Consider the following 57,671-nt stretch of genomic DNA (forward strand, 5'->3'; position numbering starts at 1 on the left):
GGCAGTCCACTTTGTTTTACCCCAAAAAAGTCACCCGGTCCCCGAAGTTCTAAATCACGTTGAGATAATTCAAAACCATCATTCGTTTCAGCCATAATACTCATTCGCTCTTTGCCGACTTCTGTTTTCGGATTTGCTAATAAAATACAATAAGCTTGCTCTTGCCCGCGTCCGACTCTTCCTCTTAGCTGGTGGAGCTGTGACAAACCAAAACGATCAGCATCGTATATCACCATCAATGTTGCATTAGGAACATTTACCCCAACTTCGACAACGGTTGTAGAAACTAAAACTTGAACCCTATTTTGCGCAAATTCATTCATTACGGCATCTTTCTCTTCGTGATGAAGTCTTCCATGCATTAGCCCCACCCTTAATGATGATAATGCTTGAGAGAGTTGTGCATGAACATCTATTGCATTTTGGACATCTAGTTTATCGGATTCTTCTATTAATGGGCAAATAACATACACTTGATGTCCCTTTTTGATTTCCTTTTTCATCAGTTCAATGACTCTCGGCAATACATCTGGTGGTGCCCAATGGGTTTCAATCGGTTTACGTCCTTTTGGCATCTCATCTATCGTGGAGACGTCCATGTCTCCATACGCAGATATCGCAAGCGTTCGTGGGATTGGAGTCGCCGTCATAAATAAAACATCTGGTCGAATACCTTTGTTTCTCAAAACTCGTCGTTGCTCCACACCAAAACGATGTTGTTCATCTGTTATAACAAAACCGAGATTTTGAAAATCGACGCCTTCTTGAATAAGAGCATGAGTTCCAACAATAATATCTACGGTCCCATCTCGTAAAGCTGCTAGTGTTTCCCTTCGCTCTTTCACTCGTGCAGATCCAGAAAGAAAAGCTATCGTAACATCCATTCCTTCAAACAGTTCGCGAAGAGATGTTGCATGCTGCTCAGCAAGAATTTCCGTCGGAACCATGAGTGCTCCTTGATTACCGGCCAAAACATTTGCGTACAATGCAATAGCTGCAATAATTGTTTTCCCCGAACCAACATCCCCTTGCAATAATCTGTTCATTCGATAGGCAGACTGAAGATCGTGACAAATCTCCTGTAAAACTCGCTGCTGTGCACCCGTTAAATCGAAAGGAAGTCGATCAATAAACGTATTGACTTCTGTTTGATCAAATACCTTTTCTTGCCCTTCAGCACCTTCTCGTTCCCGCTTCCGGAATATTTGCATTTTTAATTGAAATAATAAAAGTTCCTCATAGATCATCCGCCGTTTCGCTTGGCGAAAAGCTTCCATGTCTAACGGAAAGTGCAAATGATAAACTGCTGTTTTTCGATCAACTAAACGATAGGCATTCTTCAACTGTAACGGCAGTACTTCTGTAATTTGTTCCCCATATTGAGTAAAGGCTTTTTCAATATATTTTCGAAGCATATGTACTTTTAAATCACCTTTTACTGAATATACTGGTTCTAACCCTGCTTCTCGATCACCTGATTGAGATTTAATTGTTCCGCCTGTCATTGCTAATCTGTTTCGATCAAGTTTTCCTGAGAAAATCAGATGCTCTCCTAATTGAATTTGTTTTTTTAGAAATGGTTGATTGAAGAAAATCGCTTGAACGAGGAGGCCATCTACGAGAATGCGAACAGACAATCGAGACTTTTTCTTCCCAAAAAATCGTAAATCTGGTTCACTATGAACTTTCCCTTGCAAGGTTGCTTTCTCGTTATGCTGTACCTCTTGTATCGGACGAATTGCATTATCTTCATATCTAAAAGGAAAGTGTTCCAGTAGATCCTGGATCGTCACAATCTTCATTTCATTTAGCTGCTCCATAGCCTTAGGTCCAACGCCATGTAGTTCTGAAATCGAATCATTCATCTAAATCACACCTTATTTTGAGCGCAAACCAAAATTTGCTCTTTTTATTATAGAATTGGACGCTGTTAACTATGAAAATCTGTCAGGTAATCACTTTTTAGTAATAACTCTACCCGAACAAACTTTCTCCTTATTGTATTCTAACAAACTCAACAACAAACGGCTATAATCAAAAGTTATTCTCTTTTCCTTAGGATTTTCGTAAAACAACAATTTTTAAGAAAATCACATAGAGGTTTTTGTATTTAATTTGTAGCTTGATTATCATGGAAGGTTGTTTGGAAAAATTACCGCTCCCTTTCCGTGGATGATCCGCGAGCCTCCTCGAGCAAACTGGCGCTCTGCGGGGTCTCGCTTGGATCATTCTTCCACAGGAGTCTCGCGGATTTTTCCAAACAACAATTTTTATAAAGGCAGTTTACATAACGGTTATTGTTTCTAGATTTTAAAAAACAAATAAACACAACGTTTTAAAAAGGCTGTCTACGTTGACTTTCTTTTTTATAAGTAAAACGTGTAGCGTCTTTTGTTAAATACAGCGTGAGCTTTCGCCACCCCGATTAGCACCTACGTACTGAGTGTACGTGCTAACCGAAAGGAGGCGGGTTTCCCTTGATACGCGTGGCGTAAAGGTAGCTGTCAACTTATTTCCGAACAAAATAACTCGAAGTAGCGAAGGGGGCGACTCCTGCGGGATTAGCAATAGCTGAAGACCCCGCAGGACGGTCTTTGTCCGAAGAGGCTGAAGCATTGCCCCGCGGAAAGCGTCCGCCTAGAGCGAATTTGAGACTTTATGTTCGATGAAAACATCTTTCTGTAAACAGCACCCAAAAAAATTTCCTATTCTCGAAAAACAAAAAAAGGCACTAAAAAAGTCTTAATCAACTTTTTCAGTACCACGACACTATTGAACAGCCTTGAAATTCGTTAGCTTTTCATTTTAGTAACAGCAATGGAGAGAGTTCCAGGTCCTACGTGAGTACCTATTACTGGACCTATATCTGTAATAACTTCCTTCTTAATAGAAAAGTGTTCGTGTAATTGTTTCATAACTTCTATCGCTTCATCCTTTGCCTCCGCATGGGAAATGCCAATATGAAGATCTGCATCCCCGTACTTATCTGTGAGTTCTTGGATAATACGTTGAACCGCTTTCTTTTTTCCTCGTACTTTCTCAAACGGATACACCTCTCCTTCAGGATTTAATGAAAGGATTGGTTTTATTTTCAAAAGAGAACCTAAAATGGCGGACGCTTTACCGATTCTACCGTTTTTCTCTAAATATTCCAATGTATCCACCATAAAGTAAACATTTGTATCTTCCAGAAGCTCACTTAATCGATCCATACAAACCTTTTTACTAGCACCAGCCTGAGCAAGAGTTGCTAGCTCTACAATAATTACGCCAATAGCATAAGAAGCCCTTTTAGAGTCTACAACAGTTACCGGAACTTCATCGCCCAATGTCTGAGAAGCAATATAAGAGGACTGAAACGTACCACTCAACTTTGAGGATAAATGAATAGAAATAATATCAGATTGATTATACTCCTCATGTAGGCGACGATACACTGTCTCGAACTGATGCGGGGTCGGCTGAGAGGTAGTTGGTATGTCTTGCGTGCTTGTTAGCTTTTCGTAAAATTCACCGGATGTTAAATCGACCCCATCTTCATAAGAATCTTCCCCAAAATGAACAGTTAATGGTACAACAGAAATGTCTAATTCCTTTTGTAGATACAGTGGAATATCAGCAGTAGAATCTGTAACAATTTTTACTGTTTTCATCATTTTATCCCCCTAATATAATCACTATTCCACCGCTAAGATGTAGGAATATAATGGTTGATCTCCGATGTGAATTTCTACTTCGATGTCTTCATATTTTCCTTCAATATATTCTCCTAGCTCTTTTGCTTCCACGGAATTACGGTCTTCACCATGAATAATCGTGACAATTTCACAATTTTCGTCAACCATTTGATCAATCAGTTCTTTTGCCACATTTTGAACAGAAGACCCCGTAGAAATGATATTTTTTTCATGAATTCCCATGAAATCACCTTTTTTAATCTTCACTCCGTTAAGGCTTGTATCACGGACAGCATACGTGACCTCACCAGTTTTTACGTCTGTCATTGCTTCTGCCATTTCTTTCGCATTCTCCTCAAGAGAAAGTATATTATTGAAAGCCAGCATAGCTGCAAGACCTTGTGGTACAGATTTAGAAGCAACAACGACTACTTCTAGTTCAGATACTTCTGCTGCTTGATTTGCAGCCATCACGATATTACTGTTGTTAGGTAACAAAATCACTTTTTCAGCATTGCAACCTTCAATGGCTTTAACAAAGTCTTCTGTAGATGGATTCATTGTTTGACCACCTTCGATCACTCTTTTTACACCTAAACCTTTAAATAAGTCGGCTATTCCAGAGCCCATACCCACTGTAATAACAGCAAACTCCGTTTTCTTTTCTTTTGCATTTGTTGTGGAATTTTGTTCAGAAGCCTGCGAATCATCGTTTAAAATACTCGAATGTTGTTCTCTCATATTTTCAATTTTTACATTAACTAATGAGCCGAATTTTTGGGCTTCGGTAATCACATTTCCAGGGTATTCCACATGAATGTGAATTTTTAATAAGTCTTCGTCGGAAACAACTAATAAAGAATCTCCATATTCATCCAACTTGTTTCGGAATTGATCTTCATTGAAGGCATTTTCCTTTATTTTATCGTTATCAAACTTAACCATGACCTCTGTGCAATAGCCAAATTCAATATCCTCTGTGGCCATATGGCTTTGGGCTGATAATTGATGGTGCTCAAGTTTTATTAACTCGTCCAAGTCAGGAGCGTCTTGTTCTACCATATCAACAATTTTCTCACCTTTTAACACAGCCAAAAAGCCCTCATAAATTGTTACAAGGCCTTGTCCTCCAGAATCAACTACGCCGACTTCCTTTAAAACAGGAAGTAAATCTGGAGTCCTTTCTAGGGAATCCTTTGATTCTTGGAGAATATCCTGCATTACTTTAATAATATCATTGTTCTTTTTACTTGATTCAGTCCCTTTCTTAGCAGCATCTTTCGCTACGGTTAGAATGGTCCCTTCCACTGGTTTCATCACTGCCTTGTATGCCATCTCCACGCCATACTCAAGTGCTTTACTCAGCTCTTTGGAAGTAATTGTTTCTTTACCTTCTACTGATTTAGAGAATCCCCTGAATAGTTGAGATAAAATAACCCCTGAATTTCCTCGTGCCCCCATCAGCAATCCTTTTGCAAAACTAGAACTAATAAGTCCTACATGATTGGCTGACTGGTCCTTGACCTCTTTCACACCTGACGTGATTGTTAAGTTCATGTTTGTACCTGTATCTCCATCAGGAACTGGAAATACGTTTAATGCATCAATTTTCTTTGAGTTTTTGGAAAGATTATTTGCACCTTCGATAAGCATTTTTGCAAACTTTTTTCCTTCAATACTTTTCACCGTCACGAATGTTCCTCCTAACTAAACGTGCTTACGGATTAGTAACACGAACTCCTTGAACAAATATATTAACAGAGTCTACCACTAAACCGAGCATTTGTTCCAATTGGTATTTTACTTTCGACTGCACATTATGAGCTACTTCAGAAATTTTCGTGCCATAGCTGACAATGATATACATATCTATATGGATATTTGCGTCCTCATCTTCACGGATGACCACACCCCGAGCTAAATTCTCTTTTCCTAATAAATCAGTAATACCATCTTTCAACTGTTTTTGTGAAGCCATTCCTACAATACCGTAGCAATCAACTGCGGCACCACCTGCAATGACAGCAACTACTTCTTTTGATACGTCAATATTACCAAACTTTGTTTTCATCTCTATGGTCATTCCAAATGCCTCCTTTAAGCTGTTTACCTCTTGGCTATCGTCATTTTACTATAAAACTTGGTAATTTGAAAGAAGAGTTACAGGTGTAACAAAAAAATCAAAGCTCTTTACAAACAGTGTCAAGTTAATTTACTTGATGAATGTTAAGATTTCACTTGAAATATTTCAGTCGTTATGCTAATATAACCAAGTGTCTAATTATGAAATATAAACGAATACGAATGATTGTACTCATCGTGAATCAGAAGGAGGGATAATCATGGCACGTAAATGTGTTATTACAGGAAAAGGTCCTAGAACTGGAAATGCACGCTCTCACGCGTTGAATTCTACAAAGCGTCGTTGGGGCGCAAACGTTCAAAAAGTAAGAATTCTAGTTGACGGCAAGCCGAAACGTGTATATGTTTCCGCAAGAGCTCTTAAATCCGGAAAAGTGGAACGTGTATAATTGAAATGAAGTTAAAGGATTTTGCTAAAATGAGAAAAGGTTTTTATTATATCCGCTTCTGTTCTAGCATGTCCAAATTAAAAAACGGCGCACCCAGCGCCGTTTTTTCTTTTTATCTATTATAGTAGTTGTTTTTCTTTCTCTGCCGATCCGGCAGTGGCGGGAGCATCCATTACATTAAGCACCTATACGCATTCATAGGTGCTTGTAATTTCCGCAAAGGTAGATGCAATAAGAATAAAACGATAAGATACCCTTTTTGAGACCCAACCTTAACTTTTTTTGAATGTGCCGAGAACCGCTCTAACAAAGCCTCCAATAAATCTAGGTAATTTAATAGTATAAAATTTCAATACTTTCCCCTCCTCGAAAGGACACTCCCTGATAAGTAAGCCCTTGTGTTTGAGAAAACATCCATTAATGTATCGTTGTTAACAGTATATTCAAGGTCGTAGAAATAGTACCTGTTTTTTCAAAGTAATCTAATTTTAAATCTTTCTATCAGTCCCTTGATTGAATCAAAAACAACTTTCCACCGGTAAACTTGATTACTCCTTCAACGTCAGTAATTTCGTTACTGATACATAGACTGGAGCCTTGCATCAATGTCTGTTTTTCCAACGGGTATTTAAAACCTGTAAGTGACAACCCTTCCACAAAAGGAGTAAAAGGAATTAAAGAAACATAAGTATAAGCCCCTTTCGTCACTTTATACGTTCCCTTTTCTCTTAAACTCATTTTATTCCAACGATCCAAAATGGAGACCGGTATATTCGTTTTTAATCCTTTTAATAACAATTGGGCATTTATAAACAAGTGATCTAACCTGCCTCCGGTTGCCCCTACCAAAATTATCTCTTCCGGATTTCGTTTTAATACCCACGTTAAAGCCAGTTCCATATCTGTTTGATCTTTTTGTTTTGGGAAAACATCTAATTCAACAGACTTTTTATGGATCCATTCCAATTCCTCGTTGGTAATAGAATCAAAGTCTCCAATCGCATGAGTTGGTACTATTCCATTCTCCATCAGTACTAAGACGCCTCGATCAACTCCTACAAACTTTGCCAGTGGGTACTCTTCCTTAATGTCTTCGAGCAATGGCACATGATTTAACGGACCTCCGGCATATAATATATACGTCAACAGAAACTCTCCTTCTAAGAGAAATTGAAGTGCCCGGAAGCTCTTCTTACCCCTCATTGTCTTATTAATCGACGAACTCTTAGTTTTTAAGAAACATCCCCTGCTAAAAGCGCTGTCTAAAGCAAATTCAAGCCCCTTCTTGTTCAAAAGAAAACAACAACCCTCTAAAAACTAGAAGTTATAAATTATTTTTAAAAAACGACTGTCGCTTTGAATATGCAACAGTCGTTATCATTAGTAATCCCCACATAATCTATGTAAGAGTTAACTTAGAGGTGCTAGTGGTGAAAGAAATGTCCAGCTTCCTCTCACACTACCAACGACCACAATGCGGGTCTTAACTATTCTATCTTGTGTACCCTATATTGAACCTCGAATACTATCAATAGCTTCTTTTCGGTTAGTTTTTCCGTAGATTGCGGAACCAGAAACCAATACATTCGCACCTGCAGTTTCACACAAACGGGCAGTAACCGGATTTACTCCTCCATCTATTTCAATATCGATGTCTTTTCCTAAACGGTCAACCAATTCTTTCACCTGTGACACTTTTGGCAACACTTGATGAATAAAAGACTGCCCGCCAAATCCAGGATTGACCGTCATAAGTAAAACTAAATCAACATCTTCTATCACATGTTGAATAAGAGAAACCGGAGTAGCAGGATTTAAAACTACCCCTGCCTTCGCACCTGAATCTTTGATCAACTGAATAGTTCTATGAAGATGGGGGCATGCTTCTGCATGCACACTAATAATGTCAGCCCCGGCTTTTGCAAAAGCCGGAATGTAATTGTCTGGGTTTTCAATCATTAAATGAACATCCAGTGGCAGTTTCGTTAACGGACGAATTGCATCGACAATAAGTGGACCTATCGTAATGTTTGGAACAAAATGCCCATCCATCACATCAACATGAATATAGTCAGCACCACCTTTTTCCACGTCAATAATTTCTTCTCCGAGTTTTGCAAAATTTGCTGCTAAAATCGATGGAGCAATTTTCATCATAACTAGTACCTCCGTTTTTGACTTTTAATTTCATCTAAAAACTCTAAATAGTGTTCATAACGATGTGTTGCTATCTCTCCATTTGCTACAGAATCCTTGACTGCACACGATGGCTCATTGACATGAGTACACATTCGAAATTTACAATCATTTAATCGCTCTAACATTTCCGGAAAATAATGTGCGAGATCATATTGATCAATCCCTTGAAAATCTAATGAACTAAATCCAGGCGTGTCTGCAACATAGCCACCAGCTTCAAGCGGAATTAACTCCACATGTCTCGTAGTATGCTTACCTCTACCTAAGCTTTTAGAGATTTCATCTGTCTCGATATCGAGTTTAGGGTTTAAGGCATTCAAAAGAGAGGATTTCCCTACACCAGACTGCCCCGCCAACACAGAAATAGTACCATTTAAGAATGGTTCTAATTTTTTTAACGTCTCCTCCATATAAATCGATGTCTCTAACACTTCATAATTAAGGTTTTGATAAATCTTTTTGTATTGATTTAAAGACTTCTCGGACTTCTCAGAAGTAAGGTCTATTTTCGATAAACAAATAATTGGCTCGATTTTATTTGCTTCAATATGCACGAGAAATCGATCTAATAACACGGGGTTAAAAGAAGGTTTCTCTACAGAAAAGACCAAAATTGCTTGGTCAACATTTGCAATTGGAGGCCTGACTAATTCATTTTTTCGATCTTCCATTTCCATAATATAACCATCTGTTCTATTTTCAGCTTCAAAATCCACCCAGTCACCAACTAAGGGGGAAATTTTTCGCAGTCGGAAATTACCTCTCCCGCGACACTGGAAAATTCCATTTTCATTTTCTACATAATAAAATCCACTTAGCGCTTTTATAATTCTTCCTCGAGCCATTCGGACCTCCTCTTAGTTTCTTATTCAAACTGCTGAAGCTCTTCATACGTATATTCATAAGGTGAATCTTCAAACTCTTCGTCGTCTACTTGTAAGATCAGAAAACCAGAGTCTTCCGGCGCTACAGTCATCGGTAAATCAAATGTTGTCGTTTCCGTTATTTCTTCATCAATTAATTGATTGGGTGTTCTATTTTCCATATCTGTCACAGAGATGCGAATACGATAAACTCTAGGGTCACCATTCGCTTCTTCCGTTTCACTAACTTCGACAACAAAAGGAACGGTTGCAGTAATAGGTTCTAGTTCCTCTTCCGGCTCTTCTAACTCTTCCTGAGGCTCCGGTTCAGGAACTTCCACAGGTTCAGGACCTCTGGAAATTACGACATTCACTGTCGTACGCTCACGAATTTCTGTTCCTCGTGCAGGGTCTTGAGAAACTACACTTCCCTCTTCCATTGTTGGATGGTATTCTTCCTCAAAACTCATACTTAATAGAGGATTATCGGCTGTAGTCTCGATGACTTCTTCCTGAGTCATCCCAAACAGGTTACTCATAATGTAAGTAGGCCTTTCACTAACCGTTAATGTTACAACCGTTTCACTAGGGATTACCATTTCTCTCGCTCCTGGAGATTGGTTGATCACTGTATCATCATCATACTGTGACGTTTCTTCATACTGTACCTCTACTGATTCAAATTCATATTCTTCAAGTAGTGTTTCGGCACTCTCCCTTGTCTCACCAGTAATATCTCTCATTTCAATTGGTTCCATTCCTTCACTAACATACACCGTGATAAGAGTACCTTCTTTAACCGATTCTCCTTCTCCAGGGTTAAGCGAAATGACATGATCCGCTTCCATCTCATCGTCATGGCGCATCTCCTGTTCAACTTCCAAATTTAATTCGGCAAGGGTTTCAGCAGCCTCTTCATATTCCATTCCTACTATTCCTTCAGGAATCTCAACATCATTCACATGAAGCAAGCTTGGAATTAAATAAAAAGAAACAATAAATATACCAATTAGAAATAATATCGCTAGTAGGGATAGTTTAAACCAAAATCTTGCACCTTTTGGTTTTTTACTTTTAGAAACTGCATCATTCTCTTTCCCTACTTTTGTCTGTTCCGAATTCACTTTACTCGAATTCGGAACAACCATTGTGTTCTGGAAATCGCTTCCGCTTTCGTTTTTACCCACAACAGGGACAGCTTTTGTCATTTCGTCATCTTGACTAGAAATGTATTTAGGTGTTTCATTTCTGCGGTCGGGATTAAGCAATGTAGACAGATCTGTTTCCATCTCATGGGCAGAATAATACCTTTCGTCCGGATCCTTTGCAGTAGCTTTTGTGATAAAATTCGCCATACTTTGTGGAAGACCGGGAACTTTTTCTTTTATATCCGGAAGTGGTTCTTGAAGTTGTTTAATAGCAACGGATACTGCCGTATCCCCTTGAAAAGGAACTTCCCCAGTAAGCATTTCAAACGTGATAATTCCCACCGAGTATAAGTCTGATTTTAACGTAACTTGACCACCCTTGGCCTGCTCGGGCGATAAATAGTGAACAGAACCTAAGACCGAGTTCGTATGTGTTATCGTTGCTTCACTGATGGCTCTAGCAATTCCAAAATCAGTTACTTTAGCAATTCCATCAGGTCCCATTAAGATATTGTGCGGTTTAAGGTCCCGGTGAATAATGTGATTATCATGTGCATGTCCAACTGCAGAAGTAATTTGTCCTAAAATCCTAACAGTCTCTGCAACTGATAACCCCCCACTTTGTTGTATGTAACTTTTCAAGGTCATTCCATCCACGTACTCCATAACGATATAATATAAATTTTCCTCTTCCCCTACATCGTAAATAGTCACAACATTCGGGTGTGATAAACTCGTAGCGGATTGAGCCTCTCTACGAAACCGGCGTATGAATTCCTCATCATTGGAGAATTGAGACTTCAGCATTTTTACAGCTACTTCACGATCAAGTATAAGATCTTTAGCTAAATAAACATCCGCCATTCCTCCTCCACCGACAGATCGAATTATCTGATAGCGATCATTTATTCTTTTGTCTTTCATTCATGATCCACACCCTTCGACCTGTTGCTCACGAGCGCGAGTGTAATATTATCTTCTCCGCCAAGTTCATTTGCTTTTTTTATCATATCATTTGAAATTAAAGGCAATGATTTTTCGTTCTGAATCATACTTGCCAACACTTCATCTGAAAGTTTATCCGTTAAACCATCGGAACAAAGAAGGATGATTGCATCATCTCCCCATTCCAATGATTCTACATCTACTTTTACTGTTGCCTCAGTGCCTAATGCTTGTAAAACGACATTTTTCCTAGGATGTGTCGCTGCCTCTTCACGTGTAATTTGACCAGAACGAACCAGCTCCTGAACAAGAGAATGATCCTCTGTAATTTGTTTCAAAGTGTTTTCTTGAAAAAGATATACTCTTGAATCTCCAACATTTGAAAAAGTTACAAAATCTTTCGTTAATATAGCTGCGACTAAGGTAGTTCCCATTCCTTCGCATTCTTTGTTCGTCAGAGAGTGTTGATAAATCTGCTCATTTATTTTCTCCACGATATTTAGAAGCCAGACCTCTGCTTCTTTTGGAGAAAATAATTCAGAGCGATTTTCACTCCACTTATCCACCATCAATTCTTTCGCAATCAAGCTGGCTAAATCTCCTGCTTGATGTCCACCCATACCATCCGCGACTAAAGCCAGTGTCTGACCTATTTGATCCTCCACAACTGCCCCATTATCCTCATTGTGAGCTCTCACTTGACCAATGTCTGTCTGATATATACTTTCCATCTCAACCCCTCTTTCCTTAGCCTGTTTCGTTTTATTAAGGCTGTTTACTAAAAGATTGTTGCGTTTAAAAGATTAGGACAACTTCTAGGTGGATTTTTCCGCAGGTAATACATTGAATATATTACTCTCTTTTTAGAATAGCAGAAATAAAAAATCCATCTGTACGGAACTCACCAGGAAACAGTTGAAAATATCCCGGATTTTCTTTCTTTTCACTTGCTATTATACCAGGTATTCTAGTTAGGAGTTGATCGTCAAAAATAGCTTCTTCATTTTCCTCAACAAAAGCAGTGACGACATCATCATTTTCTTCACGATCTACTGTACATGTAGAATATACCAAGCGTCCACCTTTTTTTAATAGCGGCCATACTGCTTCAACAATCGATTGTTGAATTTCTGACAAACGGTGGATATCTTCTTCCTTTTTAGACCACTTTAAGTCTGGTTTTCTTTGGATAACGCCTAATCCGGAACAAGGGGCATCTACTAAAATACGATCAAAACTTTCTTTGTCATATTTCTCATGGAGTTGCCTGGCATCAGCAACTTCTCCGTGAACAATCGATAATTCAAGTCTTTTCGCCTGGTCATGGATAAGTTTCACTTTATGGGAGTGAATGTCAATACTAACTACTTCTCCGATATTTTGCATTCGTTCCGCAATGTGCATGGATTTGCCTCCTGGTGCTGCACAGGCATCCAAGATCGACTCTCCTTGTTGAGGATCAAGTGCAAGGGTCACTAACATGGAACCTTCGTCCTGAATAGATATCCAACCATTCTCGAATGCCTTTGTATTGGCTAATGATCCTTTTTTCACGTATAGACATTCTTCTACATAAGGACTTTCCTTCACTTCCAAACCTTGATCCTGAAGGGATTCCATGACCTCTTCTTTTGTGACCCGGTTTGTATTTACTCGAACGGAATGAGTAGGATGAGTTAAATTAGCAAACGCAATAGAAGATGCTCGTTCAGCCCCGTATTGCTTGCTCCAACGCTTTAATAACCACTCTGGATGACTCGTTTCCACTGCCAGACGTTCAGTCTCATTCTTTATGGAAGAAAATTCCGGTAACGGATGACGTAGAAATGACCGCAGAATCCCATTCGTCATACCTGATATCCCTTTATGACCTCTTTTTTTAGAAATCTCTACTGCTTCGTTTATTGCAGCATGATCAGGCACGCGGTCAAGAAAAATAAGTTGATAAACGGTCAACCTCCATAATATATGTACCCAGTCATCAATTTTGACGAGCGGTTTCTTGGAATATGCCTCCAAATAAAAATCAATTCGCTTCTGATACTGGATCGTACCATATACAATTTCTGTTAGTAACGGAACATCAATGGATGCGATATTTTCTTTCTTTATCGTATCATTTAAAAGTAAATTACTGTAAGCTTGATTTTTCTTTATTTTCAATAAAATCTCCAAGGCTGCTTCCCGAACATTTCCAGTCGACTTCTTTTTACTCATTATCTTTAGCTCCCAACATCGTTTCCGTTGTCCATTTTCCGCCTGCTCCTCTTAAAAAAGTCGCTACATCTAAAGGTTTTTTCCCAGAGGGCTGTATTTTTAGTAATGCAAGAATACTTTTTTCTCCACACGCCACAAGGATTTCGTTCTCAGTAAGCCCAATAACTGATCCTGGTTGCTTGTCAGTTTTTCCGGCTTTCACCCTAGCCTCCCATATTTTCAAACGCCGATCTTCTACGGTAGTAAATGCGACAGGCCAAGGATTTAAGCCGCGGATTTGATTAAAGATCTGCTTTGCAGATTGTTGCCAGTCAATAACTTCCTGCTCTTTTTTAATTGTTGGGGCGAATGTCACCTTGGCTTCTTCCTGCTCTTGAGGATTTAGCTTTTCTTCTTGTATTAGAGGCAGAGTTTCCATCAGCAGATCAGCGCCTATTTGGCTTAATTTATCGTGCATAGTTCCCGTCGTGTCCTCCTCTAAGATTGGTATACTTCGTTGTGTTAGGATAGCACCGGCATCCAATTGTTTGACCATGTACATAATCGTTACTCCTGTTTGCTCTTCCCCGTCAATAATTGACTGGTGAATAGGTGCCCCTCCCCGGTATTTAGGAAGCAAGGAAGCATGAACATTTACACATCCGTAACGAGGTACATCCAGAAGTTCTTGAGGAAGGATTTGCCCGAACGCAGCTGTCACAATTAAATCTGGTTTCACAACTGCTACTTGTTTCCATTCCTCTTCATGTTTAATTTTTTCCGGCTGGAAGATTGGAATATGTAATCTTTCTCCTTCTACCTTGATCGGTGGGGGAGTAAGTGTTTGTTTTCGTCCTTTTGGTCGGTCTGGTTGGGTGACAACAAGTACTACGTTATACCCTTTTTCACTTAACGAACGTAGAACTGGCACCGCAAAATCTGGTGTACCCATAAATACGATCTTCACAATATATCTCCCCTTTATAATCTATTTTCCTCTTAATCAACTCGTATGCTTCCGCTGCGACCCAAATTCTGAATTTAAAGCATCATATACGGATTCATATCCATATGAATAGCTAAAGACGATCGTGTCGTTTCTGATTGATATGTTTTAATGACTTCCTGCAAAGTATTTGTCAGTTTAGGCTCAACTTTATATTTTATCATGCATTGATAGCGATATCTATCTTTGATCCTCGGAATAGTAGAAGCGACCGGACCATATACAAATGTTTGGTCTGAAAGCTCTCGTTGCAAAAAGTGAGTAATTTTTTCGGTAACAGAAACGACTTGATCTAACTGTTCTGAACTAACATGAATAATAACTAAGAAATAATATGGAGGATATCCTCCTTGTTTACGGATACCCATTTCTTTTTCAAAAAATGATAGATAGTTATGCGACTTTACGTCTTCGATACTGTAATGGTCCGGAGTATATGTTTGAACCACGACTTCTCCGGGCTTTAAATGCCTTCCAGCTCGACCACTTACTTGCGTTAACAGCTGAAAGGTTCGTTCACCCGAGCGGAAATCCGGTAAATGGAGCATCGAATCTGCTGCTAATACTCCAACGAGCGTTATGTTTGGAAAATCCAAACCTTTTGCGATCATTTGAGTTCCGAGCAGTACGTCTCCCTTCCCTTCTCCAAATTGACGCAGGAGTTTTTCATGGGAACCTTTGCGTCTTGTAGTATCTACATCCATTCTAATAATACGAATCTCTGGAAATACCTTCAATAATTCTTCTTCCACTTTTTGTGTACCGGTACCGAAGAACCGAATAGAGTCACTTTGACATTCTGGACAAATGCTTGGAATGGTTTCTGAATGGCCACAATAGTGACATTGCAACGATTGATTCGTTCGATGATAGGTGAGTGAAATATCACAATGATCACACTGAGGAACGTAACCACAGTCTCGACACATAATAAACGATGAATACCCTCTTCGATTTAAAAAAAGCACTGTCTGTTCTCTTTTTTCAAGCCGATCAGATATGCCTTTTACTAATGATTCTGAGAACATCGAACGATTTCCGGAACGCAGCTCTTCTCTCATGTCAATAATCGATACTTCAGGCATTTTCACATGATTCACTCGATTTTCCATTGTCAATAATGTATAGACACCTTTTTTTGCACGCGCATAACTCTCCAAGGAAGGTGTAGCACTTCCTAAAATAATGGGGGCTTTATAATATTCGCCACGTTTAATTGCAACTTGTCTCGCATGGTATCTTGGCGACTCTTCCTGCTTATAGCTCGTCTCATGCTCTTCGTCTATAATGATGATTCCCAATTTTTCAAACGGCGCAAATATTGCCGACCTTGCCCCAACAGCTACATCGACCTTACCTTCGCGAATCTTCTGCCATTCATCATACTTTTCCCCTTTAGACAGTGCACTGTGAAGAACAGCTACGCGAGAGCCAAACCTTTCTTTGAATCTCGTAACCATTTGTGGAGTTAAAGAGATTTCCGGAACGAGAACGATTGCTTCTTTACCTTTTTTAAGAACTTGATCGATAGCTTGTAAATAAACTTCGGTTTTTCCGCTCCCGGTTACCCCTCGGAGAAGAAACGTTTGATGATTCTCCTGATGGATAGAATCCAAAATCGGGTCTAAAGCTGTTTGCTGTTCTTCCATTAAGGGAAGTGGTTCCGATTTCACAAATGTTCTTCCCTCATATGGATCTCTTGCAATCGCCTTTTCCTCGATAGACACTAAGTTCTTTTTTCTTAGTGACTGAACAGTATCCCGAGAAACATCTGCTTTTTCAAGAAGAGCTGTTAACGTATATTCACTTTCGTCTTCGAAATGACTAATAAAAAACTCCAATAGTTTTACTTGTTTAATTGCTCGGGAAGGTGTCGATTCAATCGCTTTTTCTAAATCCTTCTTTGAAACCATCAAATTAACAATTTGCTGTTTCTTAACGGAATCACTGGTCTTTACTAGAGGGGTTACTAGCACAACTTCCTCTTTAATTGCAGTCATCATCACCTTTTTATCAAGCTCTGACGCATCCTTACTCCACTTTTCCCAGCTTTCTATTTCATTCGTTTCTGGAAAAAAAGGCTGGATTGATTCTGGCACCTCGCCTTCATCTAAAGATTCATGAATGGACAATCTTTTATCATACTTCGCTCGCATAGCAGCTGGAAGCATAGTTTTTAGCACTGTAACGTGAAATGATAATGTATTATCCTTCACCCATGTTGATAAGGCTAAAAGCTCTTCAGTAAGAGGTGGCTTTAAATCAACTAGTTCTGCTAAAGGTTTAATTTTTGAGGAATCGTACTCACTGTCTTCTGCAATAGCTATCACAAATCCCTGAACTTTTCTAGGTCCAAATGGGACGTTCACCCTAATTCCTGGAACAATGGTCTGTTCGAATTCAGGTGGTACCAAATAATCAAACATACGATCCGTTTGATTGACGGCAACATCTACGATTACTTTTGCGATCATTTAACGCTCCTCCAACAAAGTTTTTATTTCGTTTAACAACAAATTTGCGGCTTCTCTTTTTGTTGTTAGAGGGATTGCAACTTCTTTTCCACTAGAGAAATACAGATTTAGTTCATTTGTGTCCACTTGAAAACCCACGTTTTTTTCGGCTATCGAATTGGCTGCAATGATGTCTAAGTTCTTTTTCTGAATTTTCTTTTTAGCGTTCTCTTCTATGTTCTCTGATTCTGCTGCAAATCCAATAAGAAGTTGAGACGTCTTTTTTCCCCCTAAAGATTGTAAAATATCATTTGTTCGTTCCATTTCAATGTGAAGGTCACCATTTGTTTTTTTCATTTTCTGCTCATATATTTCCTTCGGACGGTAATCAGCTACAGCTGCCGCTTTGATAACAACGTCCATCTTTGCAAATTCCCGGTGCACAACATCAAACATATCTTTAGCTGACCTTACCGGAATCACACTCACTCCATGGGGCTCCTTTAAAGAAACTGGTCCACTCACTAAAGTTACTTCAGCACCTCTTGCAGCAGCCATTTCAGCTATGGCATAGCCCATTTTTCCAGAAGACCTATTTGAAAAAAATCGAACTGGATCAATCGTTTCTTGGGTTGGACCTGCAGTGACCAACACTTTTTTCCCATGCCAAATCTGATTATTTTGTGAGATAAAGTGGTGATCGATCATATCAGCCAAATCTTCTGGTTCCGCCATTCTTCCTTTTCCAACATACCCACAAGCTAAATACCCTTCATTTGGTTCAATATACTTGTAGCCATACTCTTTTAATAATGTCATATTCTTTTGTACAGCTGGATGATCATACATATGAACATTCATGGCTGGAGCAATCATGACGGGAGCTGTTGTAGCTAATAAAGTAGTCGTCATCATGTCATCTGCCATACCATGAGCCAATTTACTAATAATATTTGCAGTTGCAGGCGCAATTAACACAAGATCTGCCCAGTCCGCAATGTCAATATGCGCAATTTTTTCGGGATTTGGTTCCGTAAAAGTATTGACATAAACATGGTCACGCGATAATGCTTGGAATGTTAAAGGCGTGACAAATTCTTGTGCAGAGTCTGTCATGATAACTTTTACTTGATATCCTTTTTGAACTAACTTGCTTGTTAGAGCAGCTGCTTTGAAAACAGCAATTCCTCCCGAAACACAAAGTAAGATTTTTTTTTCAATTCGTTCATCATTCATGGTATTTGCCTCCCGTAATCAGTAGAGCCCGTCAGAACACCGACATAGAAGCTGGACTTCTAAAAGGTATTATATATATATCTACTTACACGATACCTAAATTTCTTGAAAAAGACAAAAGAAAAAACAACCTGGGGTCAGGTTGTTTCGTCGTCTTCACGAATCTCATAGGTCAAATGCTCGGATTCTATTTCTTCTAATGCCATCCCTACATAATTAACTGACTTAGAAGCAACCGTACGTTGAAAAAGTTCTGGTTTTTCCCGAAGTTGTCTTGCTCTGTGTGCTGAAACTGTCACAAGAGTATACTTGGAGTTAATTTTAGTCATTAACGAATCAATTGATGGTTGTAACATTGTCTCACTCCTCCACTAATTCTTTATAAAGATGAATTAATCATTCTTTTTTCTAATTCTCGGCAATTACAATAGATTTTATTCGTTCTACTGCTAACTCTACTATATCATTTTCTACTACATAATCATATTTGTCCATTAAATCTATTTCATCTTCAGCAATAGTCATACGACTATCGATTAAATCTACGTTCCTCTGCCTTCGATACTGCTGAGAAGTTCATTTAAACTTTAGAGGCATTAAAAATCCTTGGGATATTGTGAGTAACCAGTGAATGCCATCAGGTTTACCGATGGCATTCGTATTTATTCTTCCGACGCGTCTTCTTTACTTGAAATGACACGCTGAGCAACTGTTTCAGGCTGAACAGCAGACAATATTACATGATCACTGTCAGCAATAATTACTGCTCTCGTTCGCCTGCCATATGTTGCATCAACAAGCATATTTCTTTCTCGCGCATCAGAAATAATTCTTTTAATAGGTGCTGATTCTGGACTAACGATCGAAATAATTCGATTTGCTGAAACGATGTTTCCAAATCCTATATTAATTAATTTTATATCCATTATTCATTCTCCCATCCTTAATCTTCTAATTGGAGGAAGCAGTCCTTCCCATTCCACTTCAGATTCATTCTATATTTTGTACTTGTTCTCGAATTTTTTCTAATTCAGCTTTGAGTTCAATCACCAGTTGACTCGTTTCGAGATGATTTGATTTTGAACCGATTGTATTTACTTCTCGATTCAATTCTTGCACTAGAAAATCTAACTTTCTTCCAATTACTTTCGCATCAGAAAGAATCGATATAAATTGTTTTAGATGGCTATCGATTCGAGTCAATTCCTCTTGAATATCAGCTTTCTCAGCAAACACAGAAACCTCTGTCAATATTCTTGCTTCATCTATTTCTGTTTTTCCACCTAGACCTAGAAACTCTTCCACTCGCCGTTGTAGTCTCTCGCGATATTGCTTTTGAATCACTGGCGTATACTCACGCAATTTAACTATGAATTGCCGTAATGTATCTATTCGATGAATAATATCATCACGCAGCTCTTGCCCCTCTTTTAATCTCATATCTCTTAATTCCATTGCAGCTTCTTCTACAGAGGACAAGATAACATCTGTGAGCTCACTCGAAATGTCACTAGATTCTCTCACAGCAACTACCTCTTCATTGAACAAGAGTTCTTTAAGAGGAAATGAATTTGAGGAATGAAACTTTTCAGCCATTTCATCAAAAGTATTTTGATATTCTGCGATAAGGTTCCAGTCTATCGATAATTCTTTTTTTGAAACCCCGTCTCCTTGTATATGTATAAACACATCTACTTTACCCCGGCTGATAACTCGGGAAATAGACTTCTTCATCCGCTCTTCTAAGAAGAACAATTGCTTCGGCATGCGAATATTTATTTCGCAAAATCGGTTGTTTACCGCCTTAATCTCTACTGAAACATGACAACTATCAATTTCCTTATTAGATCGCCCATATCCTGTCATACTCATTATCATTCTATCACATCCACTTCTTACATTCTAAACAATTTTCAGGAATACAACAAGGGGACTTATGAAATTCCCTTTACCCTTTAGTTATATAAACCTTTTTTTCTTTCATCGCAAAAGCCTAATACATGTTTTAAACTGTGTATTTTTGCTATAATAGTTAAGCACGCTTTCCCACTCTTTATTTTCAGAGTGGAAGAGCACGTTAAAAGGGAGGTGTATTTATGTCATTTGATGGCATTGTTACACGCGCAGTAACCGATGATTTAAAGGAAAAACTTGTTAGTGGAAGAATTGTTAAAATTCAACAGCCGCATCCTACCGACTTAATTATAACGGTTAGGGCTAATCGAAGAAACCATTCGTTATTTATTTCAGTAAATCCATCTTTCGCACGCTTCCATCTAACTTCTATAAAGCTTGAAAATCCCCAAGAGCCTCCTATGTTTGCAATGTTGCTTAGGAAACACCTTGAGGGAAGTATGTTAGAAAGTATTCAACAAGATGGCTTAGAACGTATCATTACATTTTCATTTAAAGGTCGTAACGAACTCGGAGATGTATCCTATAAGAAATTAATTTTAGAATTAATGGGAAGACATAGTAATCTCATATTTCTGGATACAGAAAACAACAATATTTTAGATAGTATAAAACATGTACCACCATCCGTTTCCCAGTTTCGTACAGTACAACCTGGGCAAATTTATATAGAACCTCCCCATCAGGATAAATTAAACCCATTAGAGATGGATGAGGATCTACTAAGAAAAAATTTGGATTTTAACCTTGGAAAAATGGATCAGCAGATTCAAAGTCAATTTAGTGGATTGTCGCCGCAAATCATTAAGGAAATTCTGTTCCAGGCAAAACTCACAAATAGAGATACACTCCCACCTAAATTCTTGGAAGTGCTGAAACCTGTAAAAGAACGCACTTATACGCCTTTTATGGTAACTAACGCCGATAAAGATGCTTTTTCTGTCATTCCATTAGAGCATCTGAAAGGAACGAAAGTTCATTTTGACAGCATTCACGAAATGCTTGACCGCTTTTTCGTCGATAAATCAGAACGGGATCGTGTGAAACAACGTGCGCACGATATGGAACGATTTATAAGAAATGAATATCAAAAAAATAAAAAGAAAATTACCAAACTCGAAAAAACCTTGAACGACGCAGACAAAGCACAAAAACAACAGAAATATGGAGAATTGCTTACTGCAAATATGCATTTAGTAAAACCAGGACAAACTGAAATAACTGTGGTTGATTATTATGACCCAGAACAAAATGAAATAACGATTCCTTTGCATCCTCAAAGAACAGCATCTGTGAATGCACAACAGTTTTTCAAGAAATATCACAAGTTAAAAAACTCGATAGCCTTTGTCAAACCGCAAATAAGACATGCCAAAGAAGAAATGGCATACTTAGATTCCTTGATTCAGCAGGTGGAAATCGCGACTACAAAGGATTTAGAAGATATTCGTGAAGAGTTGGAAGTTGGAGGGTATGTTAAAAAGAAAAAGAGTAAAAAGAAACAAAAAAAGAAAGATTCCAAACCTACTGTTGAAAAGTATCTTTCTTCAGAAGGGGTCGAACTGTATGTTGGTAAAAACAACAAACAAAATGAGTATTTAACAAATCGCCTTGCCCATCAAGATGACACTTGGCTTCACACGAAAGACATTCCAGGTTCACACGTAATTATCCGAAGTCAGGAATTCGGAGATACGACATTAATGGAAGCAGCAAATCTTGCCGCTTATTTCAGTAAAAGCCGTATGTCAGGGCAAGTCCCAGTCGATTACACACTTATTCGTCATGTAAAAAAACCTAATGGGGCCAAGCCAGGATATGTAACCTATGATAAACAAACGACATTATTTGTTAATCCAGATAATAATCTCGTACGAAAGCTAGCTGAAAATGCTAACAAAGGATAAAAATGCGTAGTGTCTTTTATTAAATGCAACGTCAGCACTGCCACCCCCGAGTAGCACCTATGTAGTTAGTGTAGGTGCTACTCTAAAGGAGGAGTTCTTCCTTGCTACGTGTGGCTTGAAGCCGTTGCCCACAGTCCGACTAGAGCGGATTCGAGCCTTTCTGTTCGAAAGCATACAACAATTTCAAAAAAAGAGGCTGTTTCAAAAAGGTATTTTAACCTTTTGAAACAGCCTTTTAGCATTTATCCAGCATCTAAAACTTTAAACTGCGATTTTACTAAGCCGTAATATTCCCCTTTTTGATCAATTAATTCCTGATGGTTGCCTTGCTCAAGAATATTTCCGTGTTCGAGAACGATAATATTATCCGCTTCTCGAATTGTGGACAATCGGTGGGCTATCATAATAGCCGTGCGTCCGTGTAGCAGTTTTTTCAAAGCACGTTGAATAAGTTGCTCCGTTTCAGTATCTATCGAAGCAGTTGCCTCATCCAGGATAAGAATACGAGGATCAGCCAGCAGTGCTCTAGCGAATGAAATCAGCTGTCTTTCTCCAACCGACAGGACATTCCCTCTTTCCTCAACTTCTGTTTCATACCCATTGTGAAGTTGTTGGATAAATTTATCGGCACCTACTGTTTTAGCAACTTCCATTACCTCTTGGTCACTTGCATCTGGACGTCCAAAACGAATATTATCGAGGATCGTTCCTGAAAAAATAAACGTATCCTGCAAAACTATACTTACCTTTTCTCTTAAACTGTCCAAGCCAATATCACGTAAATCATTACCGTCTAATAGCACTCGACCGCTTGTCGGGTCATAAAACCGGCTTATTAAGTTAACGATGGTTGATTTCCCGCTTCCAGTATGCCCAACGAGAGCAACAGTTTGCCCTTCTTTCATTTCCAAATTAATGTTATTAAGTGCCTTACGGTTCGCATCATAAGCGAATTCAACATCTTCAAACTTAATATTTCCTTTCACTTCTTTTAACTTTTTTGCATTGTTTTTTTCAGGAACGGATGGTTGCTCATCCAAAAATTCGAAAATTCTTTCAGACGAAGCCATACCGACCAAAAGCTGATTGTATACTTGCCCTAACCTTGAAATCGGTTCCCAAAACATCCCAATGTACAAAGAGAAAGCAAAAAATTGACCAATGCTTAATGCATCTATTTGAATCAAATGAACACCGTACCAAAGTAAAACCCCTGTTCCAATTGCTCCACTCATTTCAACAAATGGTCGGAACATTGCACTTTTTTGTGAAGCATTTCTCCACGCTTCATAGTTCTTTTCATTCATTTGATTAAAGAAACCAATATTTTCTTTTTCCTGTGTATACGACTGTGTAATTCTTATCCCTTGGATGCTTTCATTCAAGTGTGAATTAATCATTGACTGTTTAATTCTTACATCCTGCCATGATCTACGAATGTTTCGCCGCAGTTTTGTTGAAATAAAAAACATCAATGGTAAAACAATCATTATAGCTAATGTTAGCTCAGGGCTGATGAAAAACAGCATGACAATAATCCCAATTAACATAATGATATCCATTAATAAATTAATAACACCGTTCGTAAACAAATCCTGCAGACTATTTACATCATTGGTTATCCTTACTAAGATCGAGCCCGCTGATCGTTGATCGAAAAACCGGTGTGATAATCGTTGGATATGGTTGAAAAGTCCTTTTCTTAAGTCGAAAATAACGAGTTGCCCCAGTTTATTCATATATTTGATCCGTATCGTATTCCCTATCCAGGAAACGACATAAAGTCCTGTGATCACCAACACCATAATAGCTAAGAAGTTCACATCTCCTGATTCAATAATATGGTCAAGAGCGTAACTACCAATTAAAAGCGGAGCTATTAATCTCACAGCTGTAGACAATAGCATACCAAGGATTGCCAGTGGTAAAATATCTTTTGAATAAGGTTTCATATAACTTATTAGCCTTGTCATTTGTAACCAGTTAAATGGTTTTTCTATCGCTTGGTCCATTGAATAATGAAATCTCTTTAAAGTTCTTTTATCGGTGTTCTGTTGCTTATTATCTGAGGCTATTTTTTCTTCTTCTGTCATTGCTGTCACCTCCTATTTAGCTTCTTCCATAAATTGTTTTCGGTCCTGGAATTGGATATCATAAATTCTACGGTAAATGCCGCACTCATTATTTAGAAGAGAATCGTGAGTTCCACGTTCAACGATTTTCCCTTCATCCAATACGAGAATTTCATCGGCATGCATCAACGAAGAAATTCGATGTGCAATAATAAAGGTTGTTCTTCCTTGCATGACTTCCCGAAATGCAGCTTGAATTTTCCCTTCCGTTTCCATATCTACTGCACTAGTAGCATCATCCAGAATAAGGATACTTGGATCAATACAAATTGCCCGTGCAATCGCAATCCTTTGCTTCTGGCCGCCCGATAGCCCACCACCACGCTCTCCAAGTACCGAATCATATCCATCCGGTAGGTCCATGATAAATTCATGAGCATCTGCTCTTTTAGCAGCATCGATGATTTGATCGATTGTTGCACCAGGGGCTCCGTAAGATATATTGTCTTTCACTGAAGAGGAAAAAAGAAATGATTCTTGTAAAACAACGCCCGTATTTTTCCGGATTGTTTTCAATGTATAGTCCGTTATCGGTCGACCGTCAATTCTAATTTCGCCTCGATCTGGTTCATAGAAACGTGAGATTAATTGAGTAATAGAAGTCTTTCCTGAACCTGTCGCTCCGATGAGACCAATCGTTTTTCCTGGAGAAGCCTGAAAGGAAATATTGTCCAATGCTAGATCTTCGTCTTCATCATAACGATGACTCACATTTTCAAAAACAACATGACCGTCTAATCTATTCGCCTCGACAGCATTAGGCTTATCAAAAATATCTTCCTTTTCATCGAGGACTTGTAACAGTCGTTCGCCTGAAGCTTTCGATTGTGAAAAAGTGTTGATAATAAATCCTAAATTCATTAACGGGTTAATAATAAACCAAATTAAACTAAAAAATGCTATTAGTACCCCTGGCTGGATAGTATCATTAATGACTAACCATCCACCGTAACCTAAAAGAACAACGACACATATATGACCAATTAATTCCATTAAAGGGAAATATCGTGCCCAGATGTTGGAGGTATGAATAAACTTATCTCTATAATCCGTATTTTTAGCGTCGAATCTGCCCATTTCAAAGCTTTCTTTAGACAAAGATTTAACGGTTGTCATCCCACTAATATTCTCCTGTGCTTTCGTTGTCATGTCTGCTAAAGATTTACGAATACTCGTAAAAGCTGGATGAACTTTTTTATCGAATTGATATACTGTAACAACCAAGAACGGTAATGCACCAAGTGTCACAAATGCTAATGAAGGACTGTAATAGAACATGATTCCTAAACTTAGTCCAATCAGCATGACTAAGTTAGTCAACTGCGCAAAACCAAAGGATAAAAAGAAACGAAACCCTTCGACGTCTGCTGTTAATCGAGACATAAGGTCTCCTGTTCTTGCATTGTCATAGTACCTGAATGGCAAGAACTGTAATTTTCGGTAAAGTGCATTACGTAGCTCATATACAGATTGAATACCGAACAAATCCCCTAAGTATTGATGAAAATAAATGGCGACTCCTTTTAATAACGTAATCACAAAAAAACCTAGAGCCACATATGGTACCCATTGAAAATTTCCGTCAATCACTATATAGTCAATCGTGAATTGCAGAATGATCGGATATACCACTGTAAAAACTGTTGAAACTAATAAGAAAATAATGGACAGGAAAAAATATCGTTTATAAGGCCAATAAAACTCTTTTAAACGTTTAAATGTGTCCATCTCTACACCTCCTTCAAACCTGAACTGAATATGAGTAATACGTCATTAACACAAAATATTCTCATACAACTCAGATAACTCGATTTTGAATTTATCACAATAGCTCTAATATATCGGTTTCCGAAATAAATATCTATAGTCTTTTCTTCGCATATAAGAGCAAATAGCCTTGATAAGATGCCATTTTCTAGTGATATAGAGCATTTCTTTACAATTACAGCTATTTCCGTAACTTTTTGTAATCGCTTAAACTATTGGGTTAAAAAGGTTAGTCACACTTCTCCTTATTACTAGCGGATTATCCACGGTAATTGAAGGGAAGTTCTTCAAAATAATACAGATTTGATAAAATTCAACAAATAAATAAGGATATGCCAAAAGTCCAAAGACGTTTTGGCATATCCTCTATTTATATAATAGTTCCTGTAAAAAGATTCCTGAAGAATCAATGAGACGCCACAGAATGTTAATTCTATTAATGAATTATTTTGATGACCAAGTTTTCGGGTTTTTCTGCCATTCCTGTAACAAATAAAGATCTTTCTCTGTAATCATGTTATTTTCAGCCGCTACATCAATTAGTGTTGAGTAAGTTGTAAGTGATTTTAACGGGTAGCCAGCTTCTTGTTCAGCTGCTTTTGCTGCTGCTAATTCATAGGTAAATATTGAGCAGATACCTAGAATTGATCCACCTGCCTCTTTTACTGACTCTGCCGCTTCAATGGAAGAACCACCTGTCGAGATGAGATCTTCAATCACGAGCACTTTTTTCCCAGTTTCTAGTTTTCCTTCAATTCGATTCTGTTTACCGTGTCCTTTCGAAGAGGAGCGTACATAAATCATTGGGATCCCTAAGTGATCAGCAATCCAAGCTGCATGTGGTATTCCTGCAGTAGCTGTGCCGGCAACGACCTCAACCTCGGAGAAATGTTCTTTTATGTAGGAAGTGAATATTTCAATCACTGTCTTTCTTTCCTCCGGAGAAGACATGATTAAGCGATTATCGCAGTAAATAGGCGATTTCATTCCTGAGCTCCATGTATATGGGTTTTCTGGATTCAAAGATACTGCTTTGATAGACAATAAAATTTTTGCGATTTCTTTTTCTCTCATAGCTTATATACTCCATTCTTTTAAATAGTTATGGTAAGCCTTAAGTGGGTCTTTAGCTTGCGTTATTCCGCGCCCAACTACAATCGCATCACTACCTAGTTCTCTTGCCTTATTAGGCGTAACTACTCTCGCCTGATCGTTTGCAGCATCACTTTTAAGACGTATACCCGGCGTAACCGTTTCAAAGGAAGGGCCACAATGTTCCTTAATTAAGGGAACTTCCAATGCAGAACATACAACCCCATCAAGCTCAGCTAACTGGGCTTGATGACATAAATGCAACACATGCTTATCCAAAGGTAGATCCACAGCCATTTCGTGCTTCAAAATGTTATCGGTCGTACTCGTCAGTTGAGTTACTGCAATTATATTAGCAACTGATTTTCCAGGAGGAGTACCCCTTTCCAGCCCTCTTTTTGCAGCTCGCATCATGGCTAGTCCACCCATCGCATGGACATTTACCATATCCACTTCTAATCTTGCCAGTTGCTTCATTGCTCTTTCCACCGTTGTTGGAATATCGTGAAGTTTCAAGTCAAGAAATATCGTATGCCCTTGAGCCTTCAGCTCGGAAATGAGCGATGGACCAAGGCGGTAAAATAATTCCATCCCTACTTTCACGGCAATTTTTTCTTCGGTAAAATAGGATAAAAATCTATCTACTTCTTGTTTTGAATCCATGTCTAAAGCTATGAAGAGATACTTTTGTTTAATGATTTCCATCCCCTTCCAATGATCGAAGTTATATCTTCTATGTCTAACTCTTTCATTCTTTTTTCTAAATCATCGATTAATGTCGGACAAGCAAACGGATCTACGAAGTTAGCTGTTCCTACTGCAACCGCTGAAGCGCCGGCCATCATGAACTCTAATATATCATCTGCAGTGTGAATGCCGCCCATCCCTATGATTGGAATCTCTACTGCCTGACTGACTTCATATACCATTCGGATTGCAACAGGTTTTATCGCAGGACCAGAAAGTCCTCCTGTTTTGTTAGCTATGACTGGCTGTCCTGTTTTCAGATCTATCTTCATCCCTACTAACGTGTTGATCATACATAATCCGTCAGCGCCTGCCGCTTCAACCGCTTTTGCCATTTCCACAATATTTGTGACATTTGGTGATAACTTTACATAAACAGGTACCTTTGAAACAGCTTTTACTGCTTTCGTTAATTCTGCCGCCATCACGGAGTCGGTACCAAATAAAAGGCCACCCTCTTTTACATTTGGACAGGAAATGTTGAGTTCAATTGCAGCTACATTTCCAATTTTTGAAATACTTTCAGCAACATGCACATAATCTTCTATCTCGTTGCCCGCAACATTTACAAGTATAGGTGTATCAAATTTCTCTAACCACGGGAGTTCATGTTTCGTAACGTGCTCCAATCCAGGATTCTGCAAACCTATGGCATTAAGCATCCCGCCATCCACTTCGGCGACCCGTGGTGTAGGATTACCGCTTCGTTCATGGGCAGTAACTGCTTTTACAGCGATAGCTCCTAATTTATTTAAATCATAAAATCTGGCAAACTCCTGACCGAATCCGAAGCATCCTGATGCAGGCATCACCGGATTTTTCATTTTTAATCCAGGTAAGTTCACGTGTAATTTTGTCATATAACCACCTCACCAGCTTCGAATACAGGACCATCACAGCATATTTTACGGTACTTCTTCTCACCCTCTGCAGGTTCATTTACATCACATACACAGGCAAGGCATGCACCAATTCCACAACCCATTCGTTCCTCAAGTGACACATACCCAGTAGAGGTAGCCGCCAGTTGAACGGCACGTAACATTGGCGTTGGACCACAGGTGTAAAAAACATCATAACTGTTTTTCTGTTCTTCCATCGCAGTTGTAACAAATCCTTTTGTTCCCCTTGAACCATCTTCGGTAGTGATCGTTACATCACTAAGTTTTGCAAATTTCTTTTCAAGAAAGATGTCTTTTTCAGTGCGGAATCCAATGATTGTTTTGACCTTAATCCCTTTAGCTACTAGTAATTTCGCTAAATAATAGAGAGGAGGAATTCCTACCCCTCCTCCTACGAGAAGGGCAGTATTTCCTTGAATTAATTGATCGATGGGGAAGCCTTGTCCTAATGGTCCCAAAATATCAACTTTCTCTCCCGGGATTCTCTCCGATAAACGCTTGGTCCCTTTTCCTTCTACTCGGTAAATAATGCTCAATTTTTTTTGGTCGATATCCACGTTGCATATACTGATTGGCCGTCGCAGTAAAGGATCAATGCCATCAGCAACTTTCACATGAAGGAACTGTCCAGGTGTCACCATTTCATTGACAGAGTTGCCCGTCAACGTCATTTCAAAGATTTTAGGTGCCAACTCCTCCTGCTTTACAATTTCCAGCTTATCTACAATCATACAAGCACTTCCTTTGAGTGTGCTCTTGTTTGACCCATTGCCTCCGCAGAAAATGTAAATAACTCCATCACTTTAAGTAATGCTTCAGCAGTATCCATTGATGTCATACAAACAATTCCATGTTCTACAGCCTCTCGACGAATACGGAAACCATCTCGTGCCGGCTGCTTTCCTTTTGTTAGAGTGTTGATGATAAATTGTGCTTTACCTTCTTTGATAACGTCTAACATATCTGGTGACTCCCCACCGAGTTTCGACACAACCGTAACTGGGATACCATCTTCTCTAATACGTTCAGCCGTACCTTCAGTAGCTAATAAGTTATAACCGATTTGATGGAAACGATGTGCAAGTTCCATGGCATCTTCTTTATCCTTGTCCGCTAAGGTAAACAAGACCGAACCATAGGATGGGATCTTCATGCCTGACGCAATTAATCCTTTGTAGAGAGCTTTCTCTAATGAGTAGTCTCGACCCATGACTTCCCCAGTAGATTTCATTTCCGGTCCTAGCGTAATATCTACACTTCTTAGTTTCGCAAATGAAAAGACAGGGACCTTGACAGAAACAAGTTTTGGCTCCGGAAGACATCCGGTTTCAAATCCTTGCTCCTTTAACGATTGACCAAGAATTGCTTTTGTCGCGATATTTGCCATGTTTACTTCTGTTATCTTACTCAAAAACGGTACTGTTCTGCTCGACCTTGGATTTACTTCAATTACGTAAACTTCATCTTGATGAATAACAAATTGAATATTCATCAATCCTTTTATTTGAAAGCCTTTTGCCAATCTAATTGTATAATCAATAATTTGTTTCTTTAGTTTATCTGAAATGTTTTGAGTTGGATAGACTGCAATACTGTCTCCGGAATGGACACCTGCTCGTTCAATATGCTCCATTACCCCGGGAATCAGGACTGTTTCGCCGTCAGAAATCGCATCTACCTCAATTTCTTTACCGGTCAAATACCGGTCAATTAATACTGGATGCTTTTCATTCACCTTTACAGCCCGCTCCATGTAGCGAAGAAGGTCATGTTCGTTATAAACGATTTCCATCGCACGACCGCCCAATACATAAGATGGTCTCACTAATACCGGAAAACCGATTCTTTTTGCAATAACCAAAGCACCATCTACAGACGTTGCTGTCTTCCCAAGAGGTTGCGGGATATCCAAGGTAAGTAATTTTTGCTCGAATTTATCACGATCCTCGGCAGCATCCATGTTTTCCAAGGAAGTTCCTAAGATCTTTACACCTCTTGCTTGTAAATCATCTGCCAAATTCAATGCTGTCTGTCCGCCGAATTGCACGATGACTCCTTCAGGTTTTTCATGATTAACTACATGCATAACATCTTCCACAGTTAAAGGTTCAAAATAAAGCTTATCGGAGATTTCAAAATCAGTAGATACAGTCTCCGGATTGTTATTAATAATAATTGCTTCGTATCCTGACTCTTGGATCGCTTTTACGGTATGGACCGTTGCATAGTCAAATTCGATTCCTTGGCCGATTCTAATCGGTCCCGATCCTAACACTAGGATAGACGGAGTTGACGTGATGATTGATTCCTGTTCGTCTTCGTACGTACCATAGTAATAAGGAGTTTCTGAAGCAAACTCGGCTGCGCACGTATCGACCATCTTGAAAACTGGAGTAATTTCTTTTTCAACAAGAAACTTTTCAACTTCTGCAATCGTCGTTTCACATAAGTCAGCCACTGTTTCATTTGAAAAACCTAGTCTTTTCGCTTTATAAACGACATCTTCCTCTAGACCACTTGTTTGTAAAGCTGTTTCGTGCTCAATAATTTTTGCAATATGAAACAAAAAGTAGAAATCTATTTTCGTTAATTCGTGAATTTCTTCCATTGTTAAGCCAATACGGAACGCTTCTGCGACGTAAAGAATTCGTTCGTCATCTGCTTTGTGTATTCGCAGCTCAATCTCTTCACGGGTTAATGTATCTCTTTTTCGATGATACAGGTGTGTTAAATCCACTTCTGTCGAGCGAATCGCCTTTAATAACGATTCAGGAAAAGTTCTTCCGATCGCCATGACTTCCCCCGTAGCTTTCATCTGTGTTCCGAGGGTACGATTAGCCGAATCAAATTTGTCGAAAGGCCATCGTGGAATTTTCGTAACAATATAATCCAATGCCGGCTCAAAACTTGCATACGTTGTTTTCGTAATCGGATTAATACATTCGTCCAGCTGATATCCTACAGCAATTTTTGCTGATAATTTTGCAATTGGATATCCTGTTGCTTTAGAAGCTAATGCCGAAGAACGACTGACTCTTGGATTTACCTCGATAATATAATACTGTTCACTGTATGGATCCATTGCACACTGAACGTTACATCCGCCTTCGATTCCTAAGGCTCTGATAATTTTTAACGAGGAATTTCTTAGAATTTGGTACTCCCGGTCTGTTAACGTCTGACTAGGCGCAACTACGATTGAATCACCTGTGTGAATGCCTACAGGATCGACATTTTCCATGTTACATACAACAATCGCCTGGTCTTTTTTATCGCGCATGACTTCATATTCAACTTCCTTGTAACCGGCAATACTTCTTTCAATTAAACATTGGTGAACCGGGCTGCTATGCAGTCCACTTGCGACAATTTCAACTAGATCGTCATGATCATACACAAGCCCTCCGCCTGTGCCACCTAGAGTGTAAGCTGGACGTACGATGATAGGATAACCAATGCGGTTTACGAAAGCTTCCGCTTCTTCTATAGAATGAATAATATCGCTGTCGGGAACTGGTTCATTTATTTGGTTCATGAGTGTTCGGAATTCTTCTCGGTCTTCCGCTTTTTTAATCGCTTCTAAGCTAGTTCCTAAAAGCTCAACCTTATACTCTTCCAAAATGCCGCTCTCCGATAATTCCACCGCTAAATTCAATCCTGTTTGTCCACCAAGAGTTGCGAGTACCCCATCAGGTCGTTCTTGTCGAATAATTCTACTAACAAACTCTTTCGTTAACGGTTCAATGTACACACGGTCTGCTGTTGTTTCATCTGTCATAATTGTTGCTGGATTCGAGTTAATTAGTATGACTTCATAGCCTTCTTCCATCAATGTCTGGCAAGCTTGTGTTCCAGCATAATCAAACTCAGCAGCCTGACCAATTACTATTGGACCAGATCCTATTACGAGAATCTTATGAATGTCTTGTCGTTTAGGCATGTGTCTTCCCCCTTAATTCCTCTTGATTCGTTTCAACAAGTTGTTTGAACTCCTTGAATAAACCTTTTGCATCTTCCGGTCCTGGTGAAGCCTCCGGGTGGTATTGAACACTAAAAACCGGTAATTCCTTATGACGAACTCCTTCAACAGAAGAATCGTTCACGTTAATATGAGTAATTTCCAAGTCAGTATTTTGTAAAGATTCTTCGTTGACAGTATATCCATGATTTTGTGAGGTCATCGCTATGTGACCTGTTCGGAGATCTTTCACCGGATGGTTGCTGCCACGATGGCCAAAATTCATTTTAGTCGTTACTGCTCCACAAGCTAAGGCGATCAATTGATGACCTAGACAGATTCCAAACATCGGAATCTTCCCTATTAAGCCTTTCACTGTTTCAATCGCTTCTGGGACATCTGTCGGGTTTCCTGGGCCATTACTTAGAACAATCCCGTCAGGTTGTAATGCCAATACCTCTTTGGTTGTCATGGAATAAGGCACAACGAGAACTTCGTATCCTTCTGAAACAAGGTCTTTTACGATTCCTTTTTTTACACCATAATCAATCAAGACAATTCTCTCTTTAGGTCCTGGATTCATATAACGACTTTTCGTGGAAACACGAGATACCTGATCTGTCGCTAAATGCATATCCTTTAACTCAGCCACAACTTGCTCGACATCTGCATCCATCGAACAAAGACGACCTTTTAATGTACCTGAATTCCGAATCATGCGAGTCAGTTTTCTCGTATCGATACCTTGAACTCCCGGGATATCTTCATTCATTAACCAGTCATTTATCGAGAGCTGAGATCGAAAGTGACTAGGATACTCTGTTGCTTCTCTAACAATTAGACCATTAATACTCGGTTTCACACTTTCAAAATCATTGCGATTTATGCCATAGTTTCCGATCAGTGGATAAGTCATCGTTACAATTTGTCCACAATACGAAGGGTCAGAAAGAATTTCCTGATAACCAGTCATTCCTGTATTAAATACAACTTCTCCATTTTTTTCTTGCTCACTTCCAATTGCTTCTCCTACAAATGTTTCGCCGTTTTCAAGAATAAGTTGTCGTTTCATTGAGAGGCCTCCTCTTTCTTATCTTGCCATGCTATTTTCCCTTGATAGACGGTAAGTACCGGCCAGGATTGAAGTTCTTCTTCTGCAAATGGTGTGTTCTTGCCTTTGGACAAAAATTGAGCAGTGTCGACTTTCATCGTTTTATTTTGATCAATCAAGGTAAAGTCTGCTGCTCCACCTTCTACTAGTTCTCCATAAGGTAAGTTGAACGCTCTTGCAGGTTTGATTGTTAGCCATTCAATAAGTTGTTGTTCAGTGAAAACACCTGGTTTAACGAGCTTTGTATATAATAACGGATAAGCAATCTCTAGCCCGACTATACCAAAAGGTGCTTCTGTCATAGAAAGCTTTTTTTCATCTTCTGTATGCGGTGCATGATCTGTTGCGATAAAGTCCAAAGTGCCATCTAGCAGACCATCAATGAGTGCAATTCGATCGTCTTCTCCTCGTAAAGGAGGATTCATTTTATAATTGCCCTCATCCCCAGGGATATCTTTCTCAGAAAGAATAAGGTGATGCGGCGTTACTTCCGCAGTTACGGAAATACCAGCCCTTTTAGCATCGCGAATGACTCGCACGGACTCTTTTGTACTGACATGACACACATGATAATGGGCACCTGTAGCTTCTGCTAATAAAACATCTCTGGCAATGTGTACAGATTCACATGCAGAGAGTATTCCGGGAATTTCTGATTGTTTGGAAAAGTTACCTTCGTGAACAACTCCTCCAAAAAGAAGCGAATTATCTTCGCAATGGGCAACCACGGGCTTGTTCAACTTTGCGGCCAACTTCATTGCCTCATACATTTTACCCGCCTCTTGTACTCCGACCCCATCGTCAGTAAAAGCAAATGCCCCTAAATTTGCTAGTGCTTCCATATCTGTAATATCCTTGCCAAGTTGGCGCTCCGTGATCGAAGCATATGGTAAAACTCGAACACTGCCTTTTTCTATCATGTTGTTATTAATCTGCGAAAAGTGTTCTGGAGAATCAGGTACTGGTCGAGTGTTTGGCATAGCAGCAATCGTAGTGAAACCACCTCTTGCCGCTGCTAATGTTCCGGTTTCAACTGTTTCTTTTTTCTCTCCTCCTGGTTCACGAAGATGAACATGTAAATCTACCATTCCTGGCACAAGTAAAAGATTCTTCACGTCAATCACTTTGTCAGCCTCTGCCTCATCGATAGCTTCCTTAGACAATGTTAAAATAGTTCCGTTTGAGTCATCTACTAATAGATGAATGTCCTCTAATTTAGCTTCTTTTTCTGCATATCTGCGGGCATTTTTATATAACACGATCATAAAATTTCTCTCCTTTCAAATTTAACACATGAGCCAATACTGCTTTTCTGACACTTACACCATTCTTCATTTGTTTAAAGATGCGGGATCTTTCGCATTCTACCAATTCATCAGCGAGTTCTACACCTCTATTAAAAGGAGCGGGATGTAGTAAAATAGCTTCTTTTTTCATTTTCTTTTCTCTCTCTACTGTGAGTCCATACTGATTATGATATGTTTCTTGTGTATACCCTCCGTTGCCATCATGTCTTTCTGTTTGAATTCTTAGCAGCATCAGTACATCTGCTTGCTCCACAGCTTCATCCATCGTTAAATATTGATCTTCTTTTAATTGAGGATCCATCCATTCTAGTGGGCCGGAGTATGAAACCTTCGCACCAAGTTTTTCTAAGATCTTGGCATTTGTATGAGCGACACGACTGTGCCTAATATCTCCGCATATAACGACGTGCAAGGAATCAAATCGTTGGAATTCCTGTCTAATCGTCAGTAAGTCGAGAAGAGACTGTGTTGGATGATCTCCAGCTCCGTCACCTGCATTGATAACGGGAATATTCAAACCTTTTAATTGATCGTAGTATCGTAATTCCGGATGGCGAATGATCAACGCTTTACAACCAATTGCTTCTAATGTTTTGGCTGTGTCATAAAGCGTTTCTCCTTTTTGCACACTCGAGTGCGTAGCATCAAATGCAATCGTTTCTATACCAAGCTGTTTTTCAGCCATCTCAAAACTGCATTTAGTTCTCGTGCTAGGTTCAAAAAAGAGATTTGCAACAATTATTTGTTCCATGTGCATTGGTTTAGAGGAATATGTCTGCCGGTCTGCTTCCTTCAACAAATATTCCAACTCAGGCATCGATAAATCATTCAAGGTTCTCAACTGTCTCATGCAACCATCTCCTTAAATTTTTTAAGAAAAACGCATAGCGTATTTATTAAATACAGCGTGATCTTTCGCCACAATCACTTAAGCCCCCTTGATGCGTGTGGCTTAAAGATAGCTGTCAGTTTATACTATCTTAACTTTTAAAAAAACGCCCTTGTATACTCAAGGGCGCTCATAAAGAAGGAAAATCTCCTCTCTTTATTCACCCTTCTAAACCTCACTGGGTCTTTTTAAAGGATGTAACTATGAAATTTCACTGTCCTTTTTTTCAGAACTCATTTCTTCAAACATTTCCCTGCTTGATTTCACAGGATCTTTACCAGGTAAAATAAAATTTAATACTATTCCAATAATCGTTGCCAAAGCCATTCCAGCTAGCTGCACATCATCCGTTATTTGTATAAATGCTCCGCCTATTCCAATGACCAAAATGACGGAAGAGATAATTAAATTACGTTTTTTACCAATGTCTACATTATTATCAATCAGCATTCTTAAACCATTGGAAGCAATAATACCGAACAATAGTATAGAAACACCACCCATTACTGCGGTAGGAATTGAAGTGATAAGTGCAGACACTTTACCTATGAAACCAAATGCTATTGCAAATACTGCCGCACCACTTATTACAAATACACTAAACACTTTTGTTAATGCTACGACACCAATATTTTCGCCGTATGTCGTATTTGGCGGTCCACCGAGAAGGGAGCTAATGATCGTAGCAATTCCGTCTCCAAAAATAGAACGGTGTAAACCGGGCTTTTCAATAAAATTTCGCTCTGCTACTTTACTTAATACCATTTGGTCACCGATGTGTTCGGATAATGTCACGACTGCTATCGGAACCATGATAAAAATGATTTCCCATGAAAAACCAGGAGTATATGTTACAAACGGGATAATAAAATCAGGAACTTGTATCCAACTCGCTTCTTTTACTGGAGTAAAATTAACTAGTCCTTGGTACATGGCAAAAATATATCCACCAACAATTCCGAATAATATAGGTATAAGGCCGAAGAATCCTTTGAAAAAGATCGATGCAATGATTGTTAATAAAAGCGTAAAAAGAGATACTGTCATATGAATCCCACTATACGTTTCAGAAACTGGATCGATCATCGCCATATTGATAGCAACACTTGCCAACCCTAATCCGATGACCATGATAACTGGTCCAACTACGATTGGCGGTAAAAGTCTCATAAGCCAATTAACTCCCGTTGCACGAATGATAATTGCTACTATTCCGTATAATAATCCCGCAAAGAAACTTCCTACCATAACACCTTCTGGTCCACCGATCGACATGCCTGCGATGATTGGTGCTATAAAGGCAAAGGAGGATCCTAAATATGCAGGAATACGACCTTTCGTAATAAGAATATAAGCTAATGTACCGAGTCCACTTGAAACGAGTGCAACTGCCGGACTTAATTCTGTTAACATCGGCACTAATATAGTAGCTCCAAACATAGCGAATAAATGCTGAATACTTAAAATAATCCATTTATCTAATCGGGGTTTTTCTCGAATACCTACTGTTTGCTGCTGTTTTGTTCTCATCTGTATATCCTCCTATGTTTTAACAATAACTGTTTTATTGCAACAAAAAACCTCTTTGTTGGACAAAGAGGTATTTCGTCACTTTATGAATGAATGCAGTTCACCTGCATTTCAGTGCCATAAAGGAGGAATATACCCCTTGTCAGCCTCTCCGGACTGGTTTAAAGGGAGGTTTTATGTGTGATAATAATTTCTTCGATACCATCTACTTCATGTAATTTTGCTTCCACTACTTCTGAGTTAGAAGTTGGTACGTTTTTTCCAACAAAGTCTGGTCGTATCGGTAATTCTCTGTGACCTCGATCAATTAGGACAGCCAGTTGAATATGAGCTGGTCTTCCTAAATCAATCAAAGCATCTAGAGCCGCTCTAGCAGTTCTTCCTGTATAAAGAACGTCATCGACAAGAATGACTTTTTTATTCGTAATTTCTATATCAATCGAAGTTCCTTTTATCTCAGGCTGCTCATCTTTTGTTCTATGTGACAAATCATCCCGATAGAGAGTTATATCTATTTCACCTATATCGACTTTCTTACCTTCAATTTCCTCGATACGATTGGCCAACCGCTGAGCAATATATACACCTCTTGTTTTAATGCCAACAAGGATACAGTCTTCGATTCCTTTATTACGTTCAATAATTTCATGTGCGATTCTCGTTAATGCTCGACGAATGGCTTGCTCATCTAATATCGTCTTAGACATTCTTTTCAGCCTCTTTTCTGTAATAAAACTGCATAGCGAGATTTCTTAAGAAAAACGGCATAGCCGTCTTTTATTAATACAGCGGATCTTGCCACCATCACTTAAGTGTCAAGGGTGGTTTTCCCTTGGCTCGCGTGGCGTAAAGATAGATGTCAACTTAAAAACTCTTACCTGTTAAAAATAAAACCCCTCACGCCGATCACAGCGAGAGGGGTTGGTTACATGATTGTTTCAGAAATTCCTCCTGAAAATCCAGGTAGGTTTTCTCAAATTCATTTCCCTTCTCAGCCTCACGGGACTGTAATTAAAGGATTAAGTTTTTAATCTATCATCATTATTCCATGCCAGCTCTTCTCTGTCAATGGCTATTTTTCGCTACAATTAGACATTCTTTCAAGTCTTCAGGTATAGGTGCATGAAACATAAGTTCTTCCTCTGTTCTCGGATGTACAAATCCGAGCATTTCTGCATGAAGTGCTTGTCCAACAATTGGAAAATCATGTTTTTTACGTGGACCGTATTTAGGATCCGACACAATCGGAAAACCGATGTATTTCATATGAGCTCTTATTTGATGAGTACGTCCTGTTTCTAATTCACACGCTATATGTGTGTATTTTTCGAATCTCTCAAGCACTTGAAAATGTGTGACAGCATCCCTGCCATGATGTTCTGTTACCGTCATTTTCTGTCGGTCATCTGGATCTCTTCCAATTGGCGCATCAATTGACCCTTTGTCATGAGGGATGACACCGGACACAATCGCAATGTATCTGCGCTTTGTCGTTTTAGCTTTTAATTGATTAACGAGTGACTCATGAGCCAAATCATTTTTTGCAACCATCAGAAGTCCAGACGTGTCCTTGTCTATACGATGGACTATCCCTGGGCGCAAGACACCATTAATCCCTGATAAATCGTTGCAATGTGCCAACAAACCGTTAACAAGCGTCCCAGAAGGATGGCCTGGTGCTGGGTGAACAACCATTCCCCGAGGTTTATTCACAACTAGCACGTCACTATCTTCATAAACGATATCAAGATTTAATTCTTCAGGTTCTGCTTCTAGTTCTTTTACAGGAGGCTCATCAATGATTACATGATCATCCTGTTTAATTTTATAGTTACTCTTCGTTATTTCTCCGTTTACCTTCACAAATCCATCTTGTATCCATTGTTGTACCAGACTTCGAGACCAATCAGAGGCTTGTTCAGCGAGCCACTTATCTATTCGAACACCTTGCTCTTCAGATTTAAATTCATGTATTTTCATTTTATGACTTCCCTTGTGTTTTTTCTTCTCTAATGACATGTATCATAAGCATAATAACTCCAACCACTAATGCGGAATCAGCTACGTTAAAAATAGGAAAATTATATGAAAAAATATAGGTATCAATAAAGTCAACTACTGCACCGAACAATACCCGATCAATAAAATTCCCTATTGCGCCTCCTAGAACGAGCCCGAGAGAAAGGCCGAACCAAGGCTGATCTTTACCATATAACCTTATATAATAAATGACAACACCTATAACAATCAATGTAGCAAGGAAAAACAGCCACATTTGCCCTTGTAATATCCCAAACGCTGCTCCTGAGTTTCGGTGGGACGTTAAGTATAGTACGTTCTCAATGAGTGGAATACTTTCTCTAATTTCCATATGTTGTACAACCAACCATTTTGTAAGTTGATCAAATAAAATCACAACGAGTGCTATTACATAATAAATCAACGCCATGTCTCCCCTCGCTACTGCTTTAATGTACCCTTATGCATTTTAGCATAGCAACGAGAAACAGACAATTAAGAAAAACAGCATATCCGTTTTTTGTTAAATAAACCTTTGCATTTATGCCACACTTGATAACACTAATAAGCAAAAAATAATTTAGAAAAGGTTATGTCAAAGACTGATAAATCCTAGGGGACATTTCAAGAATATACTCTCAGTCCAAACTCTATCAGACGAAGCTGCAAAGTTGCCCTTAGAAAACGTTCGTTTGCAGCGACTTCGATTCCTTTTTTGGATTTTCCAACAAAATCTTTATTGGTTTTATCGTTACCAGGGTAAGCGGGTTCCATTCCAGCAAATTTAAAAAACTTCGTCTCTTTCTTCCGTTATTGTCACGGAAGGTTGTTTGAGCATTGACCGAGGAAAGCGTCCGCCCGCCTAGAGCGGGTTCGAACCCTTCTGTTCGAATGGAAACAACAGTCTCTAATAACTAAGAAATTTATAAATTAATTTAAAAAACTAGTCTACCGGCTGATGGACCGTTAGACTAGTTTTTTAGTTATCCTTCGTAATGATTTACAATTGTGTCTGTGCAGTCAGGACAAAGATTAGGATGATTTACATTCGTTCCTAATTCCTTTGTGACCATCCAACACCGTTCACATGTTTCACCTTCAGCCTGCAGGATTTCAATAGCAATTGCTTCATATTTTTTCGCTCCTGCCGGTGCATCTGAAATACTTCCAGCAACTGTTGCCTCAGAGCTTATGAATAGCTTATTAAGATTTCCAATGGATGAAAGAAGCTCAAAGTCTTCGCCATCTGCATAAACAACTACATGAGCACTTAAACTTTTCTTAATTCCTTTTTCATTTCGAGCTTCTTCCAATGCTTTCAATACATCGTCTCGCAGATCCATAAAACGATCCCATTTTTCTTTCAATTTAGCTACACCGTCGTAATTCTTTACTTCAGGCATATCTGTCAGTTGAACACTTTCTTCTTCTACACCAGGAATATGCTTCCACACCTCTTCTGTCGTATGGGAAAGGATTGGTGATAATAACTTAACGAGAGTAGTCAACGTCTCATGCATCACCGTTTGTATCCTTCTGCGGTCAAGATGATCGGCATGTTGAATGTACAACGTATCTTTTGAAATATCCATGTAAAAAGAACTTAACTCGACCGTACAGAAATTATGAACTTTGTTATAAACATGGGCAAACTGATACTCATCGTAACCAGTTTTAACATCCTTTACAAGATCGTCTAACTTGATTAACATATATTGATCCAACTCAGATAAGTCATTGTAAGCAACTGTATTTGATTTCGGATCAAAATCATTTAGATTTCCGAGTAAAAAGCGGAAAGTGTTTCTGATTTTACGATACACTTCAGCAACTTGCTTTAGGATATCATCCGATACTCTTACGTCTGCCTGATAGTCCACTGAAGAAACCCAAAGTCTTAAAATATCAGCACCTAGCTGTTTCATTATCTTATTAGGGATAATGACGTTTCCAAGTGACTTACTCATCTTTTTGCCTTTGCCGTCTAACGTAAATCCATGACTAATCACTTGTTTGTATGGTGATTTACCCGTCACAGCTACCGCAGTAGATAGCGAAGAGTTAAACCAACCGCGATATTGGTCAGAACCTTCTAAATAAACATCCGCCGGGCGAACTAAGTCATCACGTTCTTCAAGCACTGCTTGGTGTGACGATCCTGAGTCAAACCATACATCCATAATGTCCATTTCTTTTGTAAACACACCATTCGGGCTATGTTCAGACTCAAATTTATCTGGAAGGAGATCGGTTGTTTCCCATTCGAACCAAATGTTAGATCCATGCTCCCTAAATAATTCGGATACATGAGTAATCGTCTCATCATTAATGATAGGTTCCCCATCTTCTCCGTAAAAGATTGGAATCGGAACGCCCCAAGCACGTTGTCTGGAGATACACCAATCACCACGATCTCGTACCATATTATATAATCTAGTTTCTCCCCATTTAGGCAGCCATGTTACTTCTTCTATTTCTTTTAGCAAGTCTTCGCGGAAATCTTTAATAGAAGCAAACCACTGTGGTGTAGCTCTGAAAATCACCGGCTTCTTTGTACGCCAATCATGAGGATAGGAGTGAGTCATAAACGTAAGTTTCAGCAACGCACCTACTTCATCCAATTTCTCTGTAATTGATTTATTCGCCTCATCATAGAATAAGCCTTCAAACATTGGTGCTTCTTCTGTAAATACACCTTTGTCGTTTACAGGACATAAAACATCTAATCCGTATTGCTGACCAATAATATAATCATCTTCCCCGTGACCCGGGGCTGTATGAACACAACCTGTACCTGCATCTAAAGTAACGTGATCCCCGAGAATAACTTGTGATTCCCGATCATAAAATGGGTGTTTTGCTTTCGTATGCTCAAGATCAGCACCTTTGTAAGTAGCGGTGATTTCATAGTTTTCCCATTCAAATTCTTTCACAAGTGATTCAAGTAACCCTTCAGCAACAATATATTTATTATTATTAACGTTAACCACTACATAGTTCAATTCATGATGTAAAGCAATTGCTAAATTTGCAGGAATCGTCCAAGGAGTTGTTGTCCAGATGACATATTTCTCATCTCCTTGGAGAACTCCACGTCCATCGGTTACATCAAATGCGACATAGATTGATGGAGAGCGTTTATCATGGTATTCAATTTCTGCTTCTGCTAGAGCTGACTCAGAGGAAGGCGACCAGTAAACAGGTTTTTTCCCCTTATAAATGTAGCCCTTTTTAGCCATTTCACCAAACACTTTAATTTGTTGTGCTTCATACTCATGCGTGAGAGTTACATATGGATTGTCCCAGTCACCTCTTACTCCTAGACGTTTAAATTGTTCTCGTTGATTATCAACTTGGACTAAGGCATATTCTTCGCACTTTTTGCGGAATTCAGCAACTGTCATTTTTTTACGATCAACTTTGCCTTTTTTAGTTAGCGCTGTTTCGATTGGCAGACCATGTGTATCCCAGCCCGGGACATAAGGTGCTTGAAATCCATTCATAGACTTGTATCTCACGATAAAATCTTTAAGAATTTTATTTAATGCATGGCCCATGTGAATATCACCATTTGCATATGGGGGTCCATCATGCAGCACAAACATTGGTCTTCCCTCTGTTCGTTGTTGAACCTTATCGTAAATTCTCATGCTTTCCCAATCCGCTTGCATCTCGGGTTCTTTATTAGGAAGATTCCCTCTCATCGGAAACTCCGTTTTCGGCATTAATAATGTTTGTTTATATTCCATACTTTCTTCCTCCTTTAACTTCCTCTTACATTAATAATTTATTAAAGGCTTTGTAATAGCCAAAAAAAACAAAAAATCCCCCTCATCCACATTGGGACGAGAAGGAAAACCCGCGGTACCACCCATATAAGTGCTGACTTTTATTTGACCAATAGCACTCAACTTAAGCATGAAATATCGCTCATGACACGGTACAGTTTACTTGAGAGATAAGTAGGTTTCTCTCGTTCAGTGCACAGCTCTAGGGTGATTTTCAAAATAGTTGGGGCACCGGTCTCTCACCATCACCGGTTCGCTAAACTGCCTCAAATCTATTCTTACTTTCCCTATCGTCGCTTATCATTTATTATTACCAATCATTGAACTATATAACAAGAAAACGGAAAAATTCAAAAAAGTGAATGCTCACATAACCTTGGTAAATTCCATCCCAAGCATCTATTTATAAAAAAAGCGTCATTCTCCAATATAAATTGGTTATTAAAGTATATGATAATTTCTTTTTATACGTCAAGTAGGTTAAAAGTTTTCGTAGGACTCTTCTTCTTGTTGTTCTTTACTCGTTTGACTTAAGTCATCCCAGTCTTCTGTATTAAGCATCTCTAACTGAGCTTCAAGAAGCATTCTGAACCTCGTACGGTAAACAGAAGCTTGTTTTTTTAACTCTTCCACTTCTAAAGCAACTTTCCGGGACTTGGACAGCGCTTCATTCACTATACGGTCAGCATTCTTCTCAGATTCCTTAATGATCAATTTCGCTTCTTTTTCTGCTGATCTTTTGACACCTTCTGCCGTTTCTTGTGCGACTAGAATAGACTTATTCAACGTTGTCTCAATGTTTGAAAAGTGAGTAAGCTTATCATCAAGTTCAGAAACCCGATCTAATAACTCTTTCTTTTCACGAATGACGGATTCATAATCTTTAATAATTTGATCTAAAAACTCATTTACTTCGTCCTCATCATACCCTCTAAAACCTCGGGTAAATTCCTTATTATGAATATCTAAGGGAGTTAATGGCATAACCTAGAGCACCTCCGAATAATTGTTTATTACAATACTTATGTACATGTTTCGACATAACCTGAAAAAATTCCTTTTTTACTTAGGAAATCCCAAGATAATTCGATGTTTTCCCTTTTTAGTTTCTCCCTCTAATTCCAGAATCTCGCATCTCCCAAAACCTCTTACTGAAAGAACATCCCCTTTATGTATAGTATAAGAGGGGTTATCAACTATTTTCCAATTAACTTTAATTTTCTCACCAGTAATCGCCACTTTCACTTTTGCCCGAGGAAGACGAAAAGCTTCTGAAACGACAGTGTCAACTCTCATTGATGACACAGTAACAAACTGTTCATCGGTTTCTTTGACACCTTCTATAAGAGACTCACGATTAACTTTCTCCAGCCTAACTTTTGCTTTTCCAATCGATTCTAGGTTTACAAGGACATAATCAGCAACCTCATCCGCAAGAACAACCTGATACCGTTCTTCTGTTGAAATGATGTCACCAAATTTTTCACGTTTTATACCAATACTCATTAACGAGCCAAGAATATGGGGATGCTCTATCGTCACGAATTTACTTGGGTAAGTAATTTCATATGTTGAAACACTATAATCCGATTCTTCAGGAGTATAGTAATCAGGGTACAAAATGGCCCGCATTCTTTCAGGGGCTGAATGGCCGCCCCAAAACGACACTCGCACTTCATCACTCTTACCGATAAGAGTAGAAAGGATATGTTGTTGTCTTGGATCCAGAAAATCCGTTACCTTAAACCGATATTCATTTGCAACCATTTCTTTCCAATCAAGTACTTGATCAACAAATGCATATTCTTCTTTTCTGTAATGTTCATAAATAGACACCTGTTCACCAACCATCTCATTCGTTATAAAAACATATTAAATAAGTATCTTAATCCATCCATTGCAAAACGTAGTGCAAATAAGGCAACTAATGGTGATAGATCAATCATGCCAAGTGGCGGAATGATTTGCCTGAATGGAGCAAAAAGAGGTTCTACCAATTTTCCAATGGCTTGACCAAATGATGATTCTCTTGCATTTGGAATCCAAGACATAAAAATATAAATAATACAGATAAACCAATAAATTTCAACTGCTTGAATGATTAAACTTGCTATTAATTCCATTTTCATTCACTCTCCTACATACTATGATCCTTGGATCATATCAGATATCGAACCAGTTACGTTAACATTATCAGGAGTACAAAGAAAAATCTCACTACCGAGTTTCTGTATATCTCCTCCTATAGCATAAACTGTACCGCTGAGAAAATCTACAATTCTCTTTGCTTGATCTCTAGGTATTCGCTGTAAATTTATAACAACTGCTTTTCTATTCTTTAATTGATCAGCTATTTCCTGCACCTCATCGTAACTATGAGGCTCGATAAGCATCACCTTTGCTTGATTTTGGACACTACTCAAACTCACTACATTTCGTTTATCTTTTCTGGTTTCTTTTTCAGGAGTTGAAAACTTTTCATCCTCTTCGGAATTTGCAACTTCCACTTCCATCTCCGATTCATTATAGTCATCTTCTAATTCAAAAAAACGCTTAAACTTTCTTTTCATACTCATATTATTTAACACCTCGCCTCTTTGAATGGCTATTTTTCTTTTCCAACTAATGAGGTACCAATTCGAATGTAAGTTGCTCCTTCTTCAATAGCAACTTCATAATCGTTTGACATCCCCATTGATAATTCATGACAAGGAGCATGAATATATTCTTTTTGCTCAATTTGCTCTTTTAACTCACGTAATTGTTTAAAAGCTGGTCGCACTGTTTCTACGTCTTCTGTATATGGTGCCATCGTCATTAGACCAACGATTTGAACCGATGTATACTGCTTTACGTCCTCGATGAAAGCTGGAAGTTCAGCTGGAGTTAGACCAGACTTTGACTCTTCACCAGTAACATTTACCTGAACGAAGCATCTTACAGTCTGTCCCTCTTCTGCACGCTTGTCTAATTCTTTTGCTAACGAAAGACGGTCCAAAGAATGAATGAAATGAAAAGCAGGAATTATATTTTTCGCTTTTCTGGATTGCAAGTTCCCTATAAAGTGCCAATTGACATCCCCATCAATCACTTGCCATTTCTCCATTCCTTCTTCTACTCGGTTTTCACCTAAATGTAAAATGCCGGCAGAGACTGCTTCTTGTGCTCTTTCAGTAGAGACATATTTAGTAACTGCAACGAGATTTACTGTATCTGGATTTCTGTTGGACCGAGCACATGCTGCACGAATAGTATCTTGAATGATTGTTAAATTTTCAGTGACTGACATGACTGTCGACAAACCCCTCTCATTTCTAATAAATAACTCTAATTTTCTTTAAATAAGACGAGTGACCCTAGTAGCATCTTGGTTGTTATAAGATGCTACTGAAACAGGTACTCTTCTTTATCCGGATCAAGGTGATTTTCATAAGTCCATACTGTTATCATAAAGAATTTTTTACATTCAAGCAATGATTTCATGAAAGGAGCGTCGAAATACTAGGAATTATCGATAATATCCATGTTGTTTATTCTAATTTCGCCTGGAATTCCCCTTCTAGACGCACTAATATGACATCTGAACCTATTTTCACAATGTTTTTCCAGGGCACCATGAATTCTTCATCTTTTTGAAACATATTCCTTATTTTACTCCCACCTATAAAAATAGAATTAATTCTGCCTTGCTCCAAATCAATATCAATATCGGTTAAGTGCCCTAACAACTTACCATCGGATAAATTTACAATATCTTTTGACTGTAATTCAGACATATTTAACATAATATCTTCTCCTTCTTTAAAGTCCTATATTCAATCTTCTATATCTTATGCTTGTAACAAAGCTCATATATCAATTTAAAGAAAACAGCTAGTATAATAGCTTATGTATATAGCTTAAGTGCTTACATTAAATCACTTGTAGATATAATTGATTGTGCTGTGAATGTTTTTAATTCTACCGAGTAATGGAACACCTTAGGACTATGATCCAAATAAATCTGCACATAAAAAAATAACCTGCTTTCGCAGGTTATTCACGGGCGTGCTTATTCATTTGTGTGATGGCTGCTTTTTCCAACCGTGAAACTTGAGCTTGAGATATCCCTATCTCATCCGCTACTTCCATTTGAGTTTTCCCTTGAAAAAATCGCATATCAAGTATTACCTTTTCCCGCTCATTTAACTTAATCATTGCTTCTTTCAGAGCGATTTCTTCAATCCAATTTACATCTTTTTGCTTATCATCACTGATTTGATCCATTACAAAAATTGGATCGCCACCATCATTATAGATAGGCTCAAAAAGGGAAACAGGATCCTGAATGGCATCTAATGCAAACACTACTTCTTCTTTCGGTACACCTAATACTTTTGCAATTTCTTGGACTGTTGGTTCTCTTTCGCGTTTCTTCTCACTCATTAAATTATCACGAACCTGAAGAGCTTTGTATGCAATATCCCTGAGTGATCTAGATACACGAATTGGGTTATTATCTCTTAAGTATCTTCTAATTTCTCCAATTATCATCGGAACTGCATACGTTGAAAATTTAACATTTTGTCCTAAATCAAAGTTGTCGATGGACTTCATTAACCCAATACATCCTACTTGAAATAAATCATCGACGTATTCACCTCGATTATTAAATCTTTGGATCACACTTAATACGAGTCGAAGATTGCCATTAACTAATTCTTCTCTCGCATCTGGATCACCTTCCTGCATCGCCTTAAATAAAATTCTCATTTCCTTATTCTTCAGCACAGTTAACTTCGATGTATCTACTCCACAAATTTCTACTTTATGTCGTGTCAATGCTTTCCCTCCCAACAGGAGATAAGGTACAAAATCAGTATGTCCTTGAGAGGGAAAATTATGCAGACATCAAATCAAAACGAAGCATAAATAATAACACTATTTATATAAGATGAAAGATAGATTAAACCATTTTATTAAATTCTTTCCGAAGCCTTTTAATAATTCTTTTTTCTAAACGAGAAATATAAGATTGTGAAATTCCCAGCATATCCGCTACGTCTTTCTGCGTTTTTTCTTCTTCTCCCGCTAATCCGAAACGTAACTCCATAATTTGTTTTTCTCGATCATTCAGACTCAGTAATGCTTTAACAAGAAGTCTTCGGTCTACTTTTTCTTCCATACCTTTTGTAATAATATCATCTTCTGTTCCAAGAACATCCGATAACAACAATTCATTTCCGTCCCAGTCTATATTCAAGGGTTCATCAAACGAAACTTCAGATCTTAATTTATTATTTCTTCTCAAATACATCAGAATTTCATTTTCTATACACCTAGATGCATATGTCGCCAATTTAATTTTCTTTTCTGGATTAAATGTATTCACTGCTTTTATCAAACCAATGGTTCCGATGCTAATTAAATCTTCAATATTTATTCCGGTATTTTCAAATTTCCGAGCAATATAAACTACTAAACGAAGGTTTCTTTCAATAAGCATTGATCGCACAGACTCTTCTCCATTCGGTAATTTTTTTAATAAATATGCCTCTTCATCCTTAGACAAGGGGGGAGGAAGTGCTTCACTTCCTCCTATGTAGAATATCTCATCCGATTTTAGGTTTAATTTTTTTCGTAGCTTAAACCACCACAACTTAAGCGGCATCATATATCTTTTCATTATCGCTCCTCCTCGGTTTAATAGGCTGATTCCTAAAAAATATTGCTTTTCAAAAGCATATAATGGTATTCGAATATGCTGCTGATGGACGCATTCTGTGAGCAACACCGTTAGCCTCCTCGGACAGAAAACGTTCAGCCTAGTCTTCTCCAGATGCTTTTTTCCACTAGAGTCGACAGCCTTACTTCTACAAAGCTCTTTTTCTAAAAACAGCCGGTTTATATCTCTTTATATTTCTTTTCTATGCTGAATCATCGCAGGATGAAGGAGACAATCATAATCTCCGTTTTCTCCTAAGGAACGATAACTAAGCCCTAACAGTGTTCGAGGACAAGAATATGCTATCCCCTGCTCTTCTACCGTCACTTCGTCTGGTTTTATCGTCCAGAGAAACTCGAGCTCACTCCCTACTGTTCGAAAAGGGACAATGGAAACATTCCATGACAACTGGTCAAATGACTGAGTAATGTTGTCAGGTTTTTGTTTTGTTAAGTTAACAATATCTTCTGGGAATTGATTCTTAACTTTTGTCATATCTATAATCATTACTGGTTTTTTGGAAAAGGGATCAGTTAGTCGATTCCCACTGTCGACAAATCCTGTAAGCTCTAACGCTATCCCTGCAACTTTAACATTCACTTTCATAATTTCAGAGAACCGTATTTTCACCTCCTCAACAACTTCAAACCGCTTCTTCGTATAAAAATATAAAACTGGAAAACCAACTACAATGAACCCCCAACTAACAGGGCTACCAAATGCAAAACCATTGGTGGCAAAAGTACCCTGTAAAAATGAATGGTCTAAATTAAAATAATAATGTATACCTATTAACCCACCACCTATCGCAAAATTAACAAAGTAGAACATGAGGAGTGCCTGAAAGAAACTTCTAATTTGCTCGAAAGAAAATGTGATTAAAATAATAAGTACCGAATAAAGTGCTTTGTTAACCGGATGAACCATAAATGCTGCTTCGGGTATAAACATGAAAAATACAAAACATGAAGCAAATAAGGCCCCAAAAATAAACCTTTTTTTAGATGTCTTTTTCTTCATAACAACTGATGTCAATATGAGTAACATCAGATCAATTAAAAAATTTAATAGCCATATCAAATCCAAATAGAGATTCATTATCTCCACCGTCCAACCTCGAATTTAAGGATAAGTATAGCCCACAAAAAGAACTAAGTCTGTCACTTCTTGCTATGAAAACCCTACTTATTTTGAGAGGTTTTCGAATTTTGTGTCACAAGAAATTTTGTGAACTATACGAATCATACAAAGTATAAAAATTCAGAGTAGTTTTACCCTGTCATGCAAAAAAAGAAGATTTATGAAGGAAAGTATCCTCAATAATTCTTCTTCTTAATTTGAAGGTTGTTTATAATAGTATTCAAGTCCGCTCAAGGCGGTCGCCTCCGATTCTTCTAACTCTTTTACGTAACCCGAAGTTGTATAAATACATCCTATTAAGCTAATAAAAGCGCTGCATATTTTGTCACATCTGGTAAAGTTTTCTACATATTTATAAAACCGACATTAACTAAAAAAAGCCAGTTCCAAAAGGTTTGAGCTTTTGGAACTGGCTTTTTGATATTATATTATCTGTTTCGACGATTTCTTAAAAATGTTGGAATATCTAATGTATCCAATTCTTCTTCTGACTGTTGTGGTTGATTAGAAGTTGGCTTGGGTTTTTCTTGTGTGGATGCAGTTTCAGTTCTAGTCTGCGAGCTTGGCTGACTAGATCTTTGCTGACCTAAAGAAGCACGACTGGACGGTGCCCTTTCCTTTGGTTGTTGCTGCTGCTCCATTTCAAATCCTGTTGCAATAACGGTCACAACGATTTCATCTTTTAAATTCTCATTTATTACAGAACCAAAAATCATGTTTACTTCGCTGTCAGACGCTGAAGATACGATTTCTGCTGCCTCATGAACTTCAAAAAGACTAAGATTGCTTCCGCCTGTAATATTCATCAGCACACCTTGTGCTCCATCTACGCTTGTTTCCAATAATGGGGAAGAAATTGCTTTCTTAGCAGCTTCAGCTGCACGGTTTTCACCAGTAGCAACACCTATTCCCATTAATGCTGATCCTTTTTCACTCATGATTGTTTTCACATCAGCAAAATCCAGGTTAATAAGACCAGGAACTGCAATTAAATCAGAAATACCTTGGACACCTTGACGCAATACATTATCAGCCTCTCTGAACGCTTCAAGCATAGGAGTGTTTTTATCAACAATCTCCAATAAGCGATCATTAGGAATGACAATAAGTGTATCCACTTTTTCCTTTAAAGCTGCAATTCCATTCGCAGCTTGCGACATTCTTTTTCGTCCTTCAAAAGTAAAAGGACGCGTAACAACACCAACCGTTAAAGCTCCTGCTTCTTTTGCAATTTCTGCAATGACTGGCGCTGCTCCTGTTCCAGTTCCTCCACCCATTCCAGCGGTGATGAATACCATATCTGCGCCCGATAGTTGTTCTTCTAATTGATCACGACTTTCTTCTGCAGCTTTTTTTCCAATGTCAGGATTAGCACCAGCACCTAATCCCCTAGTGAGTTTACCACCTAACTGTAATTTATGATCTGCTTTAGAAAGATGTAATGCTTGAGCATCTGTATTCACAGCAATAAAATCAACACCTTGAAGACCATTTTCGATCATTCGGTTTACTGCGTTACTTCCGCCGCCACCTACACCTATAACTTTTATTGTTGCTAATTGTTCCATATCTTGTTCAAATTCTAACATTTTCGATCCTCCAATCCATCCTCATTACATTTATATTTACTCAAAAAACATCTTAAACATATTCGAAACTTTTTTCTTCACACCTGGTTCTTCTTTTGAATTTTTAGAGTGTTTTGGTTGTCTAGATTGTTTTTGGTTTTCCATACGCTCTTTACGATCTTCCTCATTCCCTTGAATTACTTCTTCTAAGCCTGAAGCAATTTCTTTCCCTTGGATTCGAACATTTCGGTATGCAAATGTAATAAGACCAATTCCATTTGTATATTGAGGCTCTCGTACGCCAATATAATCTGGAATAGCGACACGTACATTTTTCTGAAGTACATCTCGAGCAAGCTCGAGAACTCCTGGCATTTTAGCCGTTCCTCCAGTTAAAACGAAACCTCCAGACAAGTCTTGATACCCAAGTCTGTTAATTTCTTTTTGTACTAACAAGAACATTTCCTCTAGCCTAGGTTCTATAATGTTAGCAAGTTGCCATTGTGAAAACTCTTGTTTTTGATCACTACCAATCTCCGAAACTTCAAATGTTTCATCATCGGAGGCATGATCTACGAAAGCATGTCCATAACTTGTTTTTACTTTTTCCGCTTCTTCCGTTGACGTTCTAAATCCGACTGAGATGTCATTAGAAATGTGATCTCCACCAACTGGAATCTGACTAGTTCCTTGTAAAGATCCATCATCAAATATGGAGACAGTAGTAGATCCTCCACCCAAGTCAATAAGGGCCACACCTAAACTTTTTTCGTCTTTAGAGAGCGCGATAGAACCTGCTGCTAATGGCTGAAGGACAATATCCGCTACTTGTAGACCCGCTTTTTCGACACAACGTAATAGATTATGTAACATTGTTTTCGATCCGGTGATAATTGTTCCTTCCATTTCTAAACGGACACCTATCATGCCTCTTGGATCATTGATCTCATCTAGACCATCTACAATAAATTGCCGTGGAATAACATCGATAATTTCTCTTTCCGGTGGAATAGAGATCACTTGTGCAGCATCAATAACCCGGGTGATGTCTTCGTCCCCTATTTCACGATCGTTACTAGAGACAGCAACTACCCCATGGCAAGGCTGTAGTTGAATATGATTACCTGTTACACCAACAATGACATATTTGATGCTCATTCCTATCATTCTTTCTGCTTTTTCAACAGCTCTTTTGATAGATTGAACAGTTTGATCAATATCGACAATTGCTCCTCTTTTAATTCCTTCTGATTCAGACTCTCCTACTCCAATTATGTTCAAAGAGCCATTTGTCATTTCACCAATAATAACTCGTACCGATGAGGTTCCGATATCTAGAGTTACATATGTATCATGATTTTTCATTGGCTTGCACCTCCCTTAACCTGCTTTAAAGTTAATAAATGTTTTTTTTAATATGATAACTTAAAGGTTGTATTCAACAATTATATCTCATTACCTCTTTTTATGGGTATAAAAACAAAAAATGAAAAATATACCATTAGTCTTTCGTAGTACTATCACTCTTTTTTGTCCATTTTACAAGAAAAATCCGTCGAATAATTGCGATATTGTGAAATAAACGTACACCAAATGCAAAAACAGCTGCTAAATACAAGTCTACACCAAGATGAACACCGAGAAAAGCTAAACTAGCAGCTAGAAAAATATTTGTGAAAAATCCGGTAATAAATACCTTATCATCAAATGTTTTTTCCAAATGTGCTCGGATGCCACCAACGAGCGTATCCAAGGCTGCTAGTACCGCGATAGATAGATAACTTGAGTATTCATCCGATATTTGGAAGTCTGTAAGAAAACCAAATAATATTCCAATTATAAGAGCTAGAAGTGGCAACCACATTCAGGATCCCTCCTGTACTGGTTCCATGAACCGAACTCGATAGTCTTTCTCATAAGCCGGTAATTCCACTTGATTCACAGGAGTAGAGACAAGGCTTAAATTTTCATAAGAAAATAACTCTCTGGATTGTGAAGACATCATAGCATGGTGCATTGATTCCGGATCATCAGTAATCACTTTTATTTCTAATGGAAAATGACTGAGCCAACTACCGTTAACTAGCGTTCTGCCATTAGCTTCTCTAATAGCGGTAGTTGCTACATAACGTTGCATGTCAATGGCTATATGAGTCGCTCCCTGAATGTTCAGTTCATTAATAAGTAAGCGCACAAGGTAAGGCGGAACTGATCTAATGGCACCCCCTTCATAATCTACATCAAAAGCAACATCAATTTTTAAGATTATTCCTGGCCCACTAACTTCTGTCAGTCCAGCTTGCTCCTGTAATTCAGTAATCACATCGCCCATGACCTCTTCAACATCCTCTGTCTGTTCCAATTGATACAGTATTTCGCGCTGTCTCTCTAGTTCTTCGTTTAATCTTTGCTGTTTTTCTTTTTCCGCCACTAAATCCTGCCTGAGTTCAGCCATATTCCGGCCTTCTCTATTTTCAGGTTCACTTACAGCTTGAAATTGTACAGCCACCATAAATCCAATAATTATCGTGACACAAGCAAAAATAGTCATTCTATTATTCATAGGTTCACCCCTTCTCAGAGAAGAAAGGATCTAATATAATTTCATTTCTTTTCTCAATACGAATATCAATATTTTGATTGACGAGCTGATCTTTTACTCCACCTACAAGATTCAAAGATTCATCTAATGTTTCACTGTCACCGATTGCCGTTACTTCAAAAGGTGAAAATGACGTTTCTCCATCAATCTCGATCACAGGCCCTATGCATTGGATATACGACTGCTGGTGTATTCTATGACCATTTACAGCAATAGCCTCTGCCCCGGCAACGAGAAGTTCATCTACGATTTGTTGGATATGCTGTTCATGGACAATGTAATGATTGGGATTGTCTTCACCTGGCACATATTCTGCATCATCTAGCTTGACATGGATTCCTTCTCCACTCACTCCAACAGACCCAGTAACCATTCGAAGTTGATCAATATCTTCCACCAAATTCAAATACAAGCGCTCAGAAGTCGAAATATCGTCTTCCACCGTTTTAATTTGCCTCTGAACCTCTCTTAAACTATCCGTAAGCTTTTGATTTACTTGCTGTTCGGAAATGACCTCATTACGAAGTTCATCTTCTTCTTGCCACTGGGAATCAGACAAAGGAGGACCTTGTTGGTTTGTATGACTTGTGTACTGGTAACTTAATGAAACAAGAAAACCAGTAATCAAGAGAACAAACGAGAACATCACATGTTTACCCTTCACCCTCAATGCCCTCAACCTCCTCTTCGTCTATTTCTTCCTCTTCCACTTCAAAACTTTCAAAATAAGGATTCATCCTCATATGAACGATCCCATCAATCTCGGGATCTAACTGGTCAACGACAGCAGGATACGGGGTAATCCTTTCAGAAAAATCCCTTATAGTTGAACTTACTGTAAATCCATCATTCATCAACAACGTAATTCGGGTAGGATCATTTTCCGTAGGTTCCAGAGTAATTTCTGAAATACGCTCAAATATCCCTTTTGGAGTTTTCGAGAGTTGAGATGCCATCTGTACTCTTAACTCTTCCGTTTCAAAATTTCGTAAAACGGGTGCATCATATGGGACAACATCCTGGGCAGGATCTTTTGAATATTGCTCACCAGTTTCCAAGACGGGGAAAAAAGTATTCTCCTCTTGAACATAGGCAATATGTGCATATTCCTGAACATCTATTATGATACTATTTAAAAATTCCCTTGAAAGTTCAATACTCGATACGGCCTCGTGAGACGTAATCTTTTTAGAAACTTCTTCTTCATTCAAATTCCACATACTCACTCCATCAAGCAAGCCGGATTGTTCAATCACCCATTCTGAATTCGCGTAATCATTTCCTTTTACTTTTACTTGTTGGACATGACTGTACGAACTTTGAAAATAGATAATGAATAACATTAATAAAAAGAAGATTGACACATACAAGATTAATCGTCGATTGGTCCGTTGTTTTCTTCGAGCTTTGAGTTTAGGAATTCTCTCTTCAATTTCAACTACTTTCTTTTCTTTCATACATCTTTCCTCCATCGTATAGCAAGGGATTGAATGAGAAAACCAATTTTCAGTTTATCGACAAATAAAGACGATTTCCTGCTTCTCTCCATCATAACGCAGTTATTTACTCTTGTAAGGAAAATCACTTATTTTATTATGTGATTTATTGTAAATCAGAGCTATCCTTTGCAAGTGGAACAAATTCCACTTCCGTTTGTAATTGTATTTCAAATCGCTCTTCAACCTTATCCTGAACATACTGAATAAGTTTGAGCACATCTTCAGCCTTTGCATCCCCTTTATTGATAATAAAATTTCCATGTACAGAAGATACTTCTGCATCTCCAATCGAAAATCCTTTTAACCCCAGCTCTTCTATTAACTTCCCTGCATGGTTTGGTAACGGATTTCTGAACACACTTCCGCAACAAGGATCTGTCCAAGGTTGTGTCTCTTTTCGATAGGATTTATTTTTTAATAAATCTTCGCGAATAGAACTAGCATTTCCTTGTTCCATTTGGAATTCTGCTGCAACACAAATGCCACCATTCCTTTGTAAAACGGATGTTCTATAATCAAAATTCAATTCTTTATTGGTCAACCATTTTAAACTGCCATCCGGGAAAAGGATTAAGGCTTTCGTTAAGATAGAGGAAATATCTGCCCCATGAGCCCCTGCATTCATATACACGGCTCCTCCTAATGATCCTGGGATACCAGCAGCAAACTCAAGTCCTGAGTATCCTTTTTTACTAAGAGTAGTAGCTAATTTAATAAGGGAGCATCCGGCCTCTACCGTTAATAAAGTTCCTTTTAATGTGTAACTGGCCATTTGGTCTCCAAGCTTAATCACCACACCTGGAATACCTTCATCAGAAATGAGAACGTTAGACCCTCTACCTAAGATAAATAAAGGAAGGTTCCTAGCCGTGATTGCACGTAAAGCTGATTGTAGTCCTTTTAGGGAACTCGGTTCATACAAAATAGAAGCTGCCCCACCTATTTTCCAAGTAGTATGATTCTTTAGAGATTCATCTACTTTCACTACTCCAACGTCTAATGACTCCAATTCATTAGCTAATTGTCTCATTTAATCCCCCCATTTCCCAACCCTTCGCCTATAAGACACTTTGAATCATTTTTTTAATATCTTCTGCAGCATTTGGTTTACCAAGCGATAAGGCTCCTTTTTTCATACTTTCCCAAACAAAATCATCATTTAATATATGATCAATATCAGATAATAATTGTTCTGAGGAAACATCTTTCTCAAGAATAACCTTCGCAGCATTCTCTTTTTCCAGTGATCTCGCATTTTTTTCTTGATGATTATTTGTCACATACGGGCTAGGAATAAGGATAGAAGGAAGACCTACAGCTGTGATTTCTGATAATGTAGTAGCCCCTGCTCTTGCAACTAACAGGTCAACCTCGTGTAATATAGCCGGCATATCATCTATATAAGGTACACAAACCATTCGATGACTATCTTCTTCCGATAAATGATCCTTGACATTATTATAATGAGCTTCACCTGTGACATATAAACATTGGTAATTTTTCCCTCTCCATAAAGGGAAAGTCTCTATCATGGCATCATTAATTGGTTTAGCTCCGCGACTTCCACCTACGACAAGTACTGTTTTTTTAGTTGGATCTAACCCAAGCTCTTTTAAACGATTTTTCCCATCTTCTCTCTTTAGGGCAACGGCTTCCGTTGCTCTTGGATTCCCTGTAAATACAACCTTACTTTCAGGAAAGTACTTCGCAGAATCCGGAAAAGAGATTGCGATTTTGGTCACATGTTTTGCTAGAAACTTATTCGTTAGACCTGGGACACTATTTTGCTCATGAATGAGTGTAGGTATGTTTCTTTTAGCGGCCGCATAAACAACCGGTCC

51 protein-coding genes, 1 pseudogene and 1 other annotated feature (2 of these 53 cut by a window edge) are annotated in these 57,671 nt (G+C 38.5%); of the genes and pseudogenes, 2 read left to right on the plus strand and 50 right to left on the minus strand.

The window, feature by feature from the left end; translation table 11 throughout:
* The 4 genes from recG to CEF18_RS10390 form a co-directional block, all read right to left on the minus strand.
* Window positions 1–1,865 carry the 5' portion of an ATP-dependent DNA helicase RecG gene (gene recG / locus CEF18_RS10375; protein ID WP_110936404.1) on the minus strand. Its footprint begins 169 nt before the window's first position, so only the first 1,865 of its 2,034 coding nucleotides appear in the window; it begins with the start codon at window positions 1,863–1,865; the stop codon falls past the left edge of the window.
* Window positions 1,866–2,792: 927 nt separating this feature from the next.
* The gene (locus CEF18_RS10380; protein ID WP_317624104.1) at window positions 2,793–3,656 is read right to left on the minus strand and encodes a DegV family protein; all 864 of its coding nucleotides are present in this window, start codon (window positions 3,654–3,656) and stop codon (window positions 2,793–2,795) included.
* Window positions 3,657–3,677: 21 nt separating this feature from the next.
* The gene (locus tag CEF18_RS10385) at window positions 3,678–5,369 is read right to left on the minus strand and encodes a DAK2 domain-containing protein (RefSeq protein ID WP_110936406.1); all 1,692 of its coding nucleotides are present in this window, start codon (window positions 5,367–5,369) and stop codon (window positions 3,678–3,680) included.
* Between the two features lie 25 nt (window positions 5,370–5,394).
* Window positions 5,395–5,760 (minus strand): Asp23/Gls24 family envelope stress response protein, encoded by a 366-nt coding sequence (locus CEF18_RS10390; protein ID WP_110936407.1) that lies wholly within the window; start codon window positions 5,758–5,760, stop codon window positions 5,395–5,397.
* A 259-nt stretch (window positions 5,761–6,019) separates the two neighbouring features.
* On the opposite strand from CEF18_RS10390, the gene rpmB reads away from it, so the two are divergent.
* Complete coding sequence (gene rpmB / locus CEF18_RS10395; RefSeq protein WP_110936408.1) at window positions 6,020–6,208, plus strand: 50S ribosomal protein L28; 189 nt, start codon at window positions 6,020–6,022, stop codon at window positions 6,206–6,208.
* A gap of 272 nt (window positions 6,209–6,480) precedes the next feature.
* On the opposite strand, the gene spoVM is transcribed toward rpmB, so the two are convergent.
* The 14 genes and pseudogenes from spoVM to CEF18_RS10465 form a co-directional block, all read right to left on the minus strand.
* Window positions 6,481–6,561, minus strand: coding sequence for a stage V sporulation protein SpoVM (spoVM, locus tag CEF18_RS10400; RefSeq protein WP_110936409.1), 81 nt, complete (start codon window positions 6,559–6,561; stop codon window positions 6,481–6,483).
* Window positions 6,562–6,709: 148 nt separating this feature from the next.
* Window positions 6,710–7,354 carry a thiamine diphosphokinase gene (locus CEF18_RS10405; protein ID WP_183040906.1) on the minus strand — a complete coding sequence of 215 codons (645 nt, stop codon included), beginning with the start codon at window positions 7,352–7,354 and terminating at the stop codon, window positions 6,710–6,712.
* A 360-nt stretch (window positions 7,355–7,714) separates the two neighbouring features.
* Window positions 7,715–8,365 (minus strand): ribulose-phosphate 3-epimerase, encoded by a 651-nt coding sequence (gene rpe, locus CEF18_RS10410; protein WP_110936411.1) that lies wholly within the window; start codon window positions 8,363–8,365, stop codon window positions 7,715–7,717.
* Window positions 8,366–8,367: 2 nt separating this feature from the next.
* Window positions 8,368–9,252 carry a ribosome small subunit-dependent GTPase A gene (gene rsgA, locus CEF18_RS10415; RefSeq protein WP_110936412.1) on the minus strand — a complete coding sequence of 295 codons (885 nt, stop codon included), beginning with the start codon at window positions 9,250–9,252 and terminating at the stop codon, window positions 8,368–8,370.
* Window positions 9,253–9,272: 20 nt separating this feature from the next.
* Window positions 9,273–11,342: a Stk1 family PASTA domain-containing Ser/Thr kinase gene (pknB, locus tag CEF18_RS10420; RefSeq protein WP_110936413.1), complete on the minus strand. Its 2,070-nt coding sequence runs from the start codon at window positions 11,340–11,342 to the stop codon at window positions 9,273–9,275.
* A complete protein-coding gene (locus CEF18_RS10425) occupies window positions 11,339–12,094 on the minus strand; it encodes a Stp1/IreP family PP2C-type Ser/Thr phosphatase (protein WP_110936414.1) in 756 nt (251 codons plus the stop codon). The genes pknB and CEF18_RS10425 overlap by 4 nt, the downstream gene beginning before the upstream one ends.
* Window positions 12,095–12,215: 121 nt before the next feature.
* Window positions 12,216–13,580: a 16S rRNA (cytosine(967)-C(5))-methyltransferase RsmB gene (rsmB, locus tag CEF18_RS10430; protein ID WP_110936415.1), complete on the minus strand. Its 1,365-nt coding sequence runs from the start codon at window positions 13,578–13,580 to the stop codon at window positions 12,216–12,218.
* Window positions 13,573–14,529 (minus strand): methionyl-tRNA formyltransferase, encoded by a 957-nt coding sequence (gene fmt / locus CEF18_RS10435; RefSeq protein ID WP_110936416.1) that lies wholly within the window; start codon window positions 14,527–14,529, stop codon window positions 13,573–13,575. The genes rsmB and fmt overlap by 8 nt, the downstream gene beginning before the upstream one ends.
* Before the next feature lie 71 nt (window positions 14,530–14,600).
* Window positions 14,601–17,039 carry a primosomal protein N' gene (gene priA / locus CEF18_RS10440; protein WP_110936417.1) on the minus strand — a complete coding sequence of 813 codons (2,439 nt, stop codon included), beginning with the start codon at window positions 17,037–17,039 and terminating at the stop codon, window positions 14,601–14,603.
* Window positions 17,040–18,254 (minus strand): bifunctional phosphopantothenoylcysteine decarboxylase/phosphopantothenate--cysteine ligase CoaBC, encoded by a 1,215-nt coding sequence (coaBC, locus tag CEF18_RS10445; RefSeq protein WP_110936418.1) that lies wholly within the window; start codon window positions 18,252–18,254, stop codon window positions 17,040–17,042.
* Between the two features lie 137 nt (window positions 18,255–18,391).
* Window positions 18,392–18,610 (minus strand): DNA-directed RNA polymerase subunit omega, encoded by a 219-nt coding sequence (rpoZ, locus tag CEF18_RS10450; protein ID WP_110936419.1) that lies wholly within the window; start codon window positions 18,608–18,610, stop codon window positions 18,392–18,394.
* A 52-nt stretch (window positions 18,611–18,662) separates the two neighbouring features.
* Window positions 18,663–18,841 (minus strand): annotated as a pseudogene (locus CEF18_RS27160) (guanylate kinase); the annotation flags it as partial.
* A gap of 75 nt (window positions 18,842–18,916) precedes the next feature.
* Complete coding sequence (remA, locus tag CEF18_RS10460) at window positions 18,917–19,180, minus strand: extracellular matrix/biofilm regulator RemA (RefSeq protein WP_110936420.1); 264 nt, start codon at window positions 19,178–19,180, stop codon at window positions 18,917–18,919.
* Window positions 19,181–19,244: 64 nt separating this feature from the next.
* On the minus strand, window positions 19,245–20,132 hold the full coding sequence (locus CEF18_RS10465) for a YicC/YloC family endoribonuclease (protein WP_110936421.1): 888 nt from the start codon (window positions 20,130–20,132) through the stop codon (window positions 19,245–19,247).
* 218 nt (window positions 20,133–20,350) lie between these two features.
* Here CEF18_RS10465 and CEF18_RS10470 point away from each other — a divergent pair, with 218 nt between their 5' ends.
* Window positions 20,351–22,075 carry an Rqc2 family fibronectin-binding protein gene (locus CEF18_RS10470; RefSeq protein ID WP_110936422.1) on the plus strand — a complete coding sequence of 575 codons (1,725 nt, stop codon included), beginning with the start codon at window positions 20,351–20,353 and terminating at the stop codon, window positions 22,073–22,075.
* Window positions 22,076–22,317: 242 nt separating this feature from the next.
* Here the strand turns inward: CEF18_RS10470 and CEF18_RS10475 are convergent, their stop codons facing one another.
* The 32 genes from CEF18_RS10475 to murG all read right to left on the minus strand — a co-directional run.
* Window positions 22,318–24,168 (minus strand): ABC transporter ATP-binding protein, encoded by a 1,851-nt coding sequence (locus tag CEF18_RS10475; RefSeq protein ID WP_110936423.1) that lies wholly within the window; start codon window positions 24,166–24,168, stop codon window positions 22,318–22,320.
* A gap of 12 nt (window positions 24,169–24,180) precedes the next feature.
* Window positions 24,181–25,935: an ABC transporter ATP-binding protein gene (locus tag CEF18_RS10480; protein ID WP_110936424.1), complete on the minus strand. Its 1,755-nt coding sequence runs from the start codon at window positions 25,933–25,935 to the stop codon at window positions 24,181–24,183.
* Window positions 25,936–26,418: 483 nt separating this feature from the next.
* The gene (gene pyrE / locus CEF18_RS25895; RefSeq protein ID WP_120689015.1) at window positions 26,419–27,048 is read right to left on the minus strand and encodes an orotate phosphoribosyltransferase; all 630 of its coding nucleotides are present in this window, start codon (window positions 27,046–27,048) and stop codon (window positions 26,419–26,421) included.
* A 3-nt stretch (window positions 27,049–27,051) separates the two neighbouring features.
* Window positions 27,052–27,771 (minus strand): orotidine-5'-phosphate decarboxylase, encoded by a 720-nt coding sequence (gene pyrF, locus CEF18_RS25900; RefSeq protein ID WP_120689012.1) that lies wholly within the window; start codon window positions 27,769–27,771, stop codon window positions 27,052–27,054.
* Window positions 27,738–28,673 carry a dihydroorotate dehydrogenase gene (locus CEF18_RS10490; RefSeq protein WP_110936425.1) on the minus strand — a complete coding sequence of 312 codons (936 nt, stop codon included), beginning with the start codon at window positions 28,671–28,673 and terminating at the stop codon, window positions 27,738–27,740. Before CEF18_RS10490 ends, pyrF begins: the two co-directional genes overlap by 34 nt.
* Window positions 28,670–29,446 carry a dihydroorotate dehydrogenase electron transfer subunit gene (locus tag CEF18_RS10495; protein ID WP_110936426.1) on the minus strand — a complete coding sequence of 259 codons (777 nt, stop codon included), beginning with the start codon at window positions 29,444–29,446 and terminating at the stop codon, window positions 28,670–28,672. Before CEF18_RS10495 ends, CEF18_RS10490 begins: the two co-directional genes overlap by 4 nt.
* Window positions 29,443–32,655: a carbamoyl-phosphate synthase large subunit gene (gene carB, locus CEF18_RS10500; RefSeq protein WP_110936427.1), complete on the minus strand. Its 3,213-nt coding sequence runs from the start codon at window positions 32,653–32,655 to the stop codon at window positions 29,443–29,445. Before carB ends, CEF18_RS10495 begins: the two co-directional genes overlap by 4 nt.
* Complete coding sequence (gene carA / locus CEF18_RS10505; protein ID WP_110936428.1) at window positions 32,648–33,745, minus strand: glutamine-hydrolyzing carbamoyl-phosphate synthase small subunit; 1,098 nt, start codon at window positions 33,743–33,745, stop codon at window positions 32,648–32,650. The genes carB and carA overlap by 8 nt, the downstream gene beginning before the upstream one ends.
* Complete coding sequence (locus tag CEF18_RS10510; protein WP_110936429.1) at window positions 33,742–35,049, minus strand: dihydroorotase; 1,308 nt, start codon at window positions 35,047–35,049, stop codon at window positions 33,742–33,744. The genes carA and CEF18_RS10510 overlap by 4 nt, the downstream gene beginning before the upstream one ends.
* Window positions 35,033–35,941, minus strand: a complete 909-nt coding sequence (locus tag CEF18_RS10515; protein ID WP_110936430.1) for an aspartate carbamoyltransferase catalytic subunit — start codon at window positions 35,939–35,941, stop codon at window positions 35,033–35,035. Before CEF18_RS10515 ends, CEF18_RS10510 begins: the two co-directional genes overlap by 17 nt.
* A gap of 240 nt (window positions 35,942–36,181) precedes the next feature.
* The gene (locus tag CEF18_RS10520) at window positions 36,182–37,510 is read right to left on the minus strand and encodes a solute carrier family 23 protein (RefSeq protein WP_110936431.1); all 1,329 of its coding nucleotides are present in this window, start codon (window positions 37,508–37,510) and stop codon (window positions 36,182–36,184) included.
* A gap of 161 nt (window positions 37,511–37,671) precedes the next feature.
* Window positions 37,672–38,226, minus strand: a complete 555-nt coding sequence (gene pyrR, locus CEF18_RS10525; RefSeq protein WP_259457891.1) for a bifunctional pyr operon transcriptional regulator/uracil phosphoribosyltransferase PyrR — start codon at window positions 38,224–38,226, stop codon at window positions 37,672–37,674.
* Between the two features lie 349 nt (window positions 38,227–38,575).
* Window positions 38,576–39,490 (minus strand): RluA family pseudouridine synthase, encoded by a 915-nt coding sequence (locus CEF18_RS10530; protein ID WP_110936433.1) that lies wholly within the window; start codon window positions 39,488–39,490, stop codon window positions 38,576–38,578.
* Between the two features lies 1 nt (window position 39,491).
* Window positions 39,492–39,953, minus strand: a complete 462-nt coding sequence (gene lspA, locus CEF18_RS10535; protein ID WP_110936434.1) for a signal peptidase II — start codon at window positions 39,951–39,953, stop codon at window positions 39,492–39,494.
* A gap of 559 nt (window positions 39,954–40,512) precedes the next feature.
* A complete protein-coding gene (gene ileS / locus CEF18_RS10540; RefSeq protein WP_110936435.1) occupies window positions 40,513–43,278 on the minus strand; it encodes an isoleucine--tRNA ligase in 2,766 nt (921 codons plus the stop codon).
* A gap of 89 nt (window positions 43,279–43,367) precedes the next feature.
* Window positions 43,368–43,620, minus strand: a binding site (T-box leader).
* Window positions 43,621–43,797: 177 nt separating this feature from the next.
* Window positions 43,798–44,301, minus strand: a complete 504-nt coding sequence (locus CEF18_RS10545) for a DivIVA domain-containing protein (RefSeq protein WP_110936436.1) — start codon at window positions 44,299–44,301, stop codon at window positions 43,798–43,800.
* A gap of 78 nt (window positions 44,302–44,379) precedes the next feature.
* Window positions 44,380–45,153 carry a YlmH family RNA-binding protein gene (locus tag CEF18_RS10550; protein ID WP_110936437.1) on the minus strand — a complete coding sequence of 258 codons (774 nt, stop codon included), beginning with the start codon at window positions 45,151–45,153 and terminating at the stop codon, window positions 44,380–44,382.
* A gap of 23 nt (window positions 45,154–45,176) precedes the next feature.
* Window positions 45,177–45,440, minus strand: a complete 264-nt coding sequence (locus tag CEF18_RS10555) for a YggT family protein (protein ID WP_110936438.1) — start codon at window positions 45,438–45,440, stop codon at window positions 45,177–45,179.
* A 21-nt stretch (window positions 45,441–45,461) separates the two neighbouring features.
* Window positions 45,462–45,893, minus strand: coding sequence for a cell division protein SepF (locus CEF18_RS10560; protein ID WP_110936439.1), 432 nt, complete (start codon window positions 45,891–45,893; stop codon window positions 45,462–45,464).
* A gap of 29 nt (window positions 45,894–45,922) precedes the next feature.
* On the minus strand, window positions 45,923–46,606 hold the full coding sequence (locus tag CEF18_RS10565) for a YggS family pyridoxal phosphate-dependent enzyme (RefSeq protein ID WP_110936440.1): 684 nt from the start codon (window positions 46,604–46,606) through the stop codon (window positions 45,923–45,925).
* Between the two features lie 241 nt (window positions 46,607–46,847).
* Complete coding sequence (locus tag CEF18_RS10570) at window positions 46,848–47,102, minus strand: YlmC/YmxH family sporulation protein (protein ID WP_110936441.1); 255 nt, start codon at window positions 47,100–47,102, stop codon at window positions 46,848–46,850.
* Window positions 47,103–47,352: 250 nt separating this feature from the next.
* The gene (gene sigG, locus CEF18_RS10575) at window positions 47,353–48,138 is read right to left on the minus strand and encodes an RNA polymerase sporulation sigma factor SigG (protein ID WP_110936442.1); all 786 of its coding nucleotides are present in this window, start codon (window positions 48,136–48,138) and stop codon (window positions 47,353–47,355) included.
* Window positions 48,139–48,262: 124 nt separating this feature from the next.
* Complete coding sequence (gene sigE, locus CEF18_RS10580; protein WP_183040904.1) at window positions 48,263–48,982, minus strand: RNA polymerase sporulation sigma factor SigE; 720 nt, start codon at window positions 48,980–48,982, stop codon at window positions 48,263–48,265.
* 228 nt (window positions 48,983–49,210) lie between these two features.
* The gene (gene spoIIGA / locus CEF18_RS10585) at window positions 49,211–50,119 is read right to left on the minus strand and encodes a sigma-E processing peptidase SpoIIGA (protein WP_110936443.1); all 909 of its coding nucleotides are present in this window, start codon (window positions 50,117–50,119) and stop codon (window positions 49,211–49,213) included.
* A gap of 470 nt (window positions 50,120–50,589) precedes the next feature.
* The gene (gene ftsZ / locus CEF18_RS10590) at window positions 50,590–51,750 is read right to left on the minus strand and encodes a cell division protein FtsZ (RefSeq protein ID WP_110936444.1); all 1,161 of its coding nucleotides are present in this window, start codon (window positions 51,748–51,750) and stop codon (window positions 50,590–50,592) included.
* Between the two features lie 36 nt (window positions 51,751–51,786).
* Window positions 51,787–53,094: a cell division protein FtsA gene (gene ftsA / locus CEF18_RS10595; RefSeq protein WP_110936445.1), complete on the minus strand. Its 1,308-nt coding sequence runs from the start codon at window positions 53,092–53,094 to the stop codon at window positions 51,787–51,789.
* A gap of 136 nt (window positions 53,095–53,230) precedes the next feature.
* Complete coding sequence (locus CEF18_RS10600) at window positions 53,231–53,593, minus strand: small basic family protein (protein ID WP_110936446.1); 363 nt, start codon at window positions 53,591–53,593, stop codon at window positions 53,231–53,233.
* On the minus strand, window positions 53,594–54,292 hold the full coding sequence (locus CEF18_RS10605; RefSeq protein ID WP_110936447.1) for a DUF881 domain-containing protein: 699 nt from the start codon (window positions 54,290–54,292) through the stop codon (window positions 53,594–53,596).
* Between the two features lie 4 nt (window positions 54,293–54,296).
* Entirely contained in the window at window positions 54,297–54,995 is a 699-nt protein-coding gene (locus CEF18_RS10610; protein WP_223292372.1) for a DUF881 domain-containing protein, read from the minus strand.
* Window positions 54,985–55,788: a cell division protein FtsQ/DivIB gene (locus CEF18_RS10615; RefSeq protein WP_110936449.1), complete on the minus strand. Its 804-nt coding sequence runs from the start codon at window positions 55,786–55,788 to the stop codon at window positions 54,985–54,987. Before CEF18_RS10615 ends, CEF18_RS10610 begins: the two co-directional genes overlap by 11 nt.
* A gap of 145 nt (window positions 55,789–55,933) precedes the next feature.
* Window positions 55,934–56,860 (minus strand): UDP-N-acetylmuramate dehydrogenase, encoded by a 927-nt coding sequence (murB, locus tag CEF18_RS10620; protein ID WP_110936450.1) that lies wholly within the window; start codon window positions 56,858–56,860, stop codon window positions 55,934–55,936.
* Window positions 56,861–56,888: 28 nt separating this feature from the next.
* Window positions 56,889–57,671 carry the 3' portion of an undecaprenyldiphospho-muramoylpentapeptide beta-N-acetylglucosaminyltransferase gene (gene murG, locus CEF18_RS10625; protein WP_110936451.1) on the minus strand. Its footprint extends 312 nt past the window's final position, so 783 of the gene's 1,095 nt are visible here — the last part of the coding sequence; its start codon lies off the right edge, out of view; the stop codon is at window positions 56,889–56,891.

It is taken from the genome of Salipaludibacillus neizhouensis (genome assembly GCF_002886185.1).
In the GTDB taxonomy this organism is placed as follows: Bacteria; Bacillota; Bacilli; order Bacillales; family Salisediminibacteriaceae; genus Salipaludibacillus; species Salipaludibacillus neizhouensis.

What these genes read in the sequence shown, in the direction of transcription:
- CEF18_RS10380 (WP_317624104.1), bottom strand. Translation starts at nt 3,656, where the DNA reads ATGATGAAAACAGTAAAAATTGTTACAGATTCTACTGCTGATATTCCA.
- CEF18_RS10390 (WP_110936407.1), bottom strand. Translation starts at nt 5,760, where the DNA reads ATGACCATAGAGATGAAAACAAAGTTTGGTAATATTGACGTATCAAAA.
- rpmB (WP_110936408.1), top strand. Translation starts at nt 6,020, where the DNA reads ATGGCACGTAAATGTGTTATTACAGGAAAAGGTCCTAGAACTGGAAAT.
- rpe (WP_110936411.1), bottom strand. Translation starts at nt 8,365, where the DNA reads ATGATGAAAATTGCTCCATCGATTTTAGCAGCAAATTTTGCAAAACTC.
- rsgA (WP_110936412.1), bottom strand. Translation starts at nt 9,252, where the DNA reads ATGGCTCGAGGAAGAATTATAAAAGCGCTAAGTGGATTTTATTATGTA.
- pknB (WP_110936413.1), bottom strand. Translation starts at nt 11,342, where the DNA reads ATGAAAGACAAAAGAATAAATGATCGCTATCAGATAATTCGATCTGTC.
- CEF18_RS10425 (WP_110936414.1), bottom strand. Translation starts at nt 12,094, where the DNA reads ATGGAAAGTATATATCAGACAGACATTGGTCAAGTGAGAGCTCACAAT.
- rsmB (WP_110936415.1), bottom strand. Translation starts at nt 13,580, where the DNA reads ATGAGTAAAAAGAAGTCGACTGGAAATGTTCGGGAAGCAGCCTTGGAG.
- priA (WP_110936417.1), bottom strand. Translation starts at nt 17,039, where the DNA reads ATGATCGCAAAAGTAATCGTAGATGTTGCCGTCAATCAAACGGATCGT.
- coaBC (WP_110936418.1), bottom strand. Translation starts at nt 18,254, where the DNA reads ATGAATGATGAACGAATTGAAAAAAAAATCTTACTTTGTGTTTCGGGA.
- rpoZ (WP_110936419.1), bottom strand. Translation starts at nt 18,610, where the DNA reads ATGTTACAACCATCAATTGATTCGTTAATGACTAAAATTAACTCCAAG.
- remA (WP_110936420.1), bottom strand. Translation starts at nt 19,180, where the DNA reads ATGGATATAAAATTAATTAATATAGGATTTGGAAACATCGTTTCAGCA.
- CEF18_RS10465 (WP_110936421.1), bottom strand. Translation starts at nt 20,132, where the DNA reads ATGATAATGAGTATGACAGGATATGGGCGATCTAATAAGGAAATTGAT.
- CEF18_RS10470 (WP_110936422.1), top strand. Translation starts at nt 20,351, where the DNA reads ATGTCATTTGATGGCATTGTTACACGCGCAGTAACCGATGATTTAAAG.
- CEF18_RS10475 (WP_110936423.1), bottom strand. Translation starts at nt 24,168, where the DNA reads ATGACAGAAGAAGAAAAAATAGCCTCAGATAATAAGCAACAGAACACC.
- CEF18_RS10480 (WP_110936424.1), bottom strand. Translation starts at nt 25,935, where the DNA reads ATGGACACATTTAAACGTTTAAAAGAGTTTTATTGGCCTTATAAACGA.
- pyrE (WP_120689015.1), bottom strand. Translation starts at nt 27,048, where the DNA reads ATGAGAGAAAAAGAAATCGCAAAAATTTTATTGTCTATCAAAGCAGTA.
- pyrF (WP_120689012.1), bottom strand. Translation starts at nt 27,771, where the DNA reads ATGGAAATCATTAAACAAAAGTATCTCTTCATAGCTTTAGACATGGAT.
- CEF18_RS10490 (WP_110936425.1), bottom strand. Translation starts at nt 28,673, where the DNA reads ATGACAAAATTACACGTGAACTTACCTGGATTAAAAATGAAAAATCCG.
- CEF18_RS10495 (WP_110936426.1), bottom strand. Translation starts at nt 29,446, where the DNA reads ATGATTGTAGATAAGCTGGAAATTGTAAAGCAGGAGGAGTTGGCACCT.
- carB (WP_110936427.1), bottom strand. Translation starts at nt 32,655, where the DNA reads ATGCCTAAACGACAAGACATTCATAAGATTCTCGTAATAGGATCTGGT.
- carA (WP_110936428.1), bottom strand. Translation starts at nt 33,745, where the DNA reads ATGAAACGACAACTTATTCTTGAAAACGGCGAAACATTTGTAGGAGAA.
- CEF18_RS10510 (WP_110936429.1), bottom strand. Translation starts at nt 35,049, where the DNA reads ATGATCGTGTTATATAAAAATGCCCGCAGATATGCAGAAAAAGAAGCT.
- CEF18_RS10515 (WP_110936430.1), bottom strand. Translation starts at nt 35,941, where the DNA reads ATGAGACAGTTGAGAACCTTGAATGATTTATCGATGCCTGAGTTGGAA.
- CEF18_RS10520 (WP_110936431.1), bottom strand. Translation starts at nt 37,510, where the DNA reads ATGAGAACAAAACAGCAGCAAACAGTAGGTATTCGAGAAAAACCCCGA.
- CEF18_RS10530 (WP_110936433.1), bottom strand. Translation starts at nt 39,490, where the DNA reads ATGAAAATACATGAATTTAAATCTGAAGAGCAAGGTGTTCGAATAGAT.
- ileS (WP_110936435.1), bottom strand. Translation starts at nt 43,278, where the DNA reads ATGGAATATAAACAAACATTATTAATGCCGAAAACGGAGTTTCCGATG.
- CEF18_RS10545 (WP_110936436.1), bottom strand. Translation starts at nt 44,301, where the DNA reads ATGCCATTAACTCCCTTAGATATTCATAATAAGGAATTTACCCGAGGT.
- CEF18_RS10555 (WP_110936438.1), bottom strand. Translation starts at nt 45,440, where the DNA reads ATGGAATTAATAGCAAGTTTAATCATTCAAGCAGTTGAAATTTATTGG.
- CEF18_RS10560 (WP_110936439.1), bottom strand. Translation starts at nt 45,893, where the DNA reads ATGAGTATGAAAAGAAAGTTTAAGCGTTTTTTTGAATTAGAAGATGAC.
- CEF18_RS10565 (WP_110936440.1), bottom strand. Translation starts at nt 46,606, where the DNA reads ATGTCAGTCACTGAAAATTTAACAATCATTCAAGATACTATTCGTGCA.
- CEF18_RS10570 (WP_110936441.1), bottom strand. Translation starts at nt 47,102, where the DNA reads ATGTTAAATATGTCTGAATTACAGTCAAAAGATATTGTAAATTTATCC.
- sigE (WP_183040904.1), bottom strand. Translation starts at nt 48,982, where the DNA reads ATGAAAAGATATATGATGCCGCTTAAGTTGTGGTGGTTTAAGCTACGA.
- spoIIGA (WP_110936443.1), bottom strand. Translation starts at nt 50,119, where the DNA reads ATGAATCTCTATTTGGATTTGATATGGCTATTAAATTTTTTAATTGAT.
- ftsZ (WP_110936444.1), bottom strand. Translation starts at nt 51,750, where the DNA reads ATGTTAGAATTTGAACAAGATATGGAACAATTAGCAACAATAAAAGTT.
- ftsA (WP_110936445.1), bottom strand. Translation starts at nt 53,094, where the DNA reads ATGAAAAATCATGATACATATGTAACTCTAGATATCGGAACCTCATCG.
- CEF18_RS10600 (WP_110936446.1), bottom strand. Translation starts at nt 53,593, where the DNA reads ATGTGGTTGCCACTTCTAGCTCTTATAATTGGAATATTATTTGGTTTT.
- CEF18_RS10605 (WP_110936447.1), bottom strand. Translation starts at nt 54,292, where the DNA reads ATGAATAATAGAATGACTATTTTTGCTTGTGTCACGATAATTATTGGA.
- CEF18_RS10615 (WP_110936449.1), bottom strand. Translation starts at nt 55,788, where the DNA reads ATGAAAGAAAAGAAAGTAGTTGAAATTGAAGAGAGAATTCCTAAACTC.
- murB (WP_110936450.1), bottom strand. Translation starts at nt 56,860, where the DNA reads ATGAGACAATTAGCTAATGAATTGGAGTCATTAGACGTTGGAGTAGTG.